Here is a 54,750-nt window from a genome sequence, read left to right on the forward strand (position 1 = left end):
TGCCCAGGGGCCGCAGAGGCTCCAAAGTCAAGGGTGGACGAAGTCCATCGCGAAGCGACGCCGAAGGCGCCCTTGACTTTGGAGGGGCGGCCCCGTACGCAAGCGCCACCCCACCACCCGAACACCCAACGCACCAAGGGCCCGAACCCCGGCTGAAGCACTCCAAACAGGCTTTGGGATGCCGAACCTCCGCCGGACGTAGTCGAGGCCGCCGCCCTGGAAGTCCGGTTCGCGCTCGGGCGCGGTGAACCCGATCGTGGGCGCCGCCAGGAGGTCGGCCTCGCGCAGCGATGTGTCCACCACGGCGGTGAAGCGGCGTCGGTCGTCCATGGCGGACAGGCAGGCCGCAGCGGTGACGGCGTGGCCCGCGGCGAGGTTCGCTCGGGTCCCGGCCGCGTAGTCGGCGGCCCGGGCGCGGTACCAGGCGCGATGCTCGTGCGCGCCTCGGCCAGCATGGTCGTCGCGACGTGCTCGGTGAACTCCTCGACGCCGTGCAGCCGCACATCCCGGCACCGCGCGCCAGCGCGCTCCAGCACGTCCAGCGCGGTGCCGAAGACCTCCCGTACCTGCGGGGTCAGCGGGTCGCCGAGCAGGTCGGCCACCACACCGATCCGGGGCTCCGCGAGCATGCCGCCGCCGGAGCACGGTGACGTGGCGACTCCCAGCGCGAGCCACCCGGCGGGACGTCGCCGAGCCGGCCGATCACGCGCTGGGACGTTCCCGCGGTGGGTCGTCGACCATGATGCGTCTGGCGTGTGAGCAGGGGCAGATGCCGTTGTCGCTGGTGGTGACGACCGGACAGCGCGGAGACGCCCATGGCCGCCATCCGCGTCGCACGAATGTCTTCCGCCGTACGACGCCGCCCACGACCCGATACTCCCTTGAGGCGACTCGGGGCCGCCCCCTGGGGCGTTTGAATTCGGCCAGCGGGTGCGGAATCGAGTGCTTAGCCTGGACGTATGAGCACTCGCAGCCTTGGAGAGCGGTTGAGGGCCGTACGCAAACGGCGCGGGCTCACGCAAAGGGAGCTTTCCACCCTCTCCGGAGTGTCCATCTCCCTCATCCGGAAGCTGGAGCAAGGAGAAAAGCAGGACACGCGGCTTGAAACGCTCCGCAAGCTCGCCACCGCACTGAGTGTCTCCACCTCGGACCTGATCGAGAGCCCCGCTCGCGGCGTCTCCGAGTCCAACGACCACGAGCAGTGGGAGCCTCTCCGCAGGGCGCTGGACGGACTGCACGGGAACCCGCCCGGCGAGGCCCCCACCGTGCGCGGAGTGGCTGATGCTTTGGCGTCATTGATGCCGCTGTTCTCCGGAGACCAGTACTCGCGCCTCTCCACCGCACTGCCGCCGCTTCTCCGCGACGCCGACGAACTCGGGGCGGGCGCGCGGCCGGTCCGGGCCCGCCTGCTCCACCACACGGGGTGGCTGCTCACCCAGACATGCCAGTTCGACGCGGCGGACGCGGCGCTCCGGCGGGCCCTCGACGAGGCTCCGGACAGGTTGGAGGCGGCGGCGATCGTCAACACCCTCGCCTGGCTCGAGATTCGGCAGGGGACGCCTTGCCGAATCGATCGCGGTCGCGAGCGAATGGGCGGACGAGATCGAACCTCGGATGTCGCGAGCGACCGTGGCGGAACTGGCCGCGTGGGGGTGGCTGCTCGTCCGGCTCTCCGCCGCGACGGTCAGGAACGCCCAGCCCGGAGACGACGAGGACGCCATCCGGCTGGCCCGGACGGCGGCGGTTGCCATGGGAACGGAGTACGCCCCGCGAAATGACTTCCTCCAGGCGTTCGGGCCGTTGACCGTGGCCATGAAGCGGGCGGAGAACGCGATGGTCGAGGACCGCCCGGATCGCGTACTGGCGATGTCGCAGCGGATACCTGTGGCAGACCTCAGGCCCACGTCGAACAACCGCAACAGGCACTTGCTGGACGTCGCCCAGGCCCGGGTGTCCCTTCGGCAGTACGCGGAGGCGTTCGACATGCTCCAGAGAATCCGGCACGACGCCCCCGAATGGATCCCCAACCAGCGCTACGCGCGCGACATCCTGGTGCAGATCATTTCCCAGCGCCGCAGCTTGACGTCCGATATGAGGGAATTCGCGGATTTCATCCATGTGGCCGTGTGACGCGACGTGGCACTTCGAATCCCACCTACGCAAAAGTGCCATTGTCGCTGCAATGCCCACTCCATAACGTCCTTCGCATGAGGGCTCACGGCGTTCTCCGACGCGGTGCTGTCCGTTCCCGAGTGCGAGGAGGTCTCGTGTTGGAGGATGTCCAGGCGCCGGAGGCCGACGTCCGGCACTACATATCCCGGCTTGACCGGGAAGTGGCGACTTGGCCTGGTTTGGCATGCGGGATCGTGGGGCGTCCGGGCGAAGGCGTCGTCCTGAACGTGGTGCGGATCGGTTCGGCGCTCAGCGGGAGGTGGTGGCCGGCGCGGACCCCGTCGTCACGAAGGTGGAATGGGATCCGGTCGCGCCGGAGGAGCTGCGGGACGCGGCGACCGGCAGGGGGGTGAACGCGGTCAGCTCCAGCAGTGCGCCGCACATCGTCCGGGAAATGCTCGAACCCCTGGGCCCGGCTCCGGGGCTGCGGGTGCTGGAGATCGGAACGGGCACCGGCTGGAACGCCGCTCTGATCGCGAAGATCACCGGACCGCACCGGGTGACGTCGGTCGAGATCGCACCGGATCTCGCCGGGACGGCGAGGCGGAACCTGGAGCGGGCCGGGTACGCCGTCAACGTGGTGACCGGCGACGGCGAGGCCGGTCACGCGGGGGACGCGCCGTACGACCGGGTCATCGCGACGGCCGCCGTGCGGACGCTTCCGTACGCGTGGGTGGAGCAGACGCGGCCGGGCGGTGTGATCGTGGTGCCGTGGGGCCCGACGTTCCATCCCGACTGCCCCGTCGCGCGGCTGGAGGTGCGGGACGGCGGCGTCGCCGAGGGCCGCTTCCATGTCCCCGGCTGGTTCATGCCGCTGCGCGATCAGCGGGACCCGCCGTCGGCGTTCGATGAGGCGGAGGAGCGCTGGGAGGCGGCGGGACGTCCGGACGTCCGGCGCTACGGGGTCACGGTCACGTCCGAAGGGCAGAGCGTCTGGCTGGATCGGCCGGAAAACCCCGTCGGTGTCAAGCAGGCGTGAGCAGGCAGAACTCGTTGCCCTCGGGGTCGGACAGGACGGTCCAGGGGACGTCGCCCTGGCCGATGTCGGTGTCGGTGGCGCCGAGGGCGCGCAGCCGGTCGCCTTCCGCCGCGTGGTCGTCGCCGGCGTACGGGCGGAGGTCGAAGTGGATGCGGTTCAGCCCGGTCTTGGCGTCGGGCGTGCGGACGAACTCGAGGTAGGGGCCGAGGCCGGTGGCGGAGCGCATGCTCGCGGAGTGGTCGGTCACCTCGTGCACGGTCCAGTCGATCGCCTGGTCCCAGAACCGGACCATGGCCCGCGGGTCGGCGCAGTCGACGACGAGCGCGGCGATCGGCCCGGTGTCCCGGTAGAGCTCGCGGGGCTCCAGGACGCAGAACTCGTTGCCCTCGGGGTCGGCGAGGACCGTCCACGGGACGTCGCCCTGGCCGATGTCGGCGGGCGCCGCGCCGAGCTTGCGGAGCCGCGCGACCAGTTCCGCCTGGTGCTCGATCGAGGTGGTGGCGAGGTCGACGTGCAGGCGGTTCTTCACGGTCTTGGGGTCCGGGACGCGGAGGACGTCGATGAAGAGCACGGCCGGGTCGGGGTAGTCGACGCCCTCGGGCGCGACGTTGGTCACGCCGGGGCCCTCGCTGTCGGTGCCCCAGCCGAGCGCCTCCGCCCAGAACCGGCCGAGCGCCGCGTCGTCCTTGGCCTTCATCGCGATCTGAATGAGCCGTGTCGCCATTCGGTGATCATATGTCCGGGCTGATGGGGCGCGCCGTGGCGGACGCGCCCCGGAGGGGCCGGGCGCCGGGGCGCGCGGCCGTCGCTCAGATGGCCAGCGAGACGCAGTGGATCTCGTCGGCGGGGTGGCCGGCGCGCTCGTGGATGCGCTGGACGGCGCCGGCGTCCGGCGCCTCGGACAGGCAGTAGACCGTGCCGGACTCGGGGTCGGCCCAGGCGTGCTCGAAGACGACGCCTTCCTGGTCCTGGATCGCGAGGTCCGCCTCGTGGGTCTCCTTGAGCTGGTCGCCGGTCAGGCCGGTCATGCCGTGGTGAACGTCCATGAACTTGGTCATGGTTCCTCCCCGATCTCGACGCTCCCGGCTCGGGGGCTCGCGATCAGGCGCCGAACCCCGAGCCGATCGGATATTCCCGGCGTAACCGCCTTCACCAGCAGATAAACCTTCCCCGCGGCGGGCGGCGGCCCGGAACGAGGCGGCTGCGTCTCGCATGGCGGACCTGGCGCGCGAGGGGTGTCCCGCGGCCGGTACCGTTGTGGACAGCTATGGACGGGTCAGCACAGCGAACGCTGCTCATCACACTCACCGGACGCGATCGCCCCGGCGTGACGTCGCGGTTGTTCCGCACCCTCTCCCAGTTCCCGCTCACCGTCGCCGACGTCGAGCAGGTCGTGATCCGGGGGCGGCTCGTCCTCGGAGTCCTGCTCGCCTACACCGAGGGCGCCGACATCGGCCGCGTGTGGAACGCCGCCGAGAAGGTCGCCAACGATCTCGACATGGAGATCGAGCTGTCCACGGGCCGCAACAAGCGGATGCCGAAGCGGAGCGGCCGGCTGCACGTCACCGTGCTCGGCGCGCCGCTGAAGCCCGCCGCGATGGCCGGTATCGCCGGGCGGATCTCCGCGCACGGCGCCAACATCGACCGGATCGAGCGGCTCGCGCAGACCCCCGTGACCTGCATCGAGATGGACGTGTCCGGCGCCGACCCCGACACGCTGCGGGCCGGGCTCGCCGCCGAGGCCGCCGAGCAGCAGGTCGACATCGCCGTCCAGCACGGCGGGCTGAGCCGGCGCGCCAAGCGGCTGATCGTCATGGACGTCGACTCGACGCTGATCCAGGGCGAGGTGATCGAGCTGCTCGCCGAGCACGCCGGGTGCCTCGACGAGGTCGCGAAGGTCACCGAGGCCGCGATGCGCGGCGAGCTGGACTTCGAGGGGTCGCTGCGGGAGCGGGTCGCGCTGCTCGCCGGGCTGGACGCGGCGGCGATCGACGCCGTCCGCGACGAGCTGCGGCTCGCGGCGGGCGCCCGCACCATGGTCCGCACCCTGAAGCGGCTGGACTACAAGTTCGCGATCGTGTCCGGCGGGTTCACCCAGGTCACGGACGCTCTGGTGGACGATCTCGGCATCGACTACTCGGCCGCGAACACGCTGGAGATCGAGAACGGGAAGCTCACCGGGCGGATCACCGGCCCGGTGATCGACCGGGCCGGGAAGGCGGCGGCGCTGCGCCGGTTCGCCGCGGAGGCCGGCGTGCCGGTCAGCCAGACCGTCGCGATCGGCGACGGCGCCAACGACCTCGACATGCTGCAGGCCGCGGGGCTCGGCGTCGCCTACAACGCCAAGCCGGTCGTACGGCAGGCCGCCGACACGGCCGTCAACGTCCCGTACCTGGACACGATCGTCTTCCTGCTCGGGATCTCCCGCGAGGAGGTCGAGGCGGCCGACGCCGCCGACGCCGTCCGGCAGGACTGAAGCTTCCGGACGGTCATTCCCAGCCGGCGGTGGCCGGGTCGACGCCGTGGCGTTCGGCGTTGGCGAAGATCGCGTCGCGGAGCCAGCCGGCGAGGCCGGGCTCGATCCCGTCGTAGTGGGCGGCGAAGCCGGGGTCCTCGGCGAACATCCGTCCCAGGCACGCGTGCATCGCATGGGTGCAGTCGAAGTAGGCGGACAGCAGCGCGCGGTGCCGTTCGGCGAGGGCGCCCGCCTCGGCCGATCCGGCGGCGACGCCGGCACGGCGGGCGGCGGCGAGGTCGGCGTGCAGGGCCTCGGTCCGCGCGACGGCGTCCTTCCAGTCCTGCGGGGTCATCGCGGCGGCGCGTTCGGCGTACTGCGTCCACTGGGCGGTGCCGCCCCAGCGGTCCCGGGCCTCCCCGACCCATTCGGGCCGCCAGTCGGCGCCGAAGATCTCGGCCTGCTCCTCGGGGGTGAGCCGCAGCCCCGCGTCCAGCGCCTCCAGCATGCGGTCGACGGCGCGCGCCATCTCCCGGAGGCGGCCCGCGCGCCGCTCCAGCTCGGCGCGCTGCCGCCGCAGGTGGTCGCGGGCGTCGGCGGACGGGTCGTCGAGGATCCGGGCGATCTCGGCGAGCGGGAAGCCGAGCTCCCGGTAGATCAGGACGCGGTGGATGCGGGCGATGTCGTCGGCCGAGTACACCCGGTACCCGGCGGGGGTGTGCCCGCCCGGGCGGACGAGGCCGACCGCGTCCCAGTGGTGCAGCGCCTTCACGCTCACCCCGACCAGCGCGGCGGCGCGCCCGACGGTCAGCCCGTCCTCTGCGGCGCCCGGTCCGTTCGCTTCGGCGTGCGTCACCGGCCCAGTGTGCACCAGGCCGGTGACGGGTCCGCTCATGGCCGCGGGACCTCCATGCCCATCTCGCGCATCCAGCCGGCCTGCGGGCCGTCCGGATCGAGGGGCCGGGCGGCCGTCATCACGACCCGCGCGTTCTCCGGCGTGACGACCTCCAGCTCGACGGAGTTCCACGGCCTGTCGACGGGCCCGCTCGTGCATCCCGGCACCAGCTCCTCGCAGCGCCCGGCGATCTCGTCGATCTGGCCGAGCACGCAGGCGAAAGCGACGCTCACCGCCGGCGCCGCGCCGGCCGGCTCGCCGGGCACCAGCAGGACGTCCTGGAACGCCCAGCGCCGCAGGTGGGTCACCTGGCCAGGGACGGAGAACAGGTCGACGAAGCCGAGCCCGCGGAGCCAGAAGTCCTCGGACGCCGCGAGATCGCCGGTGGGGACGGTGACGAACATGGGCATGCCGTAGATCTCGCGGTAGATCTCGGCGGGCCGCACGCCGGGCGCCGGCACGGGAACGGGGCTGATGTACTCGCTCATGGCCCCCGATCGTCGACCCTCCCGCGACGTCAGGGTCAACTCCGCGAGCGGAACGGTCCGCCGCCCGGCCTCGCAACGATCATCGCGGGGGTTTTCGGGGTAGGAGTGCCGGTGTGCGGTCCCCGGCACCCGCCGGGACCCGCGGGACGAGTCGGGAAGGCGAGCCGGAGCGGTGCTGAAGCGTGCGCGGTCGGCGTACGCCCAGATCAACGGGCAGTCGGCGCCGTTCTACGGGCTGGCGGCGGCGCTCGCCATGGCGGTCCCGCTGCTGGCCGGGTCGCTGACGGGCCGCGCCGCGCAGGGCTCGATGATCGCGCTCGGCGCGTACCTGGTGGCGCTGCGCGCGCCCGAGGGCCCGTACGGGAACCGGGCCCGGGACCTCGCGAGCGGCGCGCTGATGGTCGCGCTCGGGTCCGCGGTCGGCGGGCTGCTGAGCGGGCACACCTGGCCCGCGGTGATCGTCGTGCCGCCGCTGATCGCGCTCGGCGTCGCGGTGCCGCGGATCGGCTCGACGGCCGGGCTCGCGGTGCTGCTGAGCGCGATCCGGCCGCCGTCCGACGACGTCATCGGCGCCGGGCTGCTGGAGCTGATCGGCGGGCTGCTCACCATGGGGCTGCTGCTGGTGCCGTGGCCGGTGCGGCGGCTCCGGCCGCTGCGCGAGGCCCTCGCCGAGGCCGCCGACCGGGTCGCCGAGGCCCTCGACGCCGTCGCGCAGGACGTCGGCGCGCCCGACCCGAGCCCGCTGAACGCCGTCGAGCTCACCAACCCCGACCTGCTGGCCGTCACCCGCATGCCGGACTGGGAGGAGCGGCGGCGCGCCGCGTCCGAGGCGCTCACCGACGCCCGCGCCACCTACGGGCTGTACCGGTCCGGGCGGGGCAGCGACGAGCCGACCCGCCCCGAACGGCTGATCGACGCGCTGGGCCGCGTGCTGCACGAGACCGTGACGCTGCAGGCCGTCCTGGAGGCCGTGAAGAACTACCCGCCGGACCGCGAATGGGAGTTGGAGACGCAGACCGCCGTGTCCGCGCTCGCGGCGCGGCTGCGGCTGCTCGCGGGCGCGATCGCCACCGACGGCGAGGCGCCGCTCGGCGGGGAGGAGTCGGGCGCCGTCCGCCGGATGGGGCGGCTGCAGGAGCAGATCCGCCGCGCCGGCCTCGCCGGCGACGAGGACCTCATCGCGGTGTCGCTGATCGGGCAGGTGCGGCGGTCCATCGACCGCATCGCCGGCGAGGCCGCCTCGGCGCGCCGCACCATCGCGGGCGGCCTGCGGATCGGGATCGGGCCGCCGCGGATGCCGGGCCCGCCGCACCCGATGTCGGCGCTCGCCCGGATCCGCCGCGCCGTCCGCACCCGCTCCCCGCTGTTCCGGCAGCTCACGCGGGTGTACGTGACCGCCGTCGTGTCGATGGCGCTGGCCGCGGGCCTGCACATCCCGCACGGCCACTGGCTGACGATCACCGCGATGCTGAGCCTGCGCGCGACGTACGGGGAGACCGTCGAACGGCTCGTGCAGCGCGTCGGCGGCACCGCGGCCGGCTCGGCGGTCGCCGCGATCGTGCTGACGCTCGCGCCGACCCAGCGCGTCGTCGCGGTGATCGTCTTCGTGTTCGCGCTGGCCGGGTTCGCGCTGCGGCCGATCAACTTCGCCTACTGGGGGCTGTTCGGGACGCCGCTGGCGATGATGCTGCTCGACTTCTCCGCGCCCGCCGACTGGCGCATCGCGGGCGAGCGGATCGGCCTGGTCGCCGGGGGGACGGTGCTGTCGTTCCTCGCCGTCCGGCTGCTGTGGCCCGCCGGTCACCTGGAGCGGCTGCCCGTCCTGCTCGGCCGGATGCTCGCGGTGCACGCCGACCTCGTCCGGGCGGCGGCGGACGTGGTCGGCGGCGAGCGCGTCCGGCTGCCGCAGGAGAAGGTCGTCACCGCCGAGCGGTCCGCCGAGGCCGTCGCGGAGACCCGGACCCGGCTGACGCACGAGCGGGTGCCCGACACCGCGCTGATCGGCCGGCTGCGCGACGCCGTCCGCGCCGCGCACCGCGTCCGCGACCATCTGATCGCGGTCTCGCGGGTGACGCGGGAGGAGGCCGTGGACGCGGGGCCGGTGCCGGAGATCCTGGACCGGCTCGCCGACCAGCTGGAGGAGGCATCCGGGCTCCTGGAAGATCCGGGCGACGAGGATCTGAAGTCCCGGTCACCCGTGGCGGAGCTGGAGGAGGAGCTCGCCGGGCTCGACGACTACCTGAAGAAGCTCACCAAGCGGCGCCGCGCCGAGATCAAGTCGGGCGTCGGGCGGGAGGAGTTCACGCCGCTGCGGCACGCGCTCGCGCAGGTGTCCGGGACGCGGTACACGGTCCGCTCGCTGCGGCGCGACACCGGACGGGTGATCAACGCGTCGCTCGCGGCGGTCGGCCAGGACACCTGAGGGCCCCGGGCCGGCGCGGTCAGTCCTTCGGGGCTCGGAACGTGACGAGGGTGCCGGCGCCGGGCCGGACGTCCGCCCACGCGCCCGGCACGTCGACGACCGCGAGCGCGCACGTCGGGTAGCTGTCCGGCGCCTGCCCGGTCAGGTCGTGGACGAGCTGGTGCACCGACGGGTTGTGCCCGACGAGCAGGACCGTCCCGGCCTCGTCCGGCACCTCCGCGACCAGGGACAACAGCAGGTCCGGGTCGTTGTCGTAGATCTTCGGCTCGAAGGACGCCGCGGCGCCGGGCCGGAGGGCGAGCAGGTCGAGCGTCTCCCGCGTCCGCGCGGCGGGGGAGCACAGCACCCGCGCGGGGGCGAGGCCCTCCGCGCGCAGCCACTCCCCGGCCGCCGCGGCGTCGCGCCGCCCGCGGTCGTTGAGGGCGCGGTCGATGTCGGCCGTCCCGAAGCCCGCGACGGCCTTGGCGTGGCGGAGCACGATCAGCGTCGGCATGCCGCCACCCTACGGCGCGGGCGCCGCCGGCCCGCCGCCGACCCGGCAGGTGACCAGCGCGCTCGCACCCCGGCGGGCTACGGCGCGACGAGCGCCGCCAGCCCCCACAGCGCGAGCAGGATGGCGAGCATCCCGCACAGCACCAGGGCGAAGCCCTTACCGCCGGACAAGGCCGGCTTCTCGCCGCTCGCCACAGCGCCTCCCGTTCCCTCGGTCGTTCCCGCGTACAGCGTACGACCGGTCCCAGGTGGTCCGGACACCACCCGGGTGGAACGCGGAAGGGGCCGGTGGCGCGACGCCACCGGCCCCTCTTGTTCGGACGGATCAGGAGAAGATCAGGACGCCCCGGCCGGGGACTCGTCCGCCTTCCCGGACGCCGCCGAGCCGTTCGCCTCGACCGCGACCGCCTCCTCCGCCGGGGCGGAGGCCTGCTCGGGCGCGGTCGCCTCGACGGCGCCGCCCTTCGCGTCGCCGCCCTCGACCTCGCCGCTCGTGGCGGCGCCGCCCTCGGCCGCGGCGGGCCCCGCGGGCGCGATCGGGTCGGCGCGCCGCTTGGAGATCACGATCGCCGCGACGACGATGCCGACCGCCACGACCGTCACCCCGACCCGCAGCGCGTAGTTGTCGGCGTACGTCACGACCGCGTCCGCGATCAGCAGCGCGACCAGGTTCATCACCTTGATCAGCGGGTTGATCGCGGGCCCGGCGGTGTCCTTGAACGGGTCGCCGACCGTGTCGCCGATCACCGTCGCGGCGTGCGCCTCGCTGCCCTTGCCGCCGAGCAGGCCCTCCTCGACGACCTTCTTCGCGTTGTCCCAGGCGCCGCCGGCGTTCGCGAGGAACACCGCCATCAGCACCCCGGCCGCGATCGCGCCGCCGAGGTAGGCGCCGAGCGGCGCGTACCCGAGCGCGAACCCGACCGCGATCGGCGTCATGATCGCCAGCAGGCCGGGGGTGGCGAGCTCGCGCTGCGCGTCCCGGGTGCAGATGTCCACGACCCGGTCGTAGTCCGGCTTCTCGGTGTAGTCCATGATCCCGGGCTTGGTGCGGAACTGCTCGCGCACCTCCACCACGACCCGTCCGGCCGCCCGGCCCACCGCCATGATCGCCAGGCCGGAGAACAGGAACACCACGGCCGCGCCGATGATCAGCCCGATCAGCACGTTCGGGTTGTCGATCGACAGGTTGATGCCGTGGTTGAACTGCGAGCCGATCGCGTCCCGCGCGGAAGCGGACGCGTCCGCGAGCGCGGAGTTGACCGCCGTCCCGAACGAGCCGAACAGCGCGGTCGCCGCCAGCACCGCCGTCGCGATCGCGATGCCCTTGGTGATCGCCTTGGTGGTGTTGCCGACCCCGTCCAGCCGCTCCAGCACCTTCGCGGCCTCGCCCTGGACGTCGCCGGACATCTCCGCGATGCCCTGGGCGTTGTCGGAGACGGGCCCGAAGGTGTCCATGGACACGATCACGCCGACGGTGGTGAGCAGCCCGGTGCCGGCCATCGCCACCGAGAACAGCGCGACGGTGGTGTTGCCGAAGCCGAGCAGGAACGCGCCGTAGACGGCCGCGGCGATGACGAGCGCGGTGTAGACGGCCGACTCCAGGCCCAGCGAGATACCGGAGAGGATCACGGTCGCCGGACCGGTCCGGGAGCTGTCGGTGACCTCCCGCACCGGCTTGCGGTTGGTCTCGGTGAAGTAGCCGGTCAGCAGCTGGATCGCGCTGGCCAGCACGATGCCGATGATCACCGAGCCGAGCGCCACCCAGCGCGGGTCGGCGTCCACGTCGTGGATGCCGCCGTCCAGGTCCGCGAACGACGAGGGCAGGTAGGCGAACGCGGCGATCGCGACGAGCACCGCGGAGATGATCGCGGAGATGAAGAAGCCGCGGTTGATCGCCGTCATGCCGGACCGGTCGCCGTCGCGCGGCATCACCGCGAAGATGCCGATCACCGCGGTGATGACGCCGATCATCGGCACCAGCAGCGGGAACACCAGGCCCTGCGTGCCGAACGCCGCGGTGCCCAGGATGAGCGCCGCGACCAGCATCACCGAGTACGACTCGAACAGGTCGGCGGCCATGCCGGCGCAGTCGCCGACGTTGTCGCCCACGTTGTCGGCGATCGTCGCCGCGTTGCGCGGGTCGTCCTCCGGGATGCCCTGCTCGACCTTGCCGACCAGGTCGGCGCCGACGTCGGCGGCCTTGGTGAAGATGCCGCCGCCGACCCGCATGAACATCGCGAGCAGCGCGGCGCCGAAGCCGAAGCCCTCCAGGACCTTCGGCGCGTCGCCCTGGTAGGCCAGCACGACGATCGCCGCGCCGAACAGCCCGAGGCCGACGGTGAACATGCCGGCGACGCCGCCGGTGCGGAACGCGATCCGCATCGCGGTCTTCTCGCCGCCCTCCTCGCGGGCCGCCGCCGCGACCCGCACGTTGCCGCGGACCGCCAGCCACATCCCGGTGAAGCCGGTGACGGAGGAGAACACCGCCCCGATGACGAAGAACACCGACCGCCCGATGCGCTCGCTCCAGGAGTCGGCGGGCAGGAGCAGCAGCACCAGCGGAATGAGCACCACGAAGACGCCGACCGTGCGGAACTGGCGTTTCAGGTAGGCGCTCGCGCCGACCTGGACCGCGCGCGCGATCTCCTGCATCTTCTCGGTGCCCTGACCCGCGGCCAGTACATCGCGTACCAGACCCGCGGCGACGGCCAGTGCCAGCAGGGCGATCACGGCTACGACGACGACCAGTGACAGGTCGCCGCCGCCGAGATCCACGTCTGCTGCTGCAGTGGCCGGGCTCGACAGGGAAAGCCCAGACATGCGTCCTCCTCGACAGGGGCGTTGCGATCCGACCGTCAAAAGACGATCTTTACCGCCTACCCCGCGAGTCCTGATTTCGAACGCCTCGCACGGCAGCGCGGGTGCGGGGAGTCTACGCAGGCGCAGGGCGAATGAGAAGGGCGCCAGACCCTTAATGAGGATGTCACGGAAAAGCAATCCGCATTACGCCGTAATTTGACCTTTGCACCTGGTCGGAGGCTATTTCCGCAGGTCAGTCCGAGTAAGCACACTATTACCCCGCGGCTGCCTTGACAGGGCCGCGGTCACGGTAGTCCGGCGGCGCGGCGCGCGCCGTCCGGTATTTAAGCTAGGCATTAACACACAATATGTCTAGGCCCAAATCCGGACGATCCAAGATCATTCTCCGCAGAGATTCTCACACGCCCGTCCGGCGTTCCGCCGCAGGGGTCACACGAGCCCCATCCGCCCAATTCGAGGCGGCGCGTCGGCGCCGGGGCGGGCGGCGTGTGGGACGATCCCGTCCGCGCCCTGCCGGCGGCCGGACAGCTCCGCGCCGAGCAGCGCCACCGCCGGGCGCAGCTCCGGGTGCCGGCCGTGCCGGCGCCCGCACGCGGATCACCGGCGGCAGCCCGCGCAGCAGCGGATGCGGGCGCACCTGGTCGAGGTCGTACGCCCCGCACAGCATGCGACGGTCTGCTGCGCCCGCACGTCGCGCACGTCCTGCCGCTCGCGGACGCGGCGAAGGCGCACGAACTCGCCGAGTCCGGCCACATCCAGGGCAAGATCGTCCTGACCCTCTGATGTCGGCGGCACCCGGGTACGGCGAAGGCCCCGCCGGGGCGGGGCCTTCGCCATGCGGTCTGGGGGACGGGCGCGCTGTGCCTCTTGAGCGGGGCCTGCCGAGCGGGGCGCCGCCCGGCCGCGCCGGGTCAGATGGTCGCCTCGGCCTCCGCAGGCCAGCTCATCCGGATCTGCACGCCCTTCGGCGTGGTGGCGATCTCCACGTCGTCGGCAAGCCCGGCGATCACCGCCAGCCCGAGCTCGGCGGTGCCCTCGCCGAGGTCGAAGTCCAGGTCGTCCTCGTCCGGCTGCGCCGGCGGCCCGCCCGCCGCGTCGTCCCCGGGCACGGTGTCGCTCACCGTGACCTCGAAGCGGCGGCCCTCCCCGGTCAGCTCGAGCCGGACGGGCTCGTCCGGGCAGTGCAGGCGGTGCGCTTCCACGGCCCGCGAGCACGCCTCGCCGACCGCCAGCCTCACCTCGTCCAGCAGCGCCTCGGCGACGCCGCTGCGGCGGGCCACCGCGGTCACGATCAGCCGGGCGGTCCGGACGTGGACGGGCAGCGCACTGAAGGACAGTTCAACGGTCGCCATCGTGGTGTCAGGCCGCCTACTTCGCGCCCTTGCGCTTCTCCTCGGCCTCGGCGATCGAGTCGTGGATGCCGAAGACCTTGGTCAGCCCCGTGATCCGGAAGATCTTGAGGATGCGCTCCTGCGTGCAGACCAGCTCCAGCGAGCCGTCGTGCGCGCGGACCCGCTTCAGCCCGCCGACCAGGACGCCGAGACCGGTCGAGTCCAGGAACTCGACCTTCTCCATGTCCACGAGCAGGTGGAACTTGCCCTTGTTGACCAGGTCGATGAGCTTCTCGCGAAGCTTCGGCGCCGTGTAGACGTCGATCTCGCCCTCCACGTTGATGACGGTGAGGCCATCGTCGGTGGTGTAGTCGTTCACCTTCAGGTCCACAAATCCTCCAGCGCCGTGCAGCACAATCCGATCCCGCGCTCCGGGCTCCGCGGCGGCGGCCCGGGCGGCGAGACATCGCCGTGATTCAACCACGCTCCGGCGCGGCGCACGCACGTTATCGACCAGTCGGGCGAAAGTTCGCGCCGTCCCGTCTGACCTGCTGATCCACAGATGAGCACAGGGGGAACGGGCCCACCGGCGCCGGGGCGTTCCCGTAGTTTTGCCCCGGCTGGCAAACTGAAAACCTGATGGCCGCCCAAAGATCTTCAACCCCTCTCGACCGGCTGCTCGCCGACCCGTCCCGGCGCGGCCGCATCACCCATGTGGAGCGCGTTCCCGCACGTGAGGGCCGTCGTACGGGGTGGCCGGCGTGGTCGCCCCCGCTGCTGGTGGACCGGCTGGCCGCCGCCGGGATCGCGGCCCCGTGGGAGCACCAGGCCGCCGCCGCGGAGCACGCCCGCGCCGGCCGGTCTGTGATCGTCGCCACAGGCACCGCGTCCGGAAAGTCCCTCGCCTACCTGCTGCCCTCGATCGAGGCGATCTATGCCGGTGAGGACGACCACCGCCGCGAGGGGACGGTCCTCTACCTGTCGCCGACGAAGGCGCTCGCCGCCGACCAGCTCCGCGCGCTGCGCGGGCTGCGGCTCACCCGCGTCCGCGCCGCGACCTACGACGGCGACACCCCGCAGGACGAGCGGTCCTGGGTCCGCCAGCACGCCAACTATGTGCTGACGAATCCGGACATGCTGCACCGGTCGATCCTCCCCGGGCACTCCCGCTGGTCGTCCTTCCTGCGCCGCCTCCGCTACGTCGTCGTCGACGAAGCCCACGGATACCGGGGCGTCTTCGGCTCGCACGTCGCGCAGATCCTGCGCCGCCTCCGCCGGATCTGCGCCCGCTACCACGCCTCGCCCACCTTCATCCTGGCGTCCGCCACCACGTCCGAGCCGGCGTCCACCGCGTCCCGCCTCACCGGCCTCGACGTCGTCGCCGTCGACGACGACGCGTCCCCGCGCGGGCCCGCCACGTTCGCGCTGTGGGAACCGCCCCTCACCGACCTGCGCGGCGAGCAGGGCGCGCCCGTCCGCCGCACCGCGACCGCCGAGGCCGGCGACCTCCTCGCCGACCTCGTCGTCGAAGGCGTCCAGACGCTCGCGTTCGTGCGGTCCCGGCGCGGCGCCGAGTCCGTCGCGCTCGGCGCCAAGCGCGCGCTGCACGAGGTCGCGCCCGCGCTCGCCGAACAGGTCGCCGCCTACCGCGCCGGGTACCTCCCCGAGGAGCGCCGCGCCCTCGAAGCCGCCCTCCGCTCCCGCTCCATCGTGGGCCTGGCCAGCACGAACGCCCTCGAACTCGGCGTCGACGTGTCCGGGCTCGACGCCGTCCTCGTGTGCGGCTGGCCCGGCACCCGCGCCTCGCTGTGGCAGCAGGCCGGACGCGCCGGACGGTCCGGGCAGGCCGCCCTGTCCGTCCTCGTGGCCCGCGACGACCCCCTCGACACCTTCCTCGTCCACCACCCCGAGGCGATCTTCGGGACGCCCGTCGAGGCCACCGTCCTCGACCCCGACAACCCCTACGTCCTCGAACCGCACCTGTGCGCCGCCGCGTCCGAACTGCCCCTCACCGACGACGACGCCGCGCTCTTCGGGCCGTCCACCGCCGACCTGCTGCCCGACCTCGTCCGCCGCGGGTTCCTGCGCCGCCGCCCCGCCGGCTGGTACTGGACGCGCCGCGACAAGGCCTGCGACCTCGCCGACATCCGCGGCGCGGGCGGCGCGCCCGTCCAGGTCGTCGAGACCGCCACCGGACGCCTCCTCGGCACCGTCGACGAGGCGTCCGCGCACACCACCGTGCACGACGGCGCCGTCTACATCCACCAGGGCGAGTCGTTCATCGTGCAGACCCTCGACCTGGACGACTCCGTCGCGCTCGTCGAGGCCGCCGACCCCGACTACTCCACCACCGCCCGCGACGTCACCGACATCACCATCGCCGAACGGCTGCGCTCCACCTCATGGGGCGACGCGACGCTCTGCTACGGCACCGTCGACGTCACCAGCCAGGTCGTCGCATACCAGATGCGCCGCGTCCAGACCGGCGAGATGCTCGGCGAGAAGCCCCTCGACCTCCCGCCCCGCACGCTGCGGACCCGAGCCGTCTGGTGGACGCTCTCCGAAGCGCAGGTCGACGCCCTCGGCGACCTCGACCTCGCGGGCGCCGCGCACGCCGCCGAGCACGCCTCGATCGGCCTGCTGCCCCTGTACGCGACCTGCGACCGGTGGGACATCGGCGGCGTCTCCACCGCCGTCCACCCGGACACGGGGCTGCTCACCGTCTTCGTCTACGACGGCCACGAGGGCGGCGCCGGGTTCGCCGAGCGCGGGTACGCCGACGCGTCCGCCTGGCTGCGCGCGACCCGCGACGCGATCGCCTCGTGCGAGTGCGAGTCGGGCTGCCCGTCCTGCATCCAGTCCCCGAAGTGCGGCAACGGCAACGAACCCCTCGACAAGCAGGGCGCCCTCACCCTCCTCGCCGTCCTACTGGAAGCGGCCCCCTGACGGCGGGCTCGGGTCGTCGCGCGAAGGCCCGAGGCATCCGGCCTTCCACGGCACCGAACGAACGCCTAGTTCGGTGCGACGCGCTGCGCGGGGACGGACGGCTGCTCGTCCAGACCGCGCCGGGCCTGCGCCAGCGCCTGCTGCAGCTTGCGGCGCTCCAGCTCCAGCGTCTGCAGCGACTCCTCGTGCTCGTCCCGCAGGTCCCGCAGTTCCCTGCGGAGGTTCATGCTGCGCCGGAACCCGAGGGCGGCGATCCCCGCGCCCGCCATGAACACGATGGCCACGACGACGCCGGCCAGGAAGAGCTGCCACTGCTGGGTGACGCCGGGCACCTCGTGCCCGAACGCGGTCACGTGGACCGCGCCGGTGTTGCCCACGATGACGGCCACGGCCGCGGCGATGGCGGCGAGCGTGACGACCAACCCCAGAATGATCATGCGGAGGGTCTCCTCTCCCGTGCCGGACGATCCGGGGGATCCGGCTGGCAAGGCAGCCTAGACCGTTCGCCGCCCCCGTCCAAGACCGCGCGCGCCCCGCGGCAGCGGACGGACGGCCGCTGCCCGGACCGATGCGGGCGAACGGCGCCGGCTACTTGCGGCGGTGGCCGCGGCCGGAGGAACGGCGCTTGCCCGCGGGCCTCCCGTTGGCCGGCTTGGCGATCTGGACGTCGACGCCGCCGGTCTTGCCCATGGTGGCCGGGCGGCGTCCGGGCCTGCTCTTCGGCTTCGCTTTGGACGCCGTCTTGGGCGCCGCGAGGACCATCGTGTCGCCGGCTCGGGCGCCCTTGGCGGCCGTCTTCACCGATCCCGTCTTGGCGATGGCCTCGGCGCGGGCGATCCGCTCGCGCGCGCTCTTGACGCGCTTGCGCCCGGTCCCGCCGCGCGCGATGCGCGCGGCCGTCCCCAGGCTGTTCGCGCCGGCCTGGTGGACGCGCAGCCGCCGCGTCCACGTCCCGAGGTGGGCGGCGACGATCAGCAGGATCAGCGCGATCCCGACGCTCTTGCCCCACTGCAGCCGGTCGGTGGCCGCGACGTTCACCGCCTTCGGCGCGTCCGTCGCGATCTGCGGCGCCGGGTAGGTGAGGCCGGGCGTCGCGCCGTCGGGCTGGACGGACGGCAGCGTGACCGGCGACTCGTTGTTGAACGGCGTCAGCGGGGTGGCCGTGCTCGGCCCGGTGGTCCCGCTCGGCAGCGACGGCACGGCACCGGTCGCAAGGCCCCCGGTGCCGCCGCCCGCCACGGCGCTGGCCGTCGCGGCGGACGAGTACAGCGAACCGCCCGTCCCGGTGGACCGCCTGGCCTTCACGGCGACCGACACCGCGCCGCTCGACCGCGTCATCGACAGGCTCGCGGAGCAGCTCGTGCCGGAGCAGAGCGAGGCCAGCGACCCGGACTTCGACCTCACCCCGGAACCCGACAGCGAGTAGCCGAGCAGGTCGTCCTCATAGCCGCGGTTCCACTTCACCACGAGCCTGCTCCCGGACACGCTCGCGGAGACGCCGGTCGGCGCGGCGGGCGCGATCCGCACGGTGAAGGTGTTGGAGTCGTACGTCTGCCCGGTGATCGAGCCCTTGAGGTAGGCCTTGTACTTGCCGTTGCGGCGCAGCTCGAGCGGCGCCGACAGGTCGCCCGCCCAGCTGCTCTCCTTGAGGAACGTGTCGCCGATCCCGGGGCCGTCGACGCGCAGCTGCATCTTCAGCGCGAAGTCGTAGTGCGCCTTCACGGTGATGCTCGTCCCGCTGGTGATGACCGCGCCGTTCGCCGGGCTGATCACCGCGGTCGTCGCCGCGTCCGCGGGCAACGCCCCGAGGACCGGGATGCTCATCGCAAGGGGAGCCGCGAGCGCGACTGCACCGATCCTGCGAATGATGGTCACGGCCTCAATCCCTTCGACAGCGTCCTGCATGTCCACCCGCCGAGGACGACGCTCGCGGGGCGCACTGTGCCGAGTGATGACTATGGGCTCAGGGCAGCGTAACGTACTGGACGGTAGGAAAAATCACGGGATGGTGACAAAGAGGTAGCGGTAACCGGCTCCACCTCACGCACCTCCCTATTGACACTCAGTGCAACGAGTCGCGCCGGGCCAGGTTACGCCGCCTCGCCCCACGGGACCAGCCCGGGCCCTCGACCGGATACGGACCGCACCGCCCCCGAGCGGCACTCTGACCGCCACCGTCACCGCGACCTCGACGACCTCCCCGCGGACCCGGCACCGCGCCATCAACGCCCCGGACCGCTTCGCGATCTCCCGCGCCCTCCCGCACGCGTCCGCCGCCCCGTCCGCCACCCGGGCCGCACCGGCCAGCGCGGCGAGGTCCGCCGCCGCGTCCCCCCGGTGCCGCGCCGCCCGGACCCCGCCGACCTCGACGGCCGCCACGCCCCCGACCCAGATGACGGCCATGAACGCCACCACCCAGATCGTCCCGGCCCCCCGATCACCCCGCCCCCTCTCCACCGCCCTCCGACACCAACGCCGCCATCCCCCCTCCACCGGCCACCCCCTCTCGACTCGAACGACGACCATTCCCCTCACCCATCCCCCGTGGCCGGCTCCGTTGCGGCGGCCACGTGGGCGTGGACGGTCAGTGGCGGCAGGCCGGTGGCGGCCGGTGGCGCGACCGGGGCGGTGACATCGACCTCGACGGTGGCGGCGTCGCGGTGGATCGTCACCATGGCGCGGGGCGGGACGGCCTTGACCACCAGCTCCCGCACCGCCGTGAGGGACTCGCCGCGCGCCGCCGCCCGCGCGCCGGTCCGGGCGGCGTCAGTGCAGGTGAGCTGCGCCGACGCGACCGCCACGCCCCAGAGCGCGATGGCGGTGACCAGCACCAGGCTGGGCAGCGCCAGCGCGATCTCGGCCGTCACCATGCCCCGGTCGCGGGCCCCGCGCCCTACCCGGCCATCTGCAGCGCCTTCTTGATGATCCCGGCGAGCATGGTGCGCACCTCCGGACTCTGGACGATCTTGAAGAGCAGGGTCGCGAACGCCGCGGCGGCGATGGTGCCGACGGCGTACTCGGCGGTGGACATCCCGCGGTCTCCGGAAAGGCGTCGCCATCTCCGCACCACCATCTGTTTCGCCCGCATGGGGGCCTCCTTGTTCTCCCGGCGGACGCCCGAGCGCGTCCGATTCCAGGCTCGGGTGCGGCGGACCCGCCCACCAGGCGAACGACGTTCTGTGGATAACGTCCAGGGTGTCGCGGCCATGGCTGCGACCGGGGAACACGCGGTCATGAGCCTCCGCCCGCGCCCTCTTGCCCCGCAGGTGGCCCGTCGTCGGAGTTTCCGCAGGTCAGCGCTTCATAGTCCGCGAGGCAGCGTGAACGCCCGCGCGCGTCGGGCTTGAAAGGGCCCCGAACGGGCTGCTGCGGGCACGAGACCGGGCGGGGCCCTGCCCACTCGGCTCGGCCCTCCGACGCCGTGACGCCCTTACGCCGTCACGTGCACCCAGCGCACCCAGGCGCGCTCCATCGGCGAGCCGCGCGAAGTTCCGCGGCCGGCGGCCGCGCTTCCACGCCGCCCAGGCTCAGCCCACCGCGCAGGGCAAGGCCGCCGGACTGCTCGACACGCTGCACCGGCGGATGCCCCTAATCCGTCTCGCTGGTCTTGGAGGGCATCTCCCGCCGCTGAAACCACGCTTCGGGGGCCGGACCGAACAAAACCCAGATCAGCAGCGGACCCGCGAGAACGCCCGTCAAGAACGTCATGACGATCGCCAGGATGCGGGCGCCACGGTTCCCCTGCCAAAGCCCTAGTGCCACCGACCAATAGAGCACCGCGCCCAGCAGTCCCGCTGCGGCCGACCGCCCACCAACATCCGGGGCATCCCCGGTGATCACGAAGACCATCATCGCGACGGCGAACACGGTGAAAAGCACGGCCGGTATCGCGAAGAGGACCGCCACAATGATCACACTGAGCGGTGGGATCGGCTTACCGCGAAGGGCCATGGTGCGACACGGTAAGCCCGCGGGCGCGGGACCACTCCCGGTCGCCGCTGGACCAGCGGATCTGAACCCGTGCGCTCTACAGATCCCGATCGCGGCAGTGCCGAGCGGACCGTCTCACGGCTGCGCCCAAAGTGCTGGGTCAGATCCGCCTACGCGCCGCCGGACGCCAAGCCGGACGAGTACCGAACCGGCCGTCCGCACGTTCGACATCGCCGCCCGGCACCCACGCAGCGCCACCGACCGAAGCGGAACCGTGCAGTTCGCCCTCACCGATGGACGCACCGGCTCCTAGAGCGCCGGCCCACCGAATCGCGCCAACAAGGCCGTACACCGCTCTCTCAGCGAGTGACCAGCGCGAAAAGTGGCCCGCACATGGCAATCCTCCACGTGAACGGGGCGGCCGTCGCCGCGGGCGGGACCGTCGGACGCGGCGGGACGGTGGGCCTCGGCGGGACCGGTTTCGGCGGTGCGGCCGGGCGGACCGGAGGGCCGGGGGCGGCACCCGATCTGTCGAAGACCGCCCCGCCCAGGCGCCGATCCTTTGCAGACTCGGTGGGATCACCACGGCAGGAGGATGGTCGAGGCGATCCCGGCGATGGTCGGCACCACTCCGAGCAGGACGAACGCGGGCAGGAAGCACAGACCCAGCGGAGCGAGCGCCCGGACGCCCGCCGCACGGGCCCGTGCGGCCGCCGCCGAGCGCGCGACGCGTCGCTGGTCCCGGGCGAGGCGTCCCAGGGAAGGCGCGAGGGCCGCGCCGCTGGAGACGGCACGGACCGCCGTGCGGGCCAGCGGCGCCAGGATCGGCTCGTCGGTGAGCGCGAGCCATGCCTCCACGGGGTCGGCGCCGAGACGGATCTGGACGGCCACACCGCGCAACTCCTCACCGAGGGGCCCGCCGACCGCGTCCGCGACGGCCTCGACCGCGTCGTGCCATGGGGCACCGCCGCGCAGGCATGCCGCGAGGAGGTCGACGGCGACCGGGAGGTCCGCGATGAGGCGAGCTTGCCGTCGGCGGCGGTCGGCGCTTCCCAGCCGGCCGAACGAGTACCGGACGGCCACGGCGACGACGACGCCGAGCACCGCGCCCATCAGCCCGCCCAAGGCCACCCAGCACAGGACACCGGCCACCACCGGCGCGGCCCTCCGCAAGGTCGCCTCGCGTCGCCCGATCTCGGAGCTTCCCTTGCCGTCATAACCTTTCGCGTCACGTGTCCGACCAGAGGCCGAGGCGCCGGGGTCGCGCGTCCGCGGTTCTGGCCGGTCTCCTCCCGGCGCCGCCTTGTCGAACTGGCCGCCGAGCCTGCGTCCGGCCGCGTTCGTGCCCTTCGGTAGGAGAAACCCCGACGCGGCCGCGCAGATCATCACCATCAGCGTCACCATCGTTCCTCCGTCTCTCAGCGGTTCTCTCCAGATCGGCCTCAGGAGCGGCCGGCGTCTCGTGGCGGTCGGGTGGGGTCAGGTGAGGGACTCGGCGGTCCTGGCCAGGTGGCGGGTCCAGTAGAGGCCGGTCGCGTTGAAGGCGACGCCTGTGAGCAGGCAGGCGAGGCCGGGGAGCGAGCCGCAGAGGAAGGTGAGGGGGTGGGCTCCCAGGGCCGCGGCCATGCCGACGCCCAGGAGCGGCAGGGCGGCGAGGAGGCGGGCCGTCGCGCGGGGGCCGGCGAGCTGGACCGAGACGTCCTGGCGTTGCGCCTCCTCGTCGCGGAGCGCGGCGGCCAGGCCGTCCAGGACGGTGGCGAGGGTGCCGCCGCGTTCGGTGCCGATGCGCCAGCAGGCGGCGAGGAGGCGGAGGCCTTCGGCGCCGGGCTCGCGCGCCAGCTCGGCCAGGTGGTCGGGGATCGACGGGGGCGGGCGCCCGGGGGCGAGGAGCTCCGCGGCCACGTGCGGGTCGAGGACGGCGGCAGAGAGGGTGAACGCCTCCTCCGGAGTACGGCCGGCGGCCAGCTCGGCGGCCATCCCGTCGCAGAGCTCGATGATCGCGGTGCGGCGGCGGCCGGGACGTCCCCTGCGCTCCCTGACCACCTCGATGCGGGCCCGGAGGGCGGGGAACGGCCCGCCGGGGGCAGGGGCGGGGGCGACGATGCGGGACAGGCGCACGCCCGCGGGAGGCGGCCCGAGCAGCAGCCAGGCGGACGCGGCGCAGCAGAGGGCGGCGAGCCCGGTCGTGTCGGTCACGGCGTCCACCCCAGCCGGGCCGCGAGGGCGTCGGCGCCCGCGGCGGCGATCGTCTGCCCGGCGGCGGTGAACGTGACGGCGGGCACCGCGCCGACCAGGCCGTCGGCGGCGCGGCGCAGCAGGCAGACCTCGGCGACGCGGCGGCGGCCGCCGCCCGGTTCGCGGACCAGGTGGACGACGATGTCGAGCGCGGCGGCGAGCTGGCTGTGGACCGCTTCGCGGGACAGGCCGGCGGCGCAGGCCAGCGCCTCCAGGCGGGCCGGGACGTCGGCGGCGGCGTTGGCGTGCAGGGTGCCGCAGCCGCCCTCGTGGCCGGTGTTCAGCGCCTGGAGCAGATCCGCCACCTCCGGGCCTCTCACCTCGCCCACCACCAGGCGGTCGGGGCGCATGCGGAGGGCTTGGCGGACGAGGTCGTTCAGCGTGACGCCGCCGGCGCCCTCCACGTTGGGCGGCCGGGCTTCGAGGCGGACGACGTGGGGATGCGTCGGACGCAGCTCGGCCGAGTCTTCGACGAGCACCAGCCGCTCCCCCGGATCGACCAGCGAGAGGCAGCTGCTGAGGAGGGTGGTCTTGCCGGTTCCGGTTCCGCCGGTGATGAGGAAGGCGGTGCGGGACTCGATCAGCGCGGACAGCAGGTCGGCGCCTTCGGCCGGGACGGTGCCGGCCGCGACGAGTTCGCCGAGGGTGAAGGCGCGCCGCCGGGGGAGGCGGAGGGAGAGGCAGGTGCCGGTCGCGGCGACCGGCGGGAGGACGGCGTGCAGCCGGACGCCGCCCGGCAGCCGCGCGTCGGCGTACGGGGACGCGTCGTCGAGGCGGCGGCCCGCGGCGGCGGTGAGGCGCTGCGCCAGCCGGCGCACGGCGGCCTCGTCCGGGAACCGGACGCCGGTGCGGACGAGCCCCGAGCCGGCGTCGATCCACACCTCGCCGGGACCGTTCACCAGGACGTCGGTGACCTCGGGCGACCGCAGCAGCGGTTCGAGCGGGCCCGCGCCGACGAACTCGGCGCGCAGTTCGTCGGTGAGGGCGAGGACCTCGCGGTCGCCGAGGAGCCTGTCCTCGGCGCGCAGCGCCGCGGCGACGCGTCCGGCGGTGGCCTCGCCGCCGGCGCCGGCGAGCCTGTCGCGGACGGCGGACGAGAGGCTGGTCATGCCGCCTCCGAACGCGGGACCGGTGCGGCGGGACGGCACGGCGCTCTCACGCGGCCTCCTCGCGGTAGGCGTAGGGCTGGAGGGCCAGGTCGGCGAGGAGCCGGGCGCAGAAGTCGGGGAGGGGGCCGCGGCGGCAGGCGCGGGCGAGGCCGCCCTCCTCGATCGCGGCGGGCAGGCGGCGGTCGCGCTCGTAGACACCGGCGACGGGCAGGCCGAGGGCCTGCGTGACGGCGCCGGGGGTCAGGCCGCCCGGGGAGGGGCCCTGCACGACCAGGCGAAGGTCGGCGGTGTCGCGGCGCAGCGCGGCGGCGAGGCCGTCGGCGGCGACGGTGGCGCGGACCTCGGCCGGGACGAGCAGGAACGTGACGTCGGCGGCGCGCAGCGCGGCGCGGCCGAGGTCTCCGGGGAAGCGGGGCACGTCGGCGATCACCAGGTCGTAGCCGCGCGCGGCGGCGTCGAGCAGGGAGACCACGGCCGCGTCGGCGATCGGGACGGACTCGCCGCGCCGCCAGGACAGCACGGACAGGTCGCCGGAGGACGGGAGGGTGTCGCGGAGGGTGGCGGCGTTCAGCCGGCCGTGCCGCTCGGCGAGGTCGGGCCAGCGGGCGCCTTCGTGGCCTTCGAGGCCGAGCATGAGGTCGACGCCGCCGCCGAGGGGGTCGGCGTCGACGAGGAGGGTGCGCAGGCCGCTGCCGGCGGCGGCGAGGCCGAGGGCGGCGGACAGGACGCTGGCGCCCACGCCGCCGCGGGAGCCGATGACGCAGAGGGTGGTGGCGCGGCCGGCGTCGGGTTCGCTCGCGGCGGCGAACGCGTCGATCAGCCACTGCTCGTGGTCGGGCAGGACGGCCACGTCCTGGGCGCCGATCCGGACGGCGGCCTGGTAGGCCTCGGGCGTGGCCGCACCGGCGACCAGGACGACCCCGCCGCGGCGGGGCAGGCCGGCCGCGGCGACGTCCGCGGCGGCGTCGGCGCCGACCAGGACGAGGGCGGGCCAGGCCCAGGCGGCGCGGGCCTCGCCGGGGCCGGCGGCGACCTCGGCGTGCGCGTCGGCGGCCGCGGCGAGGCGGAGCAGGGCGTCGGCGGTGGCGGGCTCGGCGGTGATGATCAGTGCCGCGATGTTCATGGGTCCTCTCCCGTGCGTTCGGAGGACTCCAGCGTGCGGCGCCGCGCGAGGCGGGCGAAAGCGTTCGGTGAATTGTGGATAACTCTCCGCGCCCGCCGCATGTTTGGGCGACCCCCGCCGGGGGGGAGAGCGGGGGCCGCCGAACGGTCCGGCTCCGGGGGGGTAGAGCCGGTCCGCTTTCCCAAGAAAGTCTCGGGGAGATCGGCTGAGCCGTTAGCAAGGCCGGTCTATAGGAGAGGCAAACTCGTTGCCTCCAGTCTAAGCAGATACAACATATGCCGCCGGGCCGCCGCACGTTCGGTCGAGCCGCAAAGTCGCCCGTAGGGCGTTGTTTATCCTCATCTGTCGATGCCGTTTCCCTCCGGATCCCCGTGCTGGGCGGCGGAGCGGGCGCCGCGGCGGCCGTCCCCGCCCATACGGAGTGCAACGGGACGGAAGTCGGAGCGTACAGGAGAACCAAAGATCTTTCCGGCCGTGCCCCCGATCGGCGGCCAAAAAAGAAACGATCACGGTGCGTGATCGTTCGGCGTCCGGAAGCGGCGGTTGCGGAGAGTCCGAAATTGCATGTTTCGCCCCTTATCGGACGAAGAAGTCGGCGCGGGCTCCGCGCTGGACGGCCGCCACGGGCCGTCCGGAATTCCGAATAGGGGCTTGTCAACTGGGCAAATGAGGCGTAGACAGGGTCTACGGACCACGTGTCCGGGCACGGCAGCCGGGCACCCACGCGCGACCAGCCGCGGGAGGCGCGCCGCGACGGGCTTGACCCGATCCGGCGATAGTGAGGTGCACGCTTGGTAACCCGGTGTGACGTGATCGGCGGCGGCGCTCCTTAGCGGGCGCCGTCCGCTGTGCTAACGCCCCGCCCACGCCTAGGACGTCAGTCGCCGCGCACGTCCAGGCCCAGAGCCGTCGCCAGCACGACCGCCTGGTAGGGGTCGATCACCGCTCCCTTCAACTCGACGGTGTGCGGGTCGACCGACGAGATGTCGCTGCCGCGCAGGTCGCAGCGGGACAGGTCGGCCCGGTGCAGCGAGGCGCCCGACAGGTCCAGGTCGCGCAGCGTGGCGCCGGCGCAGCGCGCGCCGGTGAGGTCGGCCTCGCGGAGCCGGACGCCGGTGAACGACGCGCGCCGCAGGTCGGCGCCGGGCAGCCCGGTGAACGACCAGTCCCCGCCGGCGACCTTCATCAGGTCGTGGGTGCAGCCGTCGAACACCCCGCCGACGACCTTGCAGCCGGCGAACGTCGCGTCGAAGAAGCCGCAGCGGACGAACGTGCAGTTCAGGAACGCCGCGTCGGTGTGCGTGGACGCGTTGAACCGGACGCCGCGGAAGGTGCACTCGGTGAACACCGCGCCGGTGCCGCCCGCCTCCGTCATGTCGACGTCCACGAACAGGACGCGTTCGTGCCGCTCACCGGTCAGGTCGCGCGAGTCCCAGTCGGCGGACGCGATGGTGGTCTCGGTGGGCGCCGCCGGGCGCCCGTCCTTCCGTTCGGCCATGCGGACAGCATGGACCGCCCCACCGACGAAACGGCGCCGCACCGCGGGCCGGCGGCGGATAGCCAGGGCGGCGCGATCAGCCGCGCATGAAGGCTTCGCAGATGGCCTGCGAGTCGCGGGCCGCCGCGGCCACCGCGGCCGAGCAGTGCGCGAGCCACTGCGCGACGCCCTCGGACGTCCCCGACGCATAGGCGCGGAGTGCTTCGGCATAGTCGTCGGCCAGTTCCGCATGGCCGACCTCTGGGGCGACCAAGGATTTCGGGTCGAGGCCGCGGGCGACGAGCGTGATCCGCTGCGCGGCGCGCGCGATGATGCCGTCGCCCCAGCCGAATGGCCGCAGCGTCAGCAGTTCGCCGTGCACGATGGCGGCGACCACGAGCGCCGGGGCCTTGGTGGGCTGGGTGAGGAGCCCGCTGAGGGCGTCCAGGCGTGCCGCCACCTCCGCGGGCGAAGGCGGGTCGCCCAGCCCGAGGACGTCCTTCACCGGCCGGTCGCCGGGACGGGGACGCCCGAGGTCGGCGCTGTCGACGGCGTCCGCCGCGGCCAGCACGTGCAGCCGCGCGAGGACCTGGCGGGGCGCCTGCCGCCACGTCTCGGTCAGGGTGCCGAGCTCCGCGGACACCCGCAGCGCCCCCTGGACGACCGGGTCCGTGGGGTTCTCGGTGGTGCGCAGGTCCTCGAGGGTGACCGAGGCGCCTTCCAGCACGGCGGACGCGCGCGCGCCGCGCAGCGCCGACTCCGTGGACACCTCGGCGCTGCGGCGCCGCAGGATGCGGTGGCCGAGCAGCCGGTCCACGGCGGAGCGCGCGTCGGCGACGGCGTCCGCGACGCCGGGCAGGTTCGCTATCTGGGCAAGGGCATCGGTCACGGCCCGACCCTATGCGGTCGCCGGTATCGTTCGCGCAACCCCCCTGCGCGCGCGTAGAACGGAGGCGGTTCCCGAGGCGCAGCACTGGGAAGGCACTGTGTGTCGGGCATCACAGCCATCATCCGGAGCCGTGAGCGCCGGTCGTGCTCTTCCTCGACACTCGGGAATGCGGCCTTGTGGGGGCGGGGCCTTCCTGGTGGAGTGGGGATACCGGGCGACCCCCGTTCAGCTAGCAAGGAGTACGCGTTGAGCCAGAGCCAAGAGACACTGTCGAACCTTCTGCAGGAGACGCGGAGCTTCCCCCCGCCCGCCGAGCTCGCCGCAGCGGCGAACGTCAAGGCCGAGGCGTACGACGAGGCCGCCGCGGACCGCCTGGGCTACTGGGCGAAGCAGGCCGAGCGCCTGACCTGGTCCAAGCACTGGGACGAGACGCTCGACTGGAGCAACCCGCCGTTCGCCAAGTGGTTCGTGGGCGGTGAGCTGAACGCCGCCTACAACTGCGTCGACCGGCACGTCGAGGCCGGCCTCGGCGCGAAGATCGCCTACCACTGGGAGGGCGAGCCCGGGGACACCCGCACGATCACCTACGCCGACCTGCAGCGCGAGGTGAACAAGGCCGCGAACGCCCTGCTGGAGCTGGGCGTCCGCAAGGGCGACCGGGTCGCGATCTACCTGCCGATGATCCCGGAGCTGCCGATCTCGATGCTCGCGTGCGCGCGCATCGGCGCCACCCACTCGGTGGTGTTCGGCGGCTTCTCCTCCGAGGCGCTGCGCACCCGCATCGACGACGCGCAGGCCAAGCTCGTCATCACCGCCGACGGCGGGTACCGGCGCGGCAAGCCGTCCGCGCTGAAGCCGACGGTGGACGAGGCGGTCGCGCAGACCCCGACGATCGAGCACGTGCTGGTGGTCCGCCGCACCGGCGAGGACGTCGCGGGGAACGAGCGGGATGTCTGGTGGCACGACCTGGTGGAGCGGCAGAGCGACCAGCACACCGCCGAGCCCATGGACGCCGAGCACCCGCTGTACATCCTGTACACCTCGGGCACGACGGGTAAGCCGAAGGGCATCCTGCACACCACGGGCGGATACCTGACGCACGTCGCCTACACGCACAGCGCGGTGTTCGACCTGAAGCCGGAGACGGACGTCTTCTGGTGCTCGGCCGACATCGGCTGGGTGACCGGCCACTCCTACATCGTGTACGGGCCGCTCGCCAACGGCGCCACGAGCGTCATCTACGAGGGCACGCCGGACACGCCCGACAAGGGCCGCTGGTGGGACATCATCCAGAAGTACAAGGTGTCCATCTTCTACACCGCCCCGACGGCGATCCGCACCTGCATGAAGTGGGGCGACGACATCCCGGCGCAGTACGACCTGTCGTCGCTGCGCGTACTGGGGTCGGTGGGCGAGCCCATCAACCCCGAGGCGTACGTCTGGTACCGCAAGCACATCGGCGGGGACCGCACGCCGGTGGTCGACACGTGGTGGCAGACCGAGACCGGCGGCATCATGGTCAGCCCGCTGCCGGGCGTGACGGCCGCCAAGCCGGGCGCCGCGATGCGGCCGCTGCCGGGCGTGTCCGCGGAGGTGGTGGACGACCAGGGCGAGCCGGTGCCGAACGGCGGCGGCGGGTTCCTGACCCTCACCGAGCCGTGGCCGGGCATGCTGCGGACGATCTGGGGCGACGACGAGCGGTACGTCAAGACGTACTGGTCGCGCTTCGAGGGCAAGTACTTCGCCGGCGACGGCGCGAAGAAGGACGAGGACGGCGACTTCTGGCTGCTCGGCCGCGTCGACGACGTGATGCTGGTGTCCGGGCACAACATCTCCACGACGGAGGTGGAGTCGGCGCTGGTGTCGCACCCGAAGGTCGCCGAGGCGGCGGTGGTCGGCGCGACCGACCCGACGACCACCCAGGCCATCGTGGCGTTCGTGATCCCGCGCGGCAGCGCCGGCGAGGAGGTCGAGGGCGAGGAGTTCCTCAAGGAGCTGCGCGACCACGTCGCGAAGACGCTCGGCCCGATCGCCAAGCCCCGCCAGATCATGATGGTGCCCGAGCTGCCGAAGACGCGGTCCGGCAAGATCATGCGGCGGCTGCTGCGGGACGTCGCGGAGAACCGCAGCATCGGCGACGTGACGACGCTCGCCGACAGCACGGTGATGGACCTGATCTCGGAGAAGCTGCCGAGCGCCAAGTCCGAGGACTGACTGACCGGCGCCCGTAGCGGAGCGCCAGCGGAGCGTAGGGCGACGGTCAGTCGGCTTTTGCCGGGGGGTGTGGGGGGTCGTCCTCCCACACCGGGACTGCCGGACGTCTGGAGGCGGCCGGTGGTGGAGCGTGCAAGGGCGCTCCACCACGGGCCGTCGCTGTTCGTGGAGCGTGCAGGGGCGCTCCGGCGCAGGCCGTCGCTCGTCGTGGAGCCGGGTGCGCCGGGCGGGCGGGTAGCCTGGTGATCAGGTGTGCCGGGAAGTCTGGTCGGCGATGGACGTCCCCTCTCGCGTCGGTGCGCGGGCGGGGTTCCCGCGTCCGGACCGCCGCCTTCCCAGGGAGTACCTCATGCCACGCCCGTCCACGACGCCCGAGAAGCGTCGCATCGCTCACGTGTGGCCGTTCCGTCCGACGGTCCGGTACGGCGGGCAGGTGGCCGCGGCGCTGCGCACCGAGACGGTCGGCGGGATCGTCATGCTGCTCGCCACGGTGGCGGCGCTGGTCTGGGCGAACACCCCGTGGGCGGACGCCTACAAAAGCCTGCAGAGCCACGAGCTGAGCCCGCACTGGCTGGGGCTGGAGCACATGGACGTGCAGCACTGGGCGTCCGGCGGGCTGCTCGCGGTGTTCTTCTTCGTCGCGGGCCTCGAACTGCGCGAGGAGCTGACGCACGGGGAGCTGCGCGACCCGCGCGACGCGGCGCTGCCGGTGATCGCGGCGGCGGCCGGCGTGGTCATGCCCGCGCTGATCTTCGTCGCGGTGAGCGCGGGGGAGCCCGGGGCGCTGCGCGGCTGGGCGGTTCCGACGGCGACGGACATCGCGTTCGCGCTGGCCGTGCTCGCGGTGACGTTCTCGTCGTGCCCGGCGCCGCTGCGGGCGTTCCTGCTGACGCTCGCCGTGGTGGACGACCTGATCGCCATCACCATCATCGCGCTGTTCTACACGGAGACGCTGCACTGGGCGTGGCTCGGCGCGGGCGTCGTCCTCATAGCAACTTACGGGCTTCTACAGCGCAGGCGCATAAGGTCGCCGTGGCTGTACCTGCCGATCGCGGTGCTCGCCTGGTACTGCGTACAGCGCAGCGGCATCCACGCGACCGTGGCGGGTGTCGCCCTGGGGATGCTGACCGGCGTCAGGGAGAGGCCCGATGGCCGACCCACGAACGCCGAGCGGGCCGACCATGTCCTGCGGCCGCTGTCGGCGGGTTTCTGCGTGCCGGTGTTCGCGTTCCTATCGGCGGGCGTGGCGCTCAGCGGGTCCGCGCTCGGCGCCGTTCTGGGTGATCGGGTGGCCCTCGGTGTGATCTCCGGCCTGGTGATCGGTAAGTTCGTGGGGGTCCTCGGCGGCGCCTGGACGGCCGTGCGGGCCGGTCTGGCGACGCTCGGGGAGGACCTGCGCTGGCGGGAGATCGCGGGAGTCGCGATGCTCGCCGGGGTGGGTTTCACCGTTTCCCTGCTGATCGGCGGTTTGGCCTATACCGACCCGTCCCGATTCGAGAGAGTGACGACTGCGGTCCTGATCGCGAGCATCATCGCCTCGGCGGCCGCCGCCGTCGTCTTCCGGAGGAGGGCGCGCCCGCGCCCGGCGGAGTGACGGCCGACCTGGAATGGAGAGGAGCGCCATGTCCGAGGCACTGCCCGGCGAGAGCGTTGAGGACAAGTCCCTCGGCGAGCTCGTCGCGCTGGCGTCCAGCAACGTCTCCGCGCTGGTCAGGGCGGAGATCGACCTGGCCAAGCTGGAGCTGAAGGCGGATGCGAAGAAAGCCGCCTACGGCAGCGTGATGTTCACCATCGCGGCGCTGATCGGCGGGCTGATCGTCATCCTGCTGTCGATCGCGCTGGCGTACGGGCTCGTCGCCGCCGGGCTCTACCACTGGGCCGCGTTCCTGGTCGTGTCCGGCATCTACCTGGTGCTCGCGGCCGGCCTGATCGGCTTCGGCTACCTGCGCATCCGCAAGATCGACGGGGCGAAGCGGACGCGGAAGACGCTGAAGGACGACTTCGCGGCGCTGCGGCACCGCGGCGACTCGGACACCCCCGCCCTGACGGACTGACGCCCGCCATGTCCGGGCACGACACATCCCTGGTCGAGGTCGACGGACCGTGGACGCACCGGGCCGTCAGCGCCGGCGGGACGCGGTTCCACGTCGCCGAGGCCGGGGAGGGGCCGCTGGTCCTGCTGCTGCACGGCTTCCCGCAGTTCTGGTGGTCGTGGCACCACCAGCTGGTGTCGCTGGCGGACGCCGGGTACCGGGCGGTCGCGGTGGACCTGCGCGGGTACGGCGGCAGCGACAAGCCGCCGCGCGGATACGACCTGATCACGCTGGCCGGGGACGCCGCGGGGCTGGTGCGCGCGCTCGGCGAGGCGAACGCGGTCGTGTGCGGGCACGACTGGGGCGGGCTGCTGGCGTGGACGACGGCGGTCTACCACCCGAAGATCGTCCAGCGGCTGGCCGTGGTGGGGGCGCCGCATCCGCTGCGGCTGCGGCAGTCGGTGCTGGGCGATCCGCGCGGGCAGGGGTGGGCGACGCGGCACACGTTCGGTTTCCAGGTGCCGATGTGGCCGGAGCGGCGGCTCGTCCGCGACGACGGGGAACTGGCAGGGCGGCTCCTGCGGGACTGGTCCGGTCCGGGGTGGCCGGACGAGCGGACGGAGCGTTTCGCGCGGAAGGCGGTGCAGATCCCGGGGACGGCGCACTGCGCGCTGGAGTACCACCGCTGGCTGATCAGGTCGCAGGCCCGTCCGGACGGCATCCGCTACGCGCACCGTATGCGCACTCCCATCCAGGCGCCCACGCTCCAGCTGCACGGTGACCTCGACACGTGCACGCTTCCCGCCAGTGCCCAGGGCTCGGGGCGCTATGTGGCGGCGCCGTACCGGTGGAAGCTCATCGAAGGGACGGGGCATTTCCCCCACCAGGAGCGTCCGCGCGCGTTCGACGCGCAGCTCCTCGGGTGGCTCGCCGACCCGGAGCCCGACAGCTGACGCGGGCCGCTCCTGAGACGGGACCCGCGTACGGTTGAGGCATGCGGGATCGTGACGAGTCCGGACGCCCACGCAACGCACGGCCGCGCGACGCGTATGGCCGTCCCCTGCCGCACGGCGCCGCCGGGGTGCCCACCATGCCGGATGATCTGGACATGCCGCCCGCGGAGGCCCTGGTGGAGGCGCAGCGCCTCCTGGACGAGGACCGGCCCTTCCACGCGCACGAGGTCCTCGAAGCCGCCTGGAAGGCCGCTCCGGAGCCGGAACGGGAGCTGTGGCGGGGCCTCGCCCAGGTCGCCGTGGGGATCACCCACCTGCGGCGCGGGAACGCGCGCGGCGCGCAGGCGCTGCTGAGCCGCGCCGCCGACCGCATCGAACCGTACGGCGACACCGAGGCCCCTCCGCACCGCATCGACGTGGACGGCATCGTCCGGCAGGCGCGCGCGCTGGCCGAACACCCCCAGGACGCCCCGGTGAAGCTCCGCCTCACAGCGCCCTGACGGCGCCGCCCCGCTGTGCTTAGTCGGAGCAGCTCTGCGTGCCGACCGGCTTGGTGAGGGACACGCCCTGCTCGGCGTCCGGCGCGACCTCCGCGGCCGTCAGCGCGTACCCGGTCGACGGGGTGTCCAGCGCCGCCGCGAAGATCACGCCGTAGACCTTGCCCTCGGTGGACAGCAGCGGCCCGCCGGAGTTGCCCGGCTCCACCTTCCCGCGGATCGCGTAGATCTCGCGGCTGACCTGCCCGGCGTGGTAGATGTCCGGGCCGCGCGCCGTCTGCCGGGCGCGGATCCGGGCGGCGCCCGGCGTGAACGGCTGGTTCTTCGGGAACCCGGCGATGATCGCGCTGTCGCGGACCCGCGCCTCCCCGGCGAACTTCAGCGGCTGCGCGTCCAGGCCCGGCACGTACAGCACCGCGATGTCGCGCTTCGGGTCGTACAGGACGACGCGGCCGCGGGTCCGGTTCCCGGTGCGGCTCTCCACGATCGACGGCCCCTGGGCGCCCGCGACGACGTGCGCGTTCGTCATGATGTGCTGCGGCGCGAACACGAACCCGGTGCCCTCGATGCGGCGCTGGCACTGCGGCGCGGTGCTGACGACCTTGACGATGCTGTTCTTGGCCTCGCGCAGGCCCGCGGTGTTCAGCACCGACTCGTCCGGCGGCGGCACCTGCACCACCGACTCGCCGCCGAGCCCGTTGAAGACCTGCGGGAACTCGCTGCTCTTCACGAACCCCTGGAACGAGGTGAACCAGGTCTGCGCCTGCGCGGGCATCACGCCGTTGATGCCCTTGATGATCGTCGAGCCCTTGACCTGCGTGCGCACCGGCTTGAACTCCGAGTTCGCCACCAGGTTCCCGAAGAACCAGGCGACGACCAGCAGCGACAGCGCGCTGACGAAGGTGCCGCCGACCGCGTCGGCGGTGCGGGCGTTCAGCCCGGTCACCCGGTTGCGCAGCACCGCGCCGACCGACGAGGCGATCAGCTGCCCGAGCGTGGCGGCCAGGAACGCGACCACGATGGCCAGCAGCGCCTGCTGCGCGGCCCCGTTCACCGTGGCCTCGGCGATCGGCGGCGCGATGAGCACCCCGATCACGCCGCCGCCGACGAAGCCGACGAAGCTCAGCAGGCTGACGATGAAGCCCTGCCGGTACCCCGAGACTCCGAACAGCACGACGAGCACGAGCAGGATGAGATCGAGAACGTGGTCGTGCACCGCTTCACCGTATAGGGACTGGGGCCCGGTGCACGTCCCCTCACCGGACCAGTTTGGGCTGCGGCGGATGACCGTGCAGGGCGACGCGGCGGCGGCCCCGCTCATGCTGGAGATGACGGCACCGCCCTGACCTGCCCGAACTTCGGGCGCGACCGGAAGCGCCCGCGAGGAAGGGCCGAATCGAGCCGGATGGGGCCGAGTCAGCCGCGGGAGGCGAGGGTCAGCACGTCCGGCGGCAGGTCCTCGACGCGGGACGCGTCCCAGGGGCGGTCCCAGCCGCCCGCGACCAGCACCTGCGTCAGCACCGCCGCGGTGAACCCCCACACCAGCATGCCGCCGGCGCGGAACGCCGGGCCCATCCGCATCCCGGACGGGTGCCGGACCGTCAGCCGGTTCGCCGGATCGGCCAGGTCCGCGATCGGGACGCGGGCGACCAGCGCGACCTCGCCGGGATGGCCGGGCGCGACCTCCGACGGCTCCCGCCACCAGCCCGCGACGGGCGTGACGCGGTGCCGGCTGTGCGCCAGGTAAAGCTCGGGGAGCGTGCAGAGCACGTCCACGCCGGACGGCTCGACGCCGGCCTCCTCCCACGCCTCCCGCAGCGCCGCCGCGACCGGCCCGTCGTCGCCGGGATCGATCCGGCCGCCGGGGAACGCGGGCTGCCCGGCGTGCTTGGACAGCGTCGCGGCCCGCTCGGTGAGCAGCACGTCCGGGCCGTCCGGGCCCTCGCCGAAAAGGATCAGCACGGCGGCGGCGCGCGCGCCGGGCTGCGGTTCGAACGTCGGCGGCACCGGCAGCCGCGGCGCCGCGGCGCGGAACCGGTCGAGCCACGGCGGGCAGGTGGATGCGGTCTCGGTCACGCCACTCCCAACTCCGGAACGCCCGCGTTCCTTCCCGCCGGGAACGCTTCCGTCACCTTCCCGTTCACAAGGCCGCTCACGCGAGGCCGCTCACGAGAACGGGCCGGGCTTGACCAGCTTGCGGGCCGCCTCCGCGTCGACCGGCCCCGTCCCGTAGGACGGGCAGTCCCGGGCGAGCGGGCAGGCCCCGCAGGCGGGACGGCGCGCGTGGCAGATCCGGCGGCCGTGCCAGATCAGTCGGTGCGACAGCATCGTCCAGTCCTTGCGGGGGAAGATCTCCCCGATCTCCTTCTCGACCTTCACCGGGTCGTCCTCGGCGGTCCAGCCGAACCGGTTGACCAACCGCCCGAAGTGGGTGTCGACCGTGATGCCGGGCACGTCGAACGCGTTGCCCAGCACGACGTTCGCGGTCTTGCGGCCGACGCCCGGCAGGGTCACGAGATCGTCGAGCCGCCCCGGCACCTCCCCGCCGAACCGGTCGCGGAGCGCGGCGGACAGACCCATCACCGACTTGGTCTTGGCGCGGAAGAACCCGGTCGGCTTCAGCAGCGCCTCGACGTCCTCGGGGTCGGCGGCGGCCAGATCCTCCGGCGTCGGGTACTTCGCGAACAGCGCCGGGGTCGTCAGGTTCACCCGCTTGTCGGTGGTCTGCGCCGACAGGACGGTCGCGACCAGCAGCTGGAACGGGGTGCCGAAGTCCAGCTCGCAGTGCGCGTCGGGGTAGGTCTCGGCGAGCACCCGGTTCATCCTGCGCGCGCGCCGCACCAGCCCGATCCGGGTCTCGTTCCGGAACCTGCGCGCCCGCGCCGCCCCGCCCGGAACGGCCTTCCCGGCCGCCGTCTCCTCAGCCATGCAGCTCAGACTAGAACCCCCGGCGGCCGGACCGCGCGAGGACGCCCGCGCGCGGACGGTTCCGGCGAGGACGGCCCCGGGCCCGGCCGTCACCCGAGGCCCTCGAGCCCGTCGAGATCGAGATCGTCGAGGTCGCCGAAGTCCCCGAAGCCGGCGAGACCGCCGGGCGGGGCCTGGGCGAGCAGCGACTGCTCCGCCCAGATGGTCTTGCCGTGCGCGGTGTGGCGCGTCCCCCAGGCCTGGGTGAGCTGCGCGACGAGGAGCAGGCCGCGGCCGCCCTCGTCGAACACCCGGGCCCGGCGCAGGTGCGGGGCGGTCTCGCTGCCGTCGGAGACCTCGCAGGTCAGCACCCGGTCCAGGATGAGCCGCAGCCGGATCGGGCCCTCGGCGTGCCGGATCGCGTTGGTGACCAGCTCGCTCACCACCAGCTCGGTCACGAACGCGGCGTCCCCGATGTCCCACTCCGCCAGCCGCTCGGTCACCTTTTTGCGGGCGTCGGCGACGACCGCCGGATCCGAGGGCAGGTCCCAGGTGGCGACCTGGTCACCCGTCAGCACGCGGGTGCGGGCGACCAGCAGGGCCGCGTCGTCCACCGGCTGGTCGGGGAGCACGGAGCCGAGGATGTTCTCGCAGGTGGTCTCCAGTGACGGCGACGTCCGGGCCAGCGCGCGGCGCAGCCGCTCCAGGCCGGCTTCGATGTCGCGGTCGCGGGACCGCACCAGGCCGTCGGTGTAGAGGACGAGGGTGCTGCCCACCGGGATCTCCAGGTCGACGCTTTCGAACGGCAGGCCGCCCAGGCCGAGCGGCGGGGCCGCGGGCACGTCGATGAAGTCGACGGAGCCGTCGGGGGTGACGAGCGCGGGCGGTGTGTGCCCGGCGCGGGCGATGCCGCACATCCGCGACACCGGGTCGTAGACCGCGTAGAGGCACGTCGCCCCGAAGTCGGGGCCCTGGTCCTCGGGCGCGGCCGCCTCCGCCTCCGCCGTGAACCGGCCGACCAGGTCGTCGAGGTGGGTGAGCAGCTCGTCCGGCGGGAGGTCGATGTCGGCGAGGGTGCGCACGGCGGTGCGGAGCCGGCCCATCGCGGCGGACGCGTACAGCCCGTGGCCGACGACGTCGCCGACGACGAGGGCGACCCGCGACCCCGACAGCGGGATCACGTCGAACCAGTCCCCGCCGATGCCGTGGTTCGCGCTGGCGGGCAGGTAGCGGCCCGCGACCTCCACCGCGGACTGCTCCGGGAACCGCTGCGGCAGCAGGCTGCGCTGCAGCGCCAGCGCGGTCGCGCGCTCGCGGGTGTAGCGGCGGGCGTTGTCGAGGCAGACGGCGGCCCGGGCGGTGAGCTCCTCGGCGATCAGCACGTCGTCCGGCGCGAACGGCTCGCGGTCGCGGCCGCGCAGGAAGGTGGCGACGCCGAGGGTGATCCCGCGCGCCCGGATCGGCACGCTGAGGAACGAGTGCAGGCCGTGTTCGAGGACGAGCCCGATCCGGTCGGGGGCGCTCTCGATCATGGCCAGGTAGCCGGGGTCGCCGGAGCCGGTCAGCACCGGTTCGCCGCTGGTCAGGGCGCGGACCGAGGGGAAGGACTCGGGGTAGTGGTCGATGTCGCCGAGCCGCACCACGCTCGGCACGTCCCCGCCGACGGACCCGTGCGCGGCGCGCCGCATCACCACGGTGGCCGGGACGGGTCCCGGCCGCGGCTCGGCCCCGCCGGTCACGGACTCCAGCAGGTCGACGAAGGCGACGTCGGCCAGCCGCGGCAGCACCACGTCGACCAGCTCCCGGGCGGTCCTGGTGACGTCCAGGGTGCTGCCGATGGCGGTGCTGGCCTCGTTGACCAGCGCCAGCCGCTGCCGCGCCCGGTACTGCTCGGTGATGTCGAGGACCCCGACCCACACCGCGCGCGTCCGGCCCTGGTCGTCCTTGAGCGGGGCGATGGACACCGACCAGGCCCGTTCGAGGTCCTCGCCGGGCACCCTGCGGTAGGTCTCCCGCTGCACCGGCTCGCCGGTGTCGAGGACCTGGCGCATGTAGCGCGCGAGCGCCTCGAACTGGGGGCCGGGCAGGGCGTCGGTGAGGCACCGCCCGCGGATCTGGTCCTCGGTCATGTCGAACATCCGGCACATCCGGTCGTTGACGCGCAGGCACACCAGGTCCGTGTCGTGGACGGCCAAGGCGAAGGGGGACTGGTCGAACGCCCACTCGGTGATCGGCGCGCGCTGGGCGCCGGCCCGCCGATCGGCGCCGCCGCCGGTCACAGGAGTGTTGGTGTGGGTGTCCAATGCCATCCGCCCCGTCGAAGTCCGCTGTCCCCCGGTTGTCGCAGGTGGGGTTGTTCAAACTACCCACCGATCGGCCATCGACCCAGGGATCGCCCCAGCCTTGGGCAGGTCGTGACGGAACCGGCGCCGTACGGCAAGCGGCGGCGCCGGCGCGCCCGGGCCCGGAAAGTTCCGCGAAACCCTGTAATCCAGGGCTTCGCGCGCCGTCTCCATCCCTACGTCGTACCCCGTGAAGGAGATCTCATTGTCTGACTTCAGCCAGGTGGTTTCCCTCCCCGTGCGCCGCATCGACCTCGGGCTGTCCTTCGACGGTTCCGCGCGGCTGGCCGCCGAGCTGCGCGGGCAGGTGCCCGCCGTCGCCGCGGAGGCGGCGCACCGGATCGAGAAGCGCCTCCCCGAGCTCGTCCGGCCGCACGACCCCCGGTACGCCCGGGGCCTGGAGACGGCCGTGGAGTGCGCCATCGGCCACTTCCTGGACCTGCCGGCCGATCCCGGCGTCTCGTCCGCCGACGTGCTGGACTTCTGGCGGCGGGTCGGCGCCGGGGAGGCCGGCGAGGGGCGCACGCTGGACTCCTGGCACACCGCGATCCGGATCGGCGCCGGGGTCGCGGTCGAGGCGCTCACCGAGCACGCCGGGCGCCTCGGCCACCGGGTGGACGCGTCCACCATGGCGGGCATCACCCACGCGATGTTCGACTACATGAACCAGCTCGCGGCGGCCGTCTCCGAAGGCCACGCGGACGCGGCGGCGCGCGCGGCCGGGTCGCAGCAGGAGCACCGGCGGCGCCTGCTGGACCTGCTGCTCGATGATCCCGCGCCCGCCGCGCGGGAGCTGCGGGAGGCGGCCGGCGAGGCGGCCTGGCCGCTGCCCCGGACGGTCGCGGCCGTGGCGCTGCGCGAGCGCGGGCCGTCTCCTCGGTACCCGCGCCTGTCACCACGCCGTCATCCAACCCAGAGCACGCATCTGATCACAACCCTCGTAGGTCGCCATCCGCCGCCTCATAAGACGTCCGAGGACTCACTTCGTTACGAGTTTTCGCGCGGCCGCATGAGCGATCGGGGCGCGAGGGGGTGATCACCTTAAAAAGACGGATGTGTATTTTTATGCTACCGTCCCGGCATGATCTACGACTCCGCGCGCTGGACGGCCACCCTCGCGGGCCGGCGCGTGCTGATCACCGGCGCGGCGCGCGGCATCGGCGCGGCGCTCGCCGCCCGGCTGCACGAGCGCGGCGCGCGGGTCGCCCTGGCGGGCCTCGAACCGGACCTGCTCGGCTCCGTCGCCGCCGGCTGCGCGGACGCCCCCTGGTGGACCTGCGACGTCACCGACCGCGACCGGGTCCGCACCGTCGTGGACGAGGCGGCGCGCGCGCTCGGCGGCCTGGACGTCGTCGTCGCGAACGCCGGGGTCGCCGCGCAGATGCCCGTCATCGGCGGCGACCCCGCGGTCCTGGAGCAGAGCCTGCGGGTCAACGTGCTCGGCGTCCACAACACGCTGTCGGCCGCCGGCCCCCACATCAGCCACCGGCGCGGCTACACGCTGACCGTCGCGTCGCTCGCCGCCGTCGTCCGCCTGCCGCTGCTCGGCGCCTACAGCGCGTCCAAGGCGGCGGCCGAGGCGCTCGGCGACACGCTGCGGATCGAGCTGCGGCCGTGGGGCGCCAAGTCCGGCGTCGCCTACTTCGCCGAACTCGACACCGACATGACCAGCCGCGGCTTCGGCACCGAGGCCGCCGCCGTACTCGCCGAGGGGGCGCGCGGCGCGATGGTGTCGCGGGTCGCGCCCCTCAAGGCCGGGATAGACGCGCTGGAGCGCGGCATCGCCCGCCGGTCCCGGCGGATCGTCGCGCCCTGGTGGGTGGCCGCGGCGCTGCCGGCGCACGCGGCGCTCCAGCCCCTGCTGGACCGGGCCGTCCAGCCGAGCCTGCGCCGCGCACTGGAGATCGCGCGCGCGGAGCACGCCGGCCTGACCACCCCGCAAGCGGACCGGGCGCTGTGAGCGCCGCACCGGACGCGCCGCGGGTGGCGCCGGGCGGCCTCCGCGACGTCGGGCCGCTCAACTGGCTGATCTGCGCGGTCTCCGGACGCGTCGCCGGGACCGGGCCGCCGAACCTGTTCCTGACCCTCGCGCGGCAGCGCGGCCTGTTCCGCGGCTGGCTCTGGTTCGGCGGGCGCCTCATGCCGGGCGGGAAGCTGAAGCGCCGCGAGACCGAACTGGTGATCCTGCGCGTCGCCCACCTGCGCGACTGCCGCTACGAGTTCGACCACCACGTGCGGCTCGCGCGCCGCGCCGGGGTCCGCGCCGCGGACGTCGAGCGGGTGCGGCAGGGCCCGGACGCCGACGGCTGGACCCCCCGCGAGCAGGCCGTCCTCGCCGCCGCCGACGAGCTGCATCACCATCGGGACCTGTCCGACGAGACCTGGGCGCGGCTGCGCGCCCGGCTCTCCGAACCCGAATGCGTCGAGCTGTGCATGCTCGCCGGCCACTACGAGATGCTCGCTACGGTGATCACCGCGCTGCGCGTGCGGCCCGACGTCCCCCGCAAGACCCGCTAGCCCATCCGCGGCGCCGCCCCCGGCTCCCAGGAGGTCCCGAATGCGCACACGACGGTTCATCACCACGACGCTGCTGCTCGCGGGAACCCCGGGCCTGGTCGTCGCCGGAGCCTGCCGGCCCGCCGCCGCGCGGACCCCGGCGGCCGTGCGGTTCGCCGACGCCGGCGGCATCCACGTGGAGCGGGTCCAGCGGATCGACGACCGGCAGTACGCGATCCGGGTCGGCACCGCCGCCCTCGGGCGGGCTGTAGACGTCCGCATCCTGCTGCCGACGGGCTACGCGCGGCGGCCGGCCGCCCGGTACCCCGTCCTGTACCTGTTCCACGGGACGGGCGGCCGCGCGTCCGACTGGGTCGAGAAGGGCGGTGCCGAGGCCACGACAGCCGGGCGATCACTGATCAGCGTCATCCCGGACGCGGGGTTCGACGGCGACGGCGGCGGCTGGTTCACCGACTGGGCCGACCCGAATACCAAGCTCGGCCCGTCCCGGTGGGAGACGTTCCACGTCGGTCAGCTCGTCCCCTGGATCGACCGCAACCTGCGGACGGTCGCGAACCGGGGCGGCAGGGCCGTCGCGGGCCTGTCGCAGGGCGGGTTCGGCGCGATGAGCTACGCCGCGCGCCACCCCGACATGTTCGGGTCCGCGACGTCGTTCTCCGGCGCCCCCGACATCGCCTGGGATCCGGTCACCGCCGCCGGCGCGTACGGCGTGATCTCCTACGTCGCCGCCGCGGACGACGGCGTCCCGCCCGACGCGGTCTTCGGGTCCCGGTTCGCCGACGCGATCAACTGGCGCGGCCACGACCCCGCCACCCTCGCGGCCAACCTGCGCGCGACCCGGCTGTCGCTCTACACCGCCACCGGCCTGCCCGGGCCGCTCGACCAGGGCGTCCCCGACCCGTCGGCGATCGGCATCGGGGCCCTCACCCACCAGTCGACCCTGACGTTCCACCGCCGGATCCAGCAGCTGGGCATCGCGAGCCGGTTCGACGACTACACCTTCGGCACGCACACGTTCCCGTACTGGGCGCGGGACCTGCGCGAGGAGATCGGCCCGCTGATGCGCGCGCTCACCCACCCGTCCCGCCCGCCGGCGCGCGTCTCCTACACCTCGATCGACCGGTCCTGGACGCAGTGGGGCTGGACGCTCTCCTTCGACCGGCGCGCGCCCCGGGAGTTCAGCGAGCTCGGCGACGCCTCGTCCGCCGGTTTCACGCTGAAGTGGAGCGGCACCGCGACCGTCACCACGCCCGCGTCCTACCGTCCGGGCGCCCGCTACACGATCACGGCCGGAACCCGCCGCATCACCGTGGAGGCGGACGCGTCGGGCCGCCTGGCCTTCACCCTTCCGCCTGCTCCCACCGGCAAGGTCCACGCCCAGATCACCCGCAGCTGACGCGGCACCGGATCACCCGCCGCTGACGCGCGGCACCGGGATCAGCCGTCGAGGACGCCCGAGCGCGCCAGCTCGCGCACGTGCTCGACGATCGGCGGGCCGACCGCGCGCAGCGCCGCCGCGTCGCCGGACGCGACCGCGGGCGTCACCATCGTCCCGACCGCCGCGACGACGACCTGGCAGGCGAACCGCGCCCGCTCCCCGGTCGCGCCCATCAGGTCGGCGAGCCCCGCCGCCAGGTCGCGCTGGACGGCCGAGCGGCGCTCGACGGCCTCCGGACCGGCGGCGAACACCTCCACCAGGAACAGCCGGGCGTAACCGGGCTCGGACGCGAGGACGTCCAGGTAGACGGTGATCGCCCGCTCGAACCGGTCGGCAGGATCGGCGCCGCCCTGCGCCGCCTCCGCGAGCCGGTCCCGCACGAGGTCGCCGGCCTGGTCGAACGCCGCCATGAAGCAGTCGAGCTTGGAGGAGAACAGCCGGTAGAAGCTCTGCCGCGACACCCGGGCCCGCTTCAGCACGTCCTCCACGGAGGTGCCGACGTACCCCTTCTCGGCCATCGCCTCGGCCATCGCCGACAGCAGGCGCCCGCGGTGGACGCGGTCGACCTCCGCCCGGGACAGCGCGTGGCGGCCCCGCGGGAGCCGGGGAGGCGAGGACTGCGGCACCTGATCACGATAGAGCACCCCGCCCGCGGCGCCGGCCCGTCCGGAAAACGGGGATGAGACCGGTGTGATGGCATTCACCGTATGGTCCGTACACTGGGCGAACGGGATCGTGGAGGCGGTCCTGCGTTTCGGCGCGCCGTGACCCTACCTTCACGTACGCGGTGGGACGTACGTCACACTATGCATATAGGTGTTTCGAGGAGGATAAGCGTGACCGACCGCGACGTGGACGTTCTGAGCAGAGCCCCGCTCTTCGAGGCCCTCGACGAGCAGGGTGCCAAGGCGCTGCGCGCCAACGTGACGGAGGTGCGCCTGGCCCGCGGTCAGACGCTCTTCAACGAAGGCGAGACGGGCGACCGGCTGTACGTCGTCCTGGAAGGCAAGATCAAGCTGACCCGGACGGCGCCGGACGGCCGGGAGAACCTGCTGAGCGTGCTCGGCCCGAGCGAGATGTTCGGCGAGCTGTCGCTGTTCGACCCGCGGCCCCGCACCGCGAGCGCGATCGCGGTGACCGAGTGCCGGCTGGCCGGGCTCGGGCACGACGACCTGCGGCCGTGGCTGACCGGGCACCCCGAGGTCGCCGTGCAGCTGCTGCGCGCGCTGGCGCAGCGGCTCCGCAAGACCAACGACGTGATGGCCGACCTGGTCTTCACCGACGTGCCGGGCCGGGTCGCCAAGGCGCTGCTGGATCTCGCCGAGCGGTTCGGGCAGCCGTCGGAGGCGGGCCTGCACGTGCACCACGACCTCACCCAGGAGGAGCTGGCGCAGCTCGTCGGCGCGTCCCGGGAGACGGTCAACAAGGCCCTCGCGGACTTCGCGCAGCGCAACTGGCTGCGGATCGAGGCGCGCGCCGTGGTGATCCTCGACATCGAGCGGCTGCGCAAGCGCTCCAAGTAGCGCGCCGCCCAGCAGCCTGGCCGTCCCGGCCTCCGCTCAGCGGCGCGCGGAGCGTCAGGGGCGTTCGTTCAGATAGTCCAGCTGCGACTGGACGGACCACTCGGCCGCCGGCCACAGCGATTCGTCGACGTCGGCGTAGACGATCTCGACGACCTCGCGGGCGGTGCGCGCGCCCGCGGCGACGGCGGCCTCGACCTGCGCGAGGCGCTCGCGCCGGTGGTCGATGTAGTGGTCGAGGGCGGCCAGCGGGTCGTCCAGTTTCGGGCCGTGCCCGGGCAGGATCACGGCCGCGTCCTGGTCGGCGGAGAAGGCGCGCAGCCGGTCCAGGGAGCTCAGGTAGTCGCCCAGCTTCCCCTCCAGCACGGTCGTGCCGTAGCCGAGGACGGTGTCGCCGGTGAGCACGGCGCGGTCCGCCGGAAGCCAGAACGTCAGCGAGTCGTCGCTGTGGCCCGGGGTCTCCATGATCCGCAGTTCGAGGCCACCGGTGGTGACGACGTCGCCCTCGCCGAGCCCCTCGTCGCCGAGCCGGTGCGCCGGGTCGAGGGCCCTGACCTTGACGCCACGGCCCTTGCCGCCGCCCGTCAGCTCGGCGAACTTCACCGCGCCCGCCGAATGGTCGGGGTGGCCGTGGGTGAGCAGGACGAGCCCGACGCGGCGCCCCTGGCCGGCGATCAGGTCCGCGACGCGGCGCAGGTGCTTGCCGTCCTTCGGCCCGGGATCGACGACGACGACCTCCTCGGCGCCGGGCTCGCCGATGATCCAGGTGTTGGTGCCGTCCAGGGTCATCGCGGACGGGTTCGGCGCGAGCACGCAAGTCGCCCGTTCCGTACCCATCCCATCGATCTCGCTCATATCGCCCATCCTGCCCGAGGCCCGATCGGGGTGCCGGACCGGGTTCCAGCCGAGCGCCTCCAGGTGCCGCAGCACGGACGTGCCCGCGAGCCGCCACATCACGGCCCGCGACCACGGCACCCGCCGCGTCACGTCCCGGTCCCCGGCGCCACGCCCCTAGCCCTTCGGGTAGTACTCGGCGGCCTTCTCGGGCAGCACCAGCCAGGCCTCGCCGTCGATGATCTTCGCGGTGGGCTCGTGCACGATGATCTCGCGGGGCGCGGCGAGCACGTCGGCGACCGTGTCGAACGCCGACAGCTCGTTCAGCGTCGTCAGGGTCGGCGGCAGCATGGTCCACTCACCGGCCTGCGCGCGTTCCACGGCCTCCGCCGGGCGCACCCAGGCGACCTGGTCGGCCTCGGTGCTGACGTCGCGCGCGCGCTGCCCCTCGGGCATCGCGGCGACGAAGAACCGGGTGTCGTACCGCTTCGGCTCGACGATCGGCGTGATCCAGTGCGCCCACGGGCGCAGCAGGTCCGAGCGCAGCACGAGGCCGCGCCTGCCGAGGAACTCGCCGAACGACTGGGAACGGTCCAGCAGCGCCTGCCGGTCGGCCTCCCAGTCGTCGCCGCGGGTGTCGTCCACGACGGAGTCGCCGGTCGGACCGGCCAGCAGAACGAGCGTCTCCTCGAACGTCTCGCGGACCGCCGCGCACACCAGCTCGCGAGCCGTCTTCTCGTCGGCCTTGAACGCCGCGCCCCACTCCGCCGGAGACGGCCCCGACCACGCGAGGTCGGCCTCCCCGTCGCGCGGGTCGACCGAGCCGCCGGGGAAGACGTAGGCGCCGGGCGCGAACGCCATGGACCGCACCCGGCGCAGCATGAACGCCTGCAGGCCGTGCCGGTCGTGGTCGCGCAGGACGACGACGGTGGCGGCGTGCCGGGCGGGCGCGGGCCGCGCCCTGCCGGACAGGATGTCGTCGATCTGGTCCCGCATCGACTCCGGCAGCTTCAGCCCGTTCACCATCGCCCCGCCCAACTCGTCGCACTCATGGCGGTTCATTCGGACATACCGAATGGCGTTCCGTCAACCCCGGCGTCCCGCCCGCCAGGCTCCGGAGCACCCCCGGCGGCCCGGGCGCGGGTCAGGAGACCTCGGCGATCAGCTCGACCTCGACGGGCACGTTGCGCGGCAGCACGGCGACGCCCACGGCGCTGCGGGCGTGCTTGCCGGCGTCCCCGAAGATGTCGCCCAGCAGGTCGCTGGCGCCGTTGATCACCTGCGGCTGCCCGTGGAAGTCCGGGGCGGACGCGACGAACCCGACGACCTTGACGATCCGCACCACCCGCGACAGCTCGCCGACCTCGGCCTTCAGCGCCGCGACGCAGTTCAGCGCGCAGATCCGGGCCTGCTCGGCGGCCACCTCGGCGGAGACCTCCGCGCCCACCTTGCCGGTCACCTTGATCTCGCCCTTCACCACCGGGACCTGCCCGGAGGTGTAGACGAGCGAGCCCGTCCGCGCGGTCGGCACGTACGACGCCAGCGGCGTCACGACGTCCGGCAGCTCCAGTCCCAGCTCGGTGATCCGCTCTTCGGGCGTGCTCATGGCGTTCCTCCTCGTCGAGGGGTTGTCGGGTGCCTGCCGTCGGTGGACCGGCGCCGCTAGGACTGGATCTCGCGCTTGAAGTAGGCCACCAGGTTCTCCGGGTTCGGGCCCGGCAGCACGGTGACGAGCTCCCACCCGTCCTGCCCCCAGTTGTCGAGGATCTGCTTGGTCGCGTGCACCAGCAGCGGAACGGTCGCGTACTCCCACTTCTTCATGGGTTTCAGCCTAGCGATCAGCGGTCCGCGGCGTCGTAGTGCTCGCGGGCGGCGCGGATCTCGGCGATGCTGTACTCGGCGAAGTGCCGGACGGACGCGAGCAGCGGGACGAGCCGCTCGCCCAGCAGCGTCAGCGCGTACTCGACCTGGACCGGCACGGAGGGCGTCACGCTGCGCGCCACGAACCCGTCCCGCTCCAGGGAGCGGAGCGTCTGGGTGAGCATCTTCGCGCTGACGCCCGGCAGGGCACGCGCGATGTCGGCGTACCGGCGCGGCCCCTGCGTCAGCTGGAACAGCACCACCGAGGTCCACTTGTTGCCGATCACACCCAGCACGTCATGGGTCGGGCAGTCGTCCATGTAAGAGTCGAACGCCGCCTTCGCCTCCCGGCGCCGCTCGGCGGCGGTCATCGTCGTCATGCCGTGCGTCCCTCTTCCCCCGTGCCGGGCACTCACCTCAGGGTGCCGATCGCACTCCGAAGCAACCTCTTCCGGCACCCCGATGTTCCGGGTGACAGTGGGCTCGTCGCGGGGTCCTCCCCGCCCTCCCACGTCACAGGAACGGAGTTTCGCATGCGCGCGATCATCGTGGACAAGCCCGGTGGCCCGGACGCGCTGGAGATCACCGAGGCCCGGGAGCCCGACCCCGGCCCCGGGCAGGTGCGGATCCGAACCGCTGCGGCCGGCGTGAACCCGGTGGACGCGGCGACCCGCGCAGGGCTGCTCGCCGACGCCGGGCTGATGCCCCCGTTCGGCTCGCGCGGCCCGATCGGCATCGGCTGGGACGTCGCCGGGACCGTCGAGGCGACCGGCCCGGACGTCCGCCGGTTCGCGCCCGGCGACGCGGCATCACCGTCCACAACGTGTGGATAACGGCGGACGGCGCGCGGCTGGAGCAGCTGTCGGCGCTCGTCGACACGGGCCGCCTCACGCTCCGCGTCGCCGGCACGTACCCGCTGGAGAAGGCCGCCCAGGCGCACGAGCGCCTGGAGGCGGGCGGGCTGCGCGGACGACTCGTCCTCACCACCGCCTGACCTGCGACGACGCCGCCGGACGGACGGCGCTCAGCCTGGGTCGCGACCGTGCAGACCGGCGCCGTCGGCCTGGTCGCCGGCGCGCTGCTGGCCGCCCGCGTCCGGCCGCACCGGCCGGTGCTCGTCGCCAACCTCGGCCTCGCCGTGTTCGCGCCGCCGCTCGCGCTGCTCGCGGCCGCCGCGCCCGCGCCGCTCGTCATCGCCGCGTACGGGCTGGCGCTCACCGGGCTCGGCGTGCTCAACCCGACGTGGGAGACCGTCGTCCAGCTGACCGTCCCGCGGCGGTCGCTGGCGCGCGTCACCTCCTACGACTGCCGAAATCGGACGTGCTGTGCCCGCCACGGGTATAGCGGGTACAGCGCTGCTGTACCCGTGACCTGGAGGGACGTGCCGCCTATCGACATGATTTCCTCATCGTCAGGGCCCCGGGGGCGGCCGGTGCCCGGGGCCCGGGGATGGCGGGCGGGGCCGCCTGCAGGCCGGCGAGCGCGGCCCCGGTCAGCTGTCGGGGTGCACGTCGTTGATCACGATGGTGTCGCCGGCGAGGAGGTAGTACACGGTGACGTCGTCGCGGGTCACGGTGTAGTGGGCGTACTGGAGGCCCTCGATGCCGACGGGCCGGGCGTCGTCGGGGACCGGGTCGCTGAGCAGCGACATGATGACCAGTTGGATCGCGGTGCGGAAGTGGGGGGTGAGCGCGTTGATGCGCGCCCGGACCGAGCGGGCGACCACCAGGTGGTCAGGCAAGCCACTCTCCGGAGGCGACCTGGTCGCGGGTGTAGACCTCATAGCCGGGCGGGGTGACGCCCCGGTCGAGGGCGGCGCGGATGTCGGCGGCCTCGGCGTCGAAGCGGCGGGCGTCGCGCTCGCGGCGGAGCTGCTGGTACTCCTCCCACTCGGCCTCGGAGACCAGCACGACCGGCTCTTTGCCGTTCTTGGTGATGCGGGGGTGCGCGCCGCGGTGCACGACGGCGGTGTGCATGTCGCCGAGCCGGTTGCGCGCCTCTTTGATCGGGAAGGCGTCGTCGTCCATACCGGAACCCTAATGGACCCGGTGCACCTTGTGTACACGATGTGCACCTGTTTGGCTCATCCTCAGCACCTCCGAGAGGAGGGTGCGGGTGCTGGGGCCCCGAGCGGCGCCCGCCGGTACGGGCGGACGCGCCGGGGGCCGAGCTGGCCGTGGCCCTCCCCCCGCACCGGCTGGCGACCATCACCCGCAAGAAGTGCTGGAAGGGCGGCGGGGCCATCAAGCGAACCGTCGTTTGGAGTGGCGGTCCTAAGCCCACCGTCCTGGTCCTCTATAGGGGAGGCAAGTACGACGGCCAGCAGGTCTACCCGGAGAAGGGCGACGGGTAGGGACGCCCGGGAGGCTCGTGAAACCAGCTCGGCCGCGCTAGGAGCCGTGGTCGGACATCGCGGCCAACATCTCTTCCCGGATCGAATCCAGCGCGCCGCGCGTGACTGCGACCACCTGCGCCCAGGTGTCCGCCCAGTCGTAGGGCGGGTAGGGGATACCGGGGGCGCGGTGCGCGGTGGCGGCCTTTTGCTTGGCGTCCCCGTGCTGCTGGCCGTGGCGGATGTGGTTAAGCGTCAGCAGCAGCTCGATGGCGCCCTTGATGCGCTCTTGGGCCTCGACGGGCAGCCCCTGCGGTAGGCCCTTCTTCAGGGCGGCCAGCGCGCCGAACTTCGGCGGCGTCTGGGTGCTCGGCGGGACTACGCAGGCCAGGACGTCGGCGAGAGCGCTCATCGCCGAGTTGAACTCCTCCTGGCTGGCGCACGGTTGCGCGAGCCGTGCGCAGCTGTCGGCCTGCAGGCCCATGAACAGCCGCCGCCCGGTCTTCACCTTCCATGTGGTGTCCAGGTAACCGATGGCCAGCGGGAGGTCCAAAGGTTCGGACGGGGGCGCCGCGACGGGGATCGGCGCGGGCGTCAGCACCCGCGTGATGTGTTCGATGTAGCCGTCGACGGAGTGGATCTCGCGTAGGGCGCGGACGCCCGACAGGCCCGTGACCAGCCGCATATGCCACCCGTATTCGCCGACCGCACCCAAGACCGACCATGCGCGCGGCGGCTCTTCCTGCAGCATCTTGCCCAGCGCGTAAAGCAGCCGCTCCTCGGCCTCCGGTGGGTATCGGGGCTGTAGCGCCAGCTGCTCCTTCACCTCATCGGAGGTGAGGACGGCCTGGACCTCCTGGGCTGGGTCCGGCGTGATGCTCCTCTCCTTGTTGACGATCATTCGAACGGTGGTCATGAAGAGGTCCAGGAGCGGCTCGGTGCCGTGGACGAACCGCAGTCCGGCCACGGTGAGCCGGACGGTGGCCGAGTTGTCCTCGTGCCGCGCGGAACGTTGGACGAGGGCGTATTGCGACTCGCCCTGCTCGCTGACGTGGCGGGAACGATGCGAACACGGCCGCCGCGTCGATGCCCTCGCCGTCGAGCCTCATGTCGACGTACTGCCAGATCGGCCAGGTTCCGCGCGCGTTGAAACCTTCGTAAACGACCTGGAGGAAACGGAGCTGATCACGGGTGAGTTCGCCCGGGAGGTAAGGAGGAGCCTCATTGCTCATCCGGACATGGTGGCAGTGCGCCGATCATCGCATCCACCGCATTCTCGTGCGTGGATGCACGGCCGCCGCGGACTGGGACGTACCGCACCGGCTGCGTACGGTCCGGTATACGGCGGGTGGCGGCGGTGCCCGCGGCATAGCGTGACGCCATGACCTCCCCTGGAGCGCTCCCCGGCCAGTCCCCCGCCCCGGCCGCTGAGGACGCCACCGGCCTCGCTGGCCGCCGCGCCGCTCGGCTACGCGTTCGCCCCGCTCGCCGCGTCCGCGTGGGGCGCGTCCGTCCCCCTCATGGTCAGCGCCGTGCTGGTCGGCGGGAGCTGCCTCGGGACGGCCGCGGTCCCCGGCGTCCGCGCGCTGACCATGCCGAAGACCGCCGAGGCCGAGCCCGCCCCGGCCTGACCCGCATCAGCCGGGCGCGTCAGAAGTCGGTGGGGGGCTCCTCCTTGGAAGCGCCCCCGCCGGCCGGGCGGTCGCCGCCCGCGATGCCGCGCCGCTCGCCGTCCCGCGGGCCCCGCACCTCGCCGGACCGCTCGCCCTGCTCCACTCCGTGGCGCGGCTTCGGGTCGTCCAGCCCGATGACCGGCGGGACGTCCTCCGCCGACTCCAGCGTCGACGGCTGCTCGGCCGCCTTCGCCAGGTCCTCCTCCGCCTTCGCCAGCCGCTCGCGCAGGTCCAGCCGGTTCGCCGCGGACTGCGACCCGCCGTCCTCGCCGCCGCTCATCTTGTCGAAGAACCGCAGGATCTCCACCGGCAGCGGCATCACCAGCGTGCTGTTCTTCTCCGCCGACACCTCCACGACCGTCTGCAGCAGCCGCAGTTGCAGCGCCGCCGGGTCCTGCGACATGATCTCCGCCGCCGCGGCCAGCCGCTTGGACGCCTGGAACTCGCCGTCCGCCGTGATGATGCGGGCGCGCCGCTCCCGCTCCGCCTCCGCCTGCCGCGCCATGGACCGCTTCATGCCCTCCGGCAGCGAGACGTCCTTGATCTCCACCCGCTCGATCAGGATCCCCCACGGGTCCTGGGTGATCTCGTCGATGATCGAGCGCAGCCGGACGTTGATCTTCTCGCGCTCGCCGAGCAGCTCCTGCATGTCCGCCTGGCCGATCGCCGACCGCAGCGACGTCTGCGCCACCTGCGAGATCGCGTACCCGTAGTTCTGCACGTTCACGATCGCCTTCACCGGGTCGACCACCCGGAAGTAGACGACCGCGTCGACCCGGACGCTCACGTTGTCCTGGGTGATGCCGTCCTGCGCCGGCACCCCCATCGTGACCGTCTGCTGGTTCACCTTCTGCATCCGCTCGGCGAACGGGATGATCGCCGTCAGGCCGGGCCGGCGGACGGCGCCGGGCCGCAGCTGCCCGCCGCGCTGCACCTGGCCGAACCGGAACACGATGCCGTGCTCGAACTGCTGCACGACCCGCAGCGACGAGGCGAGCGTGATCAAACCGCCCACCACGACGATCAGCACAATGATCAGGGCCACCGCTGCCATCACGGGCCACCTTTCCGACGTGGACGGTCCGTACCCGACAGGGTCCGGACGTACCCGGCCCGAGGCCGGTCTCACGTTTCCCAGCTAACCTCGCGGGCACGCCCGGCACAACGGCCCCGGCAAGCGATCTACCCACGGGTACGGCACCGTGTCAGGGATCACTTGCATCAGGACGGGCGCCCTCTGAAGTCCTTGCCGAGTGAACGATATGGTCGATCGGGTGAGCGCGAGAGACACCGACTGGGACGGCGTGCGCCTCCATGTCGTCACCGGCAAGGGCGGCACGGGCAAGACGACCGTCGCCGCCGCCCTCGCCCTGGCCCTGGCCGCCGGCGGCCGCAAGGTCCTGCTCGTCGAAGTGGAGGGCCGCCAGGGCATCGCGCAGCTCTTCGACTGCCCGCCGCTGCCCTACGAGGAGCGCCGCGTCGCCGTCGCCCCGGACGGCGGGGACGTCTACGCGCTCGCCGTCGACACCGAAGAGGCGCTCATCGAGTACCTCGAGATGTTCTACAGCCTCAAGCGCGCCGGCAAGGCGATGACCAAGCTCGGGATCGTCGACTTCGTCACCACCATCGCCCCCGGCCTGCGCGACGTGATCCTCACCGGCAAGACCTCCGAGTCCGTCCGGCGCCGCAAGAAGGACGGCTCGTTCATCTACGACGCCGTCGTCATGGACGCCCCGCCCACCGGCCGGATCACCAAGTTCCTCAACGTCAACGACGAGGTCTCCGGACTCGCCAAGGTCGGCCCGGTCCGCAACCACGCCGACACCGTGATGAAGGTCGTGCGCAGCCCCGAGACCGCCGTCCACTTCGTCACGCTGCTGGAGGAGATGCCCGTCCAGGAGACGATGGACGGCATCCGCGAGCTCACCGAGGTGGGGCTGCCCGTCGGCGGCGTCATCGTCAACATGGAGCACGAGCCCGTCCTGTCCGAGGACGACCTCGCCGCGGCCGCCGCCGGCGCGCTCGACACCGACGAGATCCTGCGCGGCGTGAAGGCCGCCGGGCTGGAGCACGACGCCGAGTCGATCGCCGCGGTCCTCGCCGCCGAGGCCGGCGAGCACGCCCGCCGCACCGCGCTGCAGCGCCGCGAGAAGGAGCGTCTGGAGTCCGTCGACCGGCCCCGCTACACGCTGCCGATGCTGTCCGACGGCATGGACCTGGCCGGCCTGTACGACCTGGCCGCGGCCCTACGCGCCCAAGGGGCGGCGTAGTTCATGGGGGAGAGGACCGTATGAGCCCCACGAAGAACCCGCCTGCGCTGGACGTCGACGGGCTGCTCGACGACCCGCGCACCAAGATCATCGTGTGCTGCGGGTCCGGCGGGGTGGGCAAGACCACCACGGCCGCGGCGCTCGGCGTGCGGGCCGCCGAGCGGGGCCGGGACGTCGTCGTCCTCACCGTCGACCCGGCGCGCCGCCTCGCGCAGTCGATGGGGCTGTCGGAGCTCGACAACAACCCGCGCAGGATCGAGATCGACGGCGACGGCGAGCTGCACGCCATGATGCTCGACATGAAGCGGACGTTCGACGAGATCGTCGAGGCGCACGCCGACCCCGACCGGGCCAAGCAGATCCTCGCGAACCCCTTCTACCAGTCGCTCTCCTCGTCGCTGTCCGGGACGCAGGAGTACATGGCGATGGAGAAGCTCGGGCAGCTGCACCGCTCGGGCGCCTGGGACCTGATCATCGTCGACACCCCGCCGTCCCGCAACGCGCTGGACTTCCTGGACGCCCCCGAGCGGATGGGCCGCTTCCTCGACGGCCGCTTCATGAAGATCCTCGCCGCCCCCGCCAAGACCGGCGGCCGGTTCGGGGTCAAGGTGATCAGCGCCGGGTTCGGCATGTTCACCGGCGTGATCAACAAGGTCCTCGGCGTCCAGCTGCTGCGCGACGTGCAGACGTTCGTCGCGGCGTTCGACACGATGTTCGGCGGGTTCCGCGAGCGCGCCGAGAAGACGTTCAAGCTGCTGCAGACCCCGGGCACCGCGTTCCTCGTCGTCGCGGCGCCGGAGCCGGACGCGCTGCGCGAGGCGTCCTACTTCGTCGAGCGGCTCGCCGAGGAGCGGATGCCGCTCGCCGGGCTCGTCGTCAACCGGGTCCACGAGTCCGCCGCGGACGGGCTGTCGGCGGCGCGCAGCCAGGCCGCCGCCGAGACGCTCGAGGAGCGCGGCGAGCACACGCTGACCGCCGCGCTGCTCCGCCTGCACACGGGCCGCATGCAGCTCGCCGCCCGGGAGGAGCGCCTGCGCGACCATTTCGCCTCGACGCATCCGACGGTCCCGGTCACCGCCGTCCCCGCGCAGGCCGAGGACGTCCACGACCTCGACGGCCTCCGCCAGGTGGGCGAGGACCTGTCGCTGCTGCGGCGGGCCGGGGCCGAGCGCTCCGCCTAGCGGGCGCCTCTCCTAACAGCAGGGGCGGTCTGGAAGACGGGCCATCCGATCTCGGTGCGCCAGCGGGACGTGTCGGGGGTGTCGCGGCGGCCGACGAGGTAGTACTCGCGCATCGGGCCGTCCACGGCGAGGGCGTGCCGCGACACGTAGGCGGCGAGCGTACCGTAGGAACGGTCCACGTCGGCGGGCGCGCCGTGGTGGGTGATGACGGCGAGCTCCGCCGCCGGCACCTCCCGCGGGACGACCCGGCCCATCGGCCGGACGGCCCCCGCGCACGGCACGAAGATGGTCGCCTCGCCGCGATGCCGGGTGTACAGCTCGTCGGTGAAGACGCCGCCGGCGTGGCCGTCCTCGGAGACGTCCTGCGCGGCGAGGGTCCCGTACAGCTCGCCGAGCGCGCCCTGGAACCACGCGGC

The 54,750-nt window shown here is 73.1% G+C and carries 58 protein-coding genes and 1 pseudogene (1 of these 59 only partly in view); 23 read left to right on the top strand and 36 right to left on the bottom strand.

The genetic code is table 11. The features are described from left to right. The first annotated feature begins 467 nt into the window (after positions 1–467). From F8568_RS47335 to F8568_RS42280, 4 genes and pseudogenes are all read left to right on the top strand, one after another. Positions 468–650, top strand: coding sequence for a hypothetical protein (locus F8568_RS47335; RefSeq protein WP_202126008.1), 183 nt, complete (start codon positions 468–470; stop codon positions 648–650). 309 nt (positions 651–959) lie between these two features. After that, positions 960–1,100, top strand: a pseudogene (locus F8568_RS49120) (helix-turn-helix domain-containing protein); the annotation flags it as partial. Positions 1,101–1,614: 514 nt separating this feature from the next. Continuing rightward, entirely contained in the window at positions 1,615–2,130 is a 516-nt protein-coding gene (locus F8568_RS49125) for a hypothetical protein (RefSeq protein ID WP_236010036.1), read from the top strand. Positions 2,131–2,434: 304 nt separating this feature from the next. Further along, positions 2,435–3,151 (top strand): protein-L-isoaspartate O-methyltransferase family protein, encoded by a 717-nt coding sequence (locus F8568_RS42280; RefSeq protein ID WP_328601285.1) that lies wholly within the window; start codon positions 2,435–2,437, stop codon positions 3,149–3,151. Here F8568_RS42280 and F8568_RS42285 read toward each other — a convergent pair. Together F8568_RS42285 and F8568_RS42290 are read right to left on the bottom strand one after the other, a co-directional pair. After that, on the bottom strand, positions 3,138–3,875 hold the full coding sequence (locus tag F8568_RS42285; protein WP_151599800.1) for a VOC family protein: 738 nt from the start codon (positions 3,873–3,875) through the stop codon (positions 3,138–3,140). The two genes, F8568_RS42280 and F8568_RS42285, sit on opposite strands and share 14 nt — an antisense overlap. Positions 3,876–3,960: 85 nt before the next feature. After that, a complete protein-coding gene (locus F8568_RS42290) occupies positions 3,961–4,209 on the bottom strand; it encodes an SCO4226 family nickel-binding protein (RefSeq protein WP_151599801.1) in 249 nt (82 codons plus the stop codon). A gap of 209 nt (positions 4,210–4,418) precedes the next feature. Here F8568_RS42290 and serB point away from each other — a divergent pair, with 209 nt between their 5' ends. Next, positions 4,419–5,627, top strand: coding sequence for a phosphoserine phosphatase SerB (gene serB, locus F8568_RS42295; RefSeq protein WP_151599802.1), 1,209 nt, complete (start codon positions 4,419–4,421; stop codon positions 5,625–5,627). A 13-nt stretch (positions 5,628–5,640) separates the two neighbouring features. On the opposite strand, the gene F8568_RS42300 is transcribed toward serB, so the two are convergent. After that, complete coding sequence (locus F8568_RS42300) at positions 5,641–6,501, bottom strand: MerR family transcriptional regulator (RefSeq protein ID WP_151599803.1); 861 nt, start codon at positions 6,499–6,501, stop codon at positions 5,641–5,643. Then, the gene (locus F8568_RS42305) at positions 6,498–6,989 is read right to left on the bottom strand and encodes a VOC family protein (protein ID WP_151599804.1); all 492 of its coding nucleotides are present in this window, start codon (positions 6,987–6,989) and stop codon (positions 6,498–6,500) included. The genes F8568_RS42300 and F8568_RS42305 overlap by 4 nt, the downstream gene beginning before the upstream one ends. Before the next feature lie 172 nt (positions 6,990–7,161). Between F8568_RS42305 and F8568_RS42310 the strand changes: the two genes are divergently transcribed. Continuing rightward, the gene (locus tag F8568_RS42310) at positions 7,162–9,411 is read left to right on the top strand and encodes an FUSC family protein (protein ID WP_151599805.1); all 2,250 of its coding nucleotides are present in this window, start codon (positions 7,162–7,164) and stop codon (positions 9,409–9,411) included. Between the two features lie 19 nt (positions 9,412–9,430). Here the strand turns inward: F8568_RS42310 and F8568_RS42315 are convergent, their stop codons facing one another. The 3 genes from F8568_RS42315 to F8568_RS51325 form a co-directional block, all read right to left on the bottom strand. Then, positions 9,431–9,904, bottom strand: a complete 474-nt coding sequence (locus F8568_RS42315) for a SixA phosphatase family protein (RefSeq protein WP_151599806.1) — start codon at positions 9,902–9,904, stop codon at positions 9,431–9,433. A 335-nt stretch (positions 9,905–10,239) separates the two neighbouring features. Further along, a complete protein-coding gene (locus F8568_RS42320) occupies positions 10,240–12,723 on the bottom strand; it encodes a sodium-translocating pyrophosphatase (protein ID WP_151599807.1) in 2,484 nt (827 codons plus the stop codon). Positions 12,724–13,120: 397 nt separating this feature from the next. Beyond that, complete coding sequence (locus F8568_RS51325; protein WP_407924515.1) at positions 13,121–13,390, bottom strand: hypothetical protein; 270 nt, start codon at positions 13,388–13,390, stop codon at positions 13,121–13,123. Between F8568_RS51325 and F8568_RS50810 the strand changes: the two genes are divergently transcribed. Then, positions 13,300–13,506: a zinc-binding dehydrogenase gene (locus tag F8568_RS50810; RefSeq protein ID WP_407924516.1), complete on the top strand. Its 207-nt coding sequence runs from the start codon at positions 13,300–13,302 to the stop codon at positions 13,504–13,506. The two genes, F8568_RS51325 and F8568_RS50810, sit on opposite strands and share 91 nt — an antisense overlap. A gap of 128 nt (positions 13,507–13,634) precedes the next feature. Here F8568_RS50810 and F8568_RS42335 read toward each other — a convergent pair whose 3' ends face one another. After that, positions 13,635–14,075, bottom strand: coding sequence for an ATP-binding protein (locus F8568_RS42335; protein ID WP_151599808.1), 441 nt, complete (start codon positions 14,073–14,075; stop codon positions 13,635–13,637). Positions 14,076–14,091: 16 nt separating this feature from the next. Continuing rightward, on the bottom strand, positions 14,092–14,445 hold the full coding sequence (locus tag F8568_RS42340; RefSeq protein WP_021597910.1) for an STAS domain-containing protein: 354 nt from the start codon (positions 14,443–14,445) through the stop codon (positions 14,092–14,094). A 248-nt stretch (positions 14,446–14,693) separates the two neighbouring features. Between F8568_RS42340 and F8568_RS42345 the strand changes: the two genes are divergently transcribed. Continuing rightward, complete coding sequence (locus F8568_RS42345; RefSeq protein ID WP_151599809.1) at positions 14,694–17,000, top strand: DEAD/DEAH box helicase; 2,307 nt, start codon at positions 14,694–14,696, stop codon at positions 16,998–17,000. Between the two features lie 65 nt (positions 17,001–17,065). Here F8568_RS42345 and F8568_RS42350 read toward each other — a convergent pair whose 3' ends face one another. The 12 genes from F8568_RS42350 to F8568_RS42405 form a co-directional block, all read right to left on the bottom strand. After that, a complete protein-coding gene (locus F8568_RS42350; protein ID WP_151599810.1) occupies positions 17,066–17,437 on the bottom strand; it encodes a hypothetical protein in 372 nt (123 codons plus the stop codon). Between the two features lie 151 nt (positions 17,438–17,588). Then, entirely contained in the window at positions 17,589–18,875 is a 1,287-nt protein-coding gene (locus F8568_RS42355) for a hypothetical protein (protein ID WP_151599811.1), read from the bottom strand. Between the two features lie 177 nt (positions 18,876–19,052). Then, positions 19,053–19,526 (bottom strand): Rv3654c family TadE-like protein, encoded by a 474-nt coding sequence (locus tag F8568_RS51330; RefSeq protein WP_151599812.1) that lies wholly within the window; start codon positions 19,524–19,526, stop codon positions 19,053–19,055. A 5-nt stretch (positions 19,527–19,531) separates the two neighbouring features. Next, positions 19,532–19,870: a TadE family type IV pilus minor pilin gene (locus F8568_RS42365; RefSeq protein WP_151599813.1), complete on the bottom strand. Its 339-nt coding sequence runs from the start codon at positions 19,868–19,870 to the stop codon at positions 19,532–19,534. A gap of 23 nt (positions 19,871–19,893) precedes the next feature. Further along, the gene (locus tag F8568_RS42370) at positions 19,894–20,088 is read right to left on the bottom strand and encodes a DUF4244 domain-containing protein (RefSeq protein WP_151599814.1); all 195 of its coding nucleotides are present in this window, start codon (positions 20,086–20,088) and stop codon (positions 19,894–19,896) included. 500 nt (positions 20,089–20,588) lie between these two features. Beyond that, complete coding sequence (locus F8568_RS42375) at positions 20,589–20,951, bottom strand: hypothetical protein (RefSeq protein WP_151599815.1); 363 nt, start codon at positions 20,949–20,951, stop codon at positions 20,589–20,591. 558 nt (positions 20,952–21,509) lie between these two features. Next, on the bottom strand, positions 21,510–22,334 hold the full coding sequence (locus F8568_RS42380; RefSeq protein WP_151599816.1) for a type II secretion system F family protein: 825 nt from the start codon (positions 22,332–22,334) through the stop codon (positions 21,510–21,512). A gap of 75 nt (positions 22,335–22,409) precedes the next feature. Continuing rightward, positions 22,410–23,126: a type II secretion system F family protein gene (locus tag F8568_RS42385; RefSeq protein ID WP_151599817.1), complete on the bottom strand. Its 717-nt coding sequence runs from the start codon at positions 23,124–23,126 to the stop codon at positions 22,410–22,412. Further along, complete coding sequence (locus tag F8568_RS42390) at positions 23,123–24,274, bottom strand: TadA family conjugal transfer-associated ATPase (RefSeq protein WP_151599818.1); 1,152 nt, start codon at positions 24,272–24,274, stop codon at positions 23,123–23,125. Before F8568_RS42390 ends, F8568_RS42385 begins: the two co-directional genes overlap by 4 nt. A 46-nt stretch (positions 24,275–24,320) precedes the next feature. Further along, positions 24,321–25,397, bottom strand: coding sequence for a septum site-determining protein Ssd (gene ssd / locus F8568_RS42395; RefSeq protein WP_151599819.1), 1,077 nt, complete (start codon positions 25,395–25,397; stop codon positions 24,321–24,323). Positions 25,398–26,274: 877 nt separating this feature from the next. Beyond that, positions 26,275–26,895, bottom strand: a complete 621-nt coding sequence (locus F8568_RS42400) for a pentapeptide repeat-containing protein (RefSeq protein ID WP_151599820.1) — start codon at positions 26,893–26,895, stop codon at positions 26,275–26,277. A gap of 76 nt (positions 26,896–26,971) precedes the next feature. Further along, positions 26,972–27,763 (bottom strand): Fic family protein, encoded by a 792-nt coding sequence (locus F8568_RS42405; protein WP_151599821.1) that lies wholly within the window; start codon positions 27,761–27,763, stop codon positions 26,972–26,974. Between the two features lie 246 nt (positions 27,764–28,009). On the opposite strand from F8568_RS42405, the gene acs reads away from it, so the two are divergent. The 5 genes from acs to F8568_RS42430 all read left to right on the top strand — a co-directional run bounded on the left by acs (position 28,010) and on the right by F8568_RS42430 (position 33,463). Continuing rightward, positions 28,010–29,977 carry an acetate--CoA ligase gene (gene acs / locus F8568_RS42410; protein WP_151599822.1) on the top strand — a complete coding sequence of 656 codons (1,968 nt, stop codon included), beginning with the start codon at positions 28,010–28,012 and terminating at the stop codon, positions 29,975–29,977. 349 nt (positions 29,978–30,326) lie between these two features. Beyond that, positions 30,327–31,571: a Na+/H+ antiporter NhaA gene (gene nhaA / locus F8568_RS42415; protein ID WP_151599823.1), complete on the top strand. Its 1,245-nt coding sequence runs from the start codon at positions 30,327–30,329 to the stop codon at positions 31,569–31,571. Positions 31,572–31,599: 28 nt separating this feature from the next. Continuing rightward, positions 31,600–32,031: a phage holin family protein gene (locus F8568_RS42420; RefSeq protein WP_151599824.1), complete on the top strand. Its 432-nt coding sequence runs from the start codon at positions 31,600–31,602 to the stop codon at positions 32,029–32,031. Positions 32,032–32,039: 8 nt separating this feature from the next. Beyond that, the gene (locus tag F8568_RS42425) at positions 32,040–32,963 is read left to right on the top strand and encodes an alpha/beta fold hydrolase (RefSeq protein WP_151599825.1); all 924 of its coding nucleotides are present in this window, start codon (positions 32,040–32,042) and stop codon (positions 32,961–32,963) included. A 137-nt stretch (positions 32,964–33,100) separates the two neighbouring features. After that, positions 33,101–33,463 carry a DUF309 domain-containing protein gene (locus tag F8568_RS42430; RefSeq protein WP_236010027.1) on the top strand — a complete coding sequence of 121 codons (363 nt, stop codon included), beginning with the start codon at positions 33,101–33,103 and terminating at the stop codon, positions 33,461–33,463. Between the two features lie 19 nt (positions 33,464–33,482). On the opposite strand, the gene F8568_RS42435 is transcribed toward F8568_RS42430, so the two are convergent. The 4 genes from F8568_RS42435 to F8568_RS42450 all read right to left on the bottom strand — a co-directional run bounded on the left by F8568_RS42435 (position 33,483) and on the right by F8568_RS42450 (position 38,676). After that, positions 33,483–34,676 (bottom strand): MarP family serine protease, encoded by a 1,194-nt coding sequence (locus F8568_RS42435; protein WP_328601287.1) that lies wholly within the window; start codon positions 34,674–34,676, stop codon positions 33,483–33,485. A gap of 200 nt (positions 34,677–34,876) precedes the next feature. Continuing rightward, positions 34,877–35,536, bottom strand: a complete 660-nt coding sequence (locus F8568_RS42440; RefSeq protein ID WP_151599828.1) for an NUDIX hydrolase — start codon at positions 35,534–35,536, stop codon at positions 34,877–34,879. 90 nt (positions 35,537–35,626) lie between these two features. Beyond that, positions 35,627–36,283 (bottom strand): endonuclease III, encoded by a 657-nt coding sequence (nth, locus tag F8568_RS42445; protein ID WP_328601291.1) that lies wholly within the window; start codon positions 36,281–36,283, stop codon positions 35,627–35,629. Between the two features lie 194 nt (positions 36,284–36,477). Beyond that, complete coding sequence (locus tag F8568_RS42450) at positions 36,478–38,676, bottom strand: SpoIIE family protein phosphatase (RefSeq protein WP_151599830.1); 2,199 nt, start codon at positions 38,674–38,676, stop codon at positions 36,478–36,480. A gap of 238 nt (positions 38,677–38,914) precedes the next feature. Here F8568_RS42450 and F8568_RS42455 point away from each other — a divergent pair, with 238 nt between their 5' ends. Genes F8568_RS42455 through F8568_RS42470 form a run of 4 tightly spaced genes read left to right on the top strand, consistent with a single transcriptional unit; the run spans position 38,915 to position 42,622 of the window. Continuing rightward, positions 38,915–39,745, top strand: a complete 831-nt coding sequence (locus F8568_RS42455) for a hypothetical protein (RefSeq protein ID WP_151599831.1) — start codon at positions 38,915–38,917, stop codon at positions 39,743–39,745. Between the two features lie 45 nt (positions 39,746–39,790). Then, entirely contained in the window at positions 39,791–40,669 is an 879-nt protein-coding gene (locus F8568_RS42460; protein WP_151599832.1) for an SDR family NAD(P)-dependent oxidoreductase, read from the top strand. Then, on the top strand, positions 40,666–41,226 hold the full coding sequence (locus tag F8568_RS42465) for a carboxymuconolactone decarboxylase family protein (protein WP_151599833.1): 561 nt from the start codon (positions 40,666–40,668) through the stop codon (positions 41,224–41,226). Before F8568_RS42460 ends, F8568_RS42465 begins: the two co-directional genes overlap by 4 nt. Before the next feature lie 40 nt (positions 41,227–41,266). After that, positions 41,267–42,622, top strand: coding sequence for an alpha/beta hydrolase (locus tag F8568_RS42470; protein ID WP_151599834.1), 1,356 nt, complete (start codon positions 41,267–41,269; stop codon positions 42,620–42,622). A 41-nt stretch (positions 42,623–42,663) separates the two neighbouring features. On the opposite strand, the gene F8568_RS42475 is transcribed toward F8568_RS42470, so the two are convergent. Next, complete coding sequence (locus tag F8568_RS42475; RefSeq protein WP_328601288.1) at positions 42,664–43,290, bottom strand: TetR/AcrR family transcriptional regulator; 627 nt, start codon at positions 43,288–43,290, stop codon at positions 42,664–42,666. Positions 43,291–43,470: 180 nt separating this feature from the next. Here F8568_RS42475 and F8568_RS42480 point away from each other — a divergent pair, with 180 nt between their 5' ends. Continuing rightward, positions 43,471–44,187, top strand: a complete 717-nt coding sequence (locus tag F8568_RS42480; protein WP_151599835.1) for a Crp/Fnr family transcriptional regulator — start codon at positions 43,471–43,473, stop codon at positions 44,185–44,187. A 54-nt stretch (positions 44,188–44,241) separates the two neighbouring features. On the opposite strand, the gene F8568_RS42485 is transcribed toward F8568_RS42480, so the two are convergent. From F8568_RS42485 to F8568_RS42505, 5 genes are all read right to left on the bottom strand, one after another. Continuing rightward, entirely contained in the window at positions 44,242–45,171 is a 930-nt protein-coding gene (locus F8568_RS42485; protein ID WP_328601289.1) for an MBL fold metallo-hydrolase, read from the bottom strand. Between the two features lie 24 nt (positions 45,172–45,195). Beyond that, positions 45,196–46,014, bottom strand: coding sequence for an NUDIX hydrolase (locus tag F8568_RS42490; protein ID WP_151599852.1), 819 nt, complete (start codon positions 46,012–46,014; stop codon positions 45,196–45,198). A gap of 148 nt (positions 46,015–46,162) precedes the next feature. Then, positions 46,163–46,624 (bottom strand): RidA family protein, encoded by a 462-nt coding sequence (locus tag F8568_RS42495; RefSeq protein ID WP_151599836.1) that lies wholly within the window; start codon positions 46,622–46,624, stop codon positions 46,163–46,165. Positions 46,625–46,680: 56 nt separating this feature from the next. Beyond that, positions 46,681–46,839: a DUF4177 domain-containing protein gene (locus F8568_RS42500; protein WP_151540233.1), complete on the bottom strand. Its 159-nt coding sequence runs from the start codon at positions 46,837–46,839 to the stop codon at positions 46,681–46,683. A gap of 17 nt (positions 46,840–46,856) precedes the next feature. Then, the gene (locus F8568_RS42505; RefSeq protein ID WP_151599837.1) at positions 46,857–47,258 is read right to left on the bottom strand and encodes a winged helix-turn-helix transcriptional regulator; all 402 of its coding nucleotides are present in this window, start codon (positions 47,256–47,258) and stop codon (positions 46,857–46,859) included. Between the two features lie 153 nt (positions 47,259–47,411). On the opposite strand from F8568_RS42505, the gene F8568_RS42510 reads away from it, so the two are divergent. After that, complete coding sequence (locus tag F8568_RS42510; RefSeq protein ID WP_236010028.1) at positions 47,412–47,711, top strand: alcohol dehydrogenase catalytic domain-containing protein; 300 nt, start codon at positions 47,412–47,414, stop codon at positions 47,709–47,711. Beyond that, the gene (locus tag F8568_RS49135) at positions 47,702–47,872 is read left to right on the top strand and encodes a zinc-binding dehydrogenase (RefSeq protein WP_328601290.1); all 171 of its coding nucleotides are present in this window, start codon (positions 47,702–47,704) and stop codon (positions 47,870–47,872) included. Before F8568_RS42510 ends, F8568_RS49135 begins: the two co-directional genes overlap by 10 nt. Positions 47,873–48,370: 498 nt before the next feature. Here the strand turns inward: F8568_RS49135 and F8568_RS42515 are convergent, their stop codons facing one another. Together F8568_RS42515 and F8568_RS42520 are read right to left on the bottom strand one after the other, a co-directional pair. After that, positions 48,371–48,619 carry a hypothetical protein gene (locus tag F8568_RS42515; protein WP_151599838.1) on the bottom strand — a complete coding sequence of 83 codons (249 nt, stop codon included), beginning with the start codon at positions 48,617–48,619 and terminating at the stop codon, positions 48,371–48,373. After that, positions 48,612–48,905 carry a type II toxin-antitoxin system Phd/YefM family antitoxin gene (locus F8568_RS42520; RefSeq protein WP_151599839.1) on the bottom strand — a complete coding sequence of 98 codons (294 nt, stop codon included), beginning with the start codon at positions 48,903–48,905 and terminating at the stop codon, positions 48,612–48,614. The genes F8568_RS42515 and F8568_RS42520 overlap by 8 nt, the downstream gene beginning before the upstream one ends. A gap of 149 nt (positions 48,906–49,054) precedes the next feature. Between F8568_RS42520 and F8568_RS42525 the strand changes: the two genes are divergently transcribed. Beyond that, on the top strand, positions 49,055–49,231 hold the full coding sequence (locus F8568_RS42525) for a hypothetical protein (protein ID WP_160573966.1): 177 nt from the start codon (positions 49,055–49,057) through the stop codon (positions 49,229–49,231). A 37-nt stretch (positions 49,232–49,268) separates the two neighbouring features. On the opposite strand, the gene F8568_RS42530 is transcribed toward F8568_RS42525, so the two are convergent. Next, a complete protein-coding gene (locus tag F8568_RS42530) occupies positions 49,269–50,177 on the bottom strand; it encodes a hypothetical protein (protein WP_151599840.1) in 909 nt (302 codons plus the stop codon). A 683-nt stretch (positions 50,178–50,860) separates the two neighbouring features. Next, positions 50,861–51,937, bottom strand: a complete 1,077-nt coding sequence (locus F8568_RS42540) for a slipin family protein (protein WP_151599841.1) — start codon at positions 51,935–51,937, stop codon at positions 50,861–50,863. A 220-nt stretch (positions 51,938–52,157) separates the two neighbouring features. Here F8568_RS42540 and F8568_RS42545 point away from each other — a divergent pair, with 220 nt between their 5' ends. Both F8568_RS42545 and F8568_RS42550 read left to right on the top strand, forming a co-directional pair. After that, positions 52,158–53,153: an ArsA-related P-loop ATPase gene (locus tag F8568_RS42545; protein WP_151599842.1), complete on the top strand. Its 996-nt coding sequence runs from the start codon at positions 52,158–52,160 to the stop codon at positions 53,151–53,153. A 20-nt stretch (positions 53,154–53,173) separates the two neighbouring features. Next, positions 53,174–54,334, top strand: coding sequence for an ArsA family ATPase (locus F8568_RS42550; RefSeq protein WP_151599843.1), 1,161 nt, complete (start codon positions 53,174–53,176; stop codon positions 54,332–54,334). Here the strand turns inward: F8568_RS42550 and F8568_RS42555 are convergent. Then, positions 54,331–54,750, bottom strand: the 3' end of a protein-coding gene (locus tag F8568_RS42555) for a MerR family transcriptional regulator (protein WP_151599844.1). Its footprint extends 423 nt past the window's final position; 420 of the gene's 843 nt are visible here — the last part of the coding sequence; the start codon falls outside the window, past its right edge; its stop codon occupies positions 54,331–54,333. The genes F8568_RS42550 and F8568_RS42555 overlap by 4 nt on opposite strands.

The sequence above is a fragment of the Actinomadura physcomitrii genome, from assembly GCF_008923205.2.
Lineage (GTDB): Bacteria > Actinomycetota > Actinomycetes > Streptosporangiales > Streptosporangiaceae > Spirillospora > Spirillospora physcomitrii.

What these genes read in the sequence shown, in the direction of transcription:
- F8568_RS49125 (WP_236010036.1), top strand. Translation starts at nt 1,615, where the DNA reads ATGTCGCGAGCGACCGTGGCGGAACTGGCCGCGTGGGGGTGGCTGCTC.
- F8568_RS42285 (WP_151599800.1), bottom strand. Translation starts at nt 3,875, where the DNA reads ATGGCGACACGGCTCATTCAGATCGCGATGAAGGCCAAGGACGACGCG.
- F8568_RS42290 (WP_151599801.1), bottom strand. Translation starts at nt 4,209, where the DNA reads ATGACCAAGTTCATGGACGTTCACCACGGCATGACCGGCCTGACCGGC.
- serB (WP_151599802.1), top strand. Translation starts at nt 4,419, where the DNA reads ATGGACGGGTCAGCACAGCGAACGCTGCTCATCACACTCACCGGACGC.
- F8568_RS42300 (WP_151599803.1), bottom strand. Translation starts at nt 6,501, where the DNA reads ATGAGCGGACCCGTCACCGGCCTGGTGCACACTGGGCCGGTGACGCAC.
- F8568_RS42305 (WP_151599804.1), bottom strand. Translation starts at nt 6,989, where the DNA reads ATGAGCGAGTACATCAGCCCCGTTCCCGTGCCGGCGCCCGGCGTGCGG.
- F8568_RS42315 (WP_151599806.1), bottom strand. Translation starts at nt 9,904, where the DNA reads ATGCCGACGCTGATCGTGCTCCGCCACGCCAAGGCCGTCGCGGGCTTC.
- F8568_RS42320 (WP_151599807.1), bottom strand. Translation starts at nt 12,723, where the DNA reads ATGTCTGGGCTTTCCCTGTCGAGCCCGGCCACTGCAGCAGCAGACGTG.
- F8568_RS51325 (WP_407924515.1), bottom strand. Translation starts at nt 13,390, where the DNA reads ATGCTGTGCGGGGCGTACGACCTCGACCAGGTGCGCCCGCATCCGCTG.
- F8568_RS42335 (WP_151599808.1), bottom strand. Translation starts at nt 14,075, where the DNA reads ATGGCGACCGTTGAACTGTCCTTCAGTGCGCTGCCCGTCCACGTCCGG.
- F8568_RS42345 (WP_151599809.1), top strand. Translation starts at nt 14,694, where the DNA reads ATGGCCGCCCAAAGATCTTCAACCCCTCTCGACCGGCTGCTCGCCGAC.
- F8568_RS42350 (WP_151599810.1), bottom strand. Translation starts at nt 17,437, where the DNA reads ATGATCATTCTGGGGTTGGTCGTCACGCTCGCCGCCATCGCCGCGGCC.
- F8568_RS51330 (WP_151599812.1), bottom strand. Translation starts at nt 19,526, where the DNA reads ATGGTCGTCGTTCGAGTCGAGAGGGGGTGGCCGGTGGAGGGGGGATGG.
- F8568_RS42365 (WP_151599813.1), bottom strand. Translation starts at nt 19,870, where the DNA reads ATGGTGACGGCCGAGATCGCGCTGGCGCTGCCCAGCCTGGTGCTGGTC.
- F8568_RS42370 (WP_151599814.1), bottom strand. Translation starts at nt 20,088, where the DNA reads ATGCGGGCGAAACAGATGGTGGTGCGGAGATGGCGACGCCTTTCCGGA.
- F8568_RS42375 (WP_151599815.1), bottom strand. Translation starts at nt 20,951, where the DNA reads ATGGCCCTTCGCGGTAAGCCGATCCCACCGCTCAGTGTGATCATTGTG.
- F8568_RS42380 (WP_151599816.1), bottom strand. Translation starts at nt 22,334, where the DNA reads ATGGTGACGCTGATGGTGATGATCTGCGCGGCCGCGTCGGGGTTTCTC.
- F8568_RS42390 (WP_151599818.1), bottom strand. Translation starts at nt 24,274, where the DNA reads ATGACCAGCCTCTCGTCCGCCGTCCGCGACAGGCTCGCCGGCGCCGGC.
- ssd (WP_151599819.1), bottom strand. Translation starts at nt 25,397, where the DNA reads ATGAACATCGCGGCACTGATCATCACCGCCGAGCCCGCCACCGCCGAC.
- F8568_RS42400 (WP_151599820.1), bottom strand. Translation starts at nt 26,895, where the DNA reads ATGGCCGAACGGAAGGACGGGCGCCCGGCGGCGCCCACCGAGACCACC.
- nhaA (WP_151599823.1), top strand. Translation starts at nt 30,327, where the DNA reads ATGCCACGCCCGTCCACGACGCCCGAGAAGCGTCGCATCGCTCACGTG.
- F8568_RS42420 (WP_151599824.1), top strand. Translation starts at nt 31,600, where the DNA reads ATGTCCGAGGCACTGCCCGGCGAGAGCGTTGAGGACAAGTCCCTCGGC.
- F8568_RS42425 (WP_151599825.1), top strand. Translation starts at nt 32,040, where the DNA reads ATGTCCGGGCACGACACATCCCTGGTCGAGGTCGACGGACCGTGGACG.
- F8568_RS42430 (WP_236010027.1), top strand. Translation starts at nt 33,101, where the DNA reads ATGCCGGATGATCTGGACATGCCGCCCGCGGAGGCCCTGGTGGAGGCG.
- nth (WP_328601291.1), bottom strand. Translation starts at nt 36,283, where the DNA reads ATGAACCGGGTGCTCGCCGAGACCTACCCCGACGCGCACTGCGAGCTG.
- F8568_RS42450 (WP_151599830.1), bottom strand. Translation starts at nt 38,676, where the DNA reads ATGGCATTGGACACCCACACCAACACTCCTGTGACCGGCGGCGGCGCC.
- F8568_RS42460 (WP_151599832.1), top strand. Translation starts at nt 39,791, where the DNA reads ATGATCTACGACTCCGCGCGCTGGACGGCCACCCTCGCGGGCCGGCGC.
- F8568_RS42470 (WP_151599834.1), top strand. Translation starts at nt 41,267, where the DNA reads ATGCGCACACGACGGTTCATCACCACGACGCTGCTGCTCGCGGGAACC.
- F8568_RS42480 (WP_151599835.1), top strand. Translation starts at nt 43,471, where the DNA reads ATGCATATAGGTGTTTCGAGGAGGATAAGCGTGACCGACCGCGACGTG.
- F8568_RS42490 (WP_151599852.1), bottom strand. Translation starts at nt 46,014, where the DNA reads ATGCGGGACCAGATCGACGACATCCTGTCCGGCAGGGCGCGGCCCGCG.
- F8568_RS42495 (WP_151599836.1), bottom strand. Translation starts at nt 46,624, where the DNA reads ATGAGCACGCCCGAAGAGCGGATCACCGAGCTGGGACTGGAGCTGCCG.
- F8568_RS42500 (WP_151540233.1), bottom strand. Translation starts at nt 46,839, where the DNA reads ATGAAGAAGTGGGAGTACGCGACCGTTCCGCTGCTGGTGCACGCGACC.
- F8568_RS42505 (WP_151599837.1), bottom strand. Translation starts at nt 47,258, where the DNA reads ATGACGACGATGACCGCCGCCGAGCGGCGCCGGGAGGCGAAGGCGGCG.
- F8568_RS42510 (WP_236010028.1), top strand. Translation starts at nt 47,412, where the DNA reads ATGCGCGCGATCATCGTGGACAAGCCCGGTGGCCCGGACGCGCTGGAG.
- F8568_RS42520 (WP_151599839.1), bottom strand. Translation starts at nt 48,905, where the DNA reads ATGGACGACGACGCCTTCCCGATCAAAGAGGCGCGCAACCGGCTCGGC.
- F8568_RS42540 (WP_151599841.1), bottom strand. Translation starts at nt 51,937, where the DNA reads ATGGCAGCGGTGGCCCTGATCATTGTGCTGATCGTCGTGGTGGGCGGT.
- F8568_RS42550 (WP_151599843.1), top strand. Translation starts at nt 53,174, where the DNA reads ATGAGCCCCACGAAGAACCCGCCTGCGCTGGACGTCGACGGGCTGCTC.